55 protein-coding genes and 1 tRNA gene (2 of these 56 only partly in view) are annotated in these 56,115 nt (G+C 72.1%); 28 read left to right on the forward strand and 28 right to left on the reverse strand.

Annotation, left to right across the window (positions count from 1 at the left end; genetic code table 11):
- The 3 genes from BKD26_RS08820 to BKD26_RS40180 form a co-directional block, all read right to left on the reverse strand.
- A protein-coding gene (locus BKD26_RS08820) for an isochorismatase family protein (RefSeq protein WP_084897263.1) crosses the window boundary here: on the reverse strand, nt 1–450 show its 5' portion. It extends 150 nt beyond the left edge of the window; the window shows 450 of its 600 coding nt (coding positions 1–450); the start codon lies at nt 448–450; the stop codon falls past the left edge of the window.
- A 199-nt stretch (nt 451–649) separates the two neighbouring features.
- A complete protein-coding gene (locus BKD26_RS08825; RefSeq protein WP_084897264.1) occupies nt 650–883 on the reverse strand; it encodes a DUF2277 domain-containing protein in 234 nt (77 codons plus the stop codon).
- A gap of 40 nt (nt 884–923) precedes the next feature.
- Entirely contained in the window at nt 924–1,088 is a 165-nt protein-coding gene (locus tag BKD26_RS40180; protein ID WP_179166472.1) for a hypothetical protein, read from the reverse strand.
- A 357-nt stretch (nt 1,089–1,445) separates the two neighbouring features.
- On the opposite strand from BKD26_RS40180, the gene BKD26_RS08830 reads away from it, so the two are divergent.
- Entirely contained in the window at nt 1,446–1,856 is a 411-nt protein-coding gene (locus BKD26_RS08830; RefSeq protein WP_084897265.1) for a VOC family protein, read from the forward strand.
- 141 nt (nt 1,857–1,997) lie between these two features.
- Here the strand turns inward: BKD26_RS08830 and BKD26_RS08835 are convergent, their stop codons facing one another.
- Nucleotides 1,998–3,152 (reverse strand): SUKH-4 family immunity protein, encoded by a 1,155-nt coding sequence (locus tag BKD26_RS08835; protein WP_084897266.1) that lies wholly within the window; start codon nt 3,150–3,152, stop codon nt 1,998–2,000.
- A 156-nt stretch (nt 3,153–3,308) separates the two neighbouring features.
- Between BKD26_RS08835 and BKD26_RS08840 the strand changes: the two genes are divergently transcribed.
- A complete protein-coding gene (locus tag BKD26_RS08840; RefSeq protein ID WP_084897267.1) occupies nt 3,309–4,130 on the forward strand; it encodes an SAM-dependent methyltransferase in 822 nt (273 codons plus the stop codon).
- Here BKD26_RS08840 and BKD26_RS08845 read toward each other — a convergent pair.
- A complete protein-coding gene (locus BKD26_RS08845; protein WP_084897268.1) occupies nt 4,103–4,657 on the reverse strand; it encodes a flavoprotein in 555 nt (184 codons plus the stop codon). The genes BKD26_RS08840 and BKD26_RS08845 overlap by 28 nt on opposite strands.
- A gap of 267 nt (nt 4,658–4,924) precedes the next feature.
- On the opposite strand from BKD26_RS08845, the gene BKD26_RS08850 reads away from it, so the two are divergent.
- Nucleotides 4,925–5,728, forward strand: a complete 804-nt coding sequence (locus BKD26_RS08850; protein ID WP_084897269.1) for a hypothetical protein — start codon at nt 4,925–4,927, stop codon at nt 5,726–5,728.
- A gap of 66 nt (nt 5,729–5,794) precedes the next feature.
- Complete coding sequence (locus BKD26_RS08855) at nt 5,795–6,190, forward strand: DUF6188 family protein (protein ID WP_084897270.1); 396 nt, start codon at nt 5,795–5,797, stop codon at nt 6,188–6,190.
- A 78-nt stretch (nt 6,191–6,268) separates the two neighbouring features.
- On the opposite strand, the gene BKD26_RS08860 is transcribed toward BKD26_RS08855, so the two are convergent.
- Together BKD26_RS08860 and BKD26_RS08865 are read right to left on the reverse strand one after the other, a co-directional pair.
- The gene (locus BKD26_RS08860) at nt 6,269–6,742 is read right to left on the reverse strand and encodes a cupin domain-containing protein (RefSeq protein WP_084897271.1); all 474 of its coding nucleotides are present in this window, start codon (nt 6,740–6,742) and stop codon (nt 6,269–6,271) included.
- Between the two features lie 602 nt (nt 6,743–7,344).
- A tRNA-Val gene (locus tag BKD26_RS08865) sits at nt 7,345–7,419 on the reverse strand.
- Between the two features lie 267 nt (nt 7,420–7,686).
- Here BKD26_RS08865 and BKD26_RS08870 point away from each other — a divergent pair.
- From BKD26_RS08870 to BKD26_RS08885, 4 genes are all read left to right on the forward strand, one after another.
- Nucleotides 7,687–8,352: a DUF4097 family beta strand repeat-containing protein gene (locus BKD26_RS08870; protein WP_347104530.1), complete on the forward strand. Its 666-nt coding sequence runs from the start codon at nt 7,687–7,689 to the stop codon at nt 8,350–8,352.
- A 117-nt stretch (nt 8,353–8,469) separates the two neighbouring features.
- Complete coding sequence (locus tag BKD26_RS08875; protein WP_179166487.1) at nt 8,470–9,765, forward strand: hypothetical protein; 1,296 nt, start codon at nt 8,470–8,472, stop codon at nt 9,763–9,765.
- 21 nt (nt 9,766–9,786) lie between these two features.
- Entirely contained in the window at nt 9,787–10,005 is a 219-nt protein-coding gene (locus BKD26_RS08880) for a zinc ribbon domain-containing protein (protein WP_084897274.1), read from the forward strand.
- Between the two features lie 65 nt (nt 10,006–10,070).
- Nucleotides 10,071–10,682, forward strand: coding sequence for a DedA family protein (locus tag BKD26_RS08885; protein WP_084897275.1), 612 nt, complete (start codon nt 10,071–10,073; stop codon nt 10,680–10,682).
- Here the strand turns inward: BKD26_RS08885 and BKD26_RS08890 are convergent.
- Genes BKD26_RS08890 through BKD26_RS08900 form a run of 3 tightly spaced genes read right to left on the reverse strand, consistent with a single transcriptional unit; the run spans nt 10,651 to nt 15,418 of the window.
- Complete coding sequence (locus BKD26_RS08890; protein WP_084897276.1) at nt 10,651–11,472, reverse strand: HAD family hydrolase; 822 nt, start codon at nt 11,470–11,472, stop codon at nt 10,651–10,653. The two genes, BKD26_RS08885 and BKD26_RS08890, sit on opposite strands and share 32 nt — an antisense overlap.
- A complete protein-coding gene (locus BKD26_RS08895; RefSeq protein WP_084897397.1) occupies nt 11,469–14,240 on the reverse strand; it encodes a phosphoribosyltransferase in 2,772 nt (923 codons plus the stop codon). The genes BKD26_RS08890 and BKD26_RS08895 overlap by 4 nt, the downstream gene beginning before the upstream one ends.
- Nucleotides 14,241–14,254: 14 nt before the next feature.
- Nucleotides 14,255–15,418 (reverse strand): HpcH/HpaI aldolase/citrate lyase family protein, encoded by a 1,164-nt coding sequence (locus BKD26_RS08900; protein ID WP_084897277.1) that lies wholly within the window; start codon nt 15,416–15,418, stop codon nt 14,255–14,257.
- A gap of 176 nt (nt 15,419–15,594) precedes the next feature.
- Between BKD26_RS08900 and BKD26_RS08905 the strand changes: the two genes are divergently transcribed.
- Nucleotides 15,595–16,461, forward strand: coding sequence for a TerD family protein (locus BKD26_RS08905; RefSeq protein ID WP_179166473.1), 867 nt, complete (start codon nt 15,595–15,597; stop codon nt 16,459–16,461).
- A 19-nt stretch (nt 16,462–16,480) separates the two neighbouring features.
- Here the strand turns inward: BKD26_RS08905 and BKD26_RS08910 are convergent, their stop codons facing one another.
- The 6 genes from BKD26_RS08910 to BKD26_RS08935 form a co-directional block, all read right to left on the reverse strand.
- Nucleotides 16,481–17,221 (reverse strand): Tellurium resistance, encoded by a 741-nt coding sequence (locus tag BKD26_RS08910; protein WP_073752994.1) that lies wholly within the window; start codon nt 17,219–17,221, stop codon nt 16,481–16,483.
- A 135-nt stretch (nt 17,222–17,356) separates the two neighbouring features.
- Nucleotides 17,357–18,481, reverse strand: coding sequence for a DUF475 domain-containing protein (locus BKD26_RS08915; protein ID WP_084897279.1), 1,125 nt, complete (start codon nt 18,479–18,481; stop codon nt 17,357–17,359).
- Nucleotides 18,482–18,564: 83 nt separating this feature from the next.
- The gene (locus BKD26_RS08920) at nt 18,565–19,140 is read right to left on the reverse strand and encodes a TerD family protein (protein WP_073751765.1); all 576 of its coding nucleotides are present in this window, start codon (nt 19,138–19,140) and stop codon (nt 18,565–18,567) included.
- A 760-nt stretch (nt 19,141–19,900) separates the two neighbouring features.
- Entirely contained in the window at nt 19,901–20,476 is a 576-nt protein-coding gene (locus tag BKD26_RS08925) for a TerD family protein (protein ID WP_064071174.1), read from the reverse strand.
- A 112-nt stretch (nt 20,477–20,588) separates the two neighbouring features.
- Complete coding sequence (locus BKD26_RS08930; RefSeq protein ID WP_084897280.1) at nt 20,589–21,074, reverse strand: peroxiredoxin; 486 nt, start codon at nt 21,072–21,074, stop codon at nt 20,589–20,591.
- A 109-nt stretch (nt 21,075–21,183) separates the two neighbouring features.
- On the reverse strand, nt 21,184–21,624 hold the full coding sequence (locus BKD26_RS08935; protein WP_073751760.1) for a DUF3052 domain-containing protein: 441 nt from the start codon (nt 21,622–21,624) through the stop codon (nt 21,184–21,186).
- A 439-nt stretch (nt 21,625–22,063) separates the two neighbouring features.
- On the opposite strand from BKD26_RS08935, the gene aceE reads away from it, so the two are divergent.
- The gene (gene aceE / locus BKD26_RS08940; protein ID WP_084897281.1) at nt 22,064–24,796 is read left to right on the forward strand and encodes a pyruvate dehydrogenase (acetyl-transferring), homodimeric type; all 2,733 of its coding nucleotides are present in this window, start codon (nt 22,064–22,066) and stop codon (nt 24,794–24,796) included.
- Between the two features lie 66 nt (nt 24,797–24,862).
- Nucleotides 24,863–25,642 (forward strand): potassium channel family protein, encoded by a 780-nt coding sequence (locus tag BKD26_RS08945; RefSeq protein ID WP_084897282.1) that lies wholly within the window; start codon nt 24,863–24,865, stop codon nt 25,640–25,642.
- A 621-nt stretch (nt 25,643–26,263) separates the two neighbouring features.
- On the opposite strand, the gene BKD26_RS08950 is transcribed toward BKD26_RS08945, so the two are convergent.
- The 3 genes from BKD26_RS08950 to BKD26_RS08960 all read right to left on the reverse strand — a co-directional run bounded on the left by BKD26_RS08950 (nt 26,264) and on the right by BKD26_RS08960 (nt 28,765).
- Nucleotides 26,264–26,575, reverse strand: coding sequence for a small hydrophobic protein (locus tag BKD26_RS08950; RefSeq protein WP_084897283.1), 312 nt, complete (start codon nt 26,573–26,575; stop codon nt 26,264–26,266).
- A gap of 19 nt (nt 26,576–26,594) precedes the next feature.
- Nucleotides 26,595–26,984, reverse strand: a complete 390-nt coding sequence (locus tag BKD26_RS08955; protein ID WP_084897284.1) for a peptidase inhibitor family I36 protein — start codon at nt 26,982–26,984, stop codon at nt 26,595–26,597.
- A gap of 170 nt (nt 26,985–27,154) precedes the next feature.
- Nucleotides 27,155–28,765: an MFS transporter gene (locus tag BKD26_RS08960; protein WP_084897285.1), complete on the reverse strand. Its 1,611-nt coding sequence runs from the start codon at nt 28,763–28,765 to the stop codon at nt 27,155–27,157.
- A 115-nt stretch (nt 28,766–28,880) separates the two neighbouring features.
- Here BKD26_RS08960 and BKD26_RS08965 point away from each other — a divergent pair, with 115 nt between their 5' ends.
- The 7 genes from BKD26_RS08965 to BKD26_RS08995 all read left to right on the forward strand — a co-directional run bounded on the left by BKD26_RS08965 (nt 28,881) and on the right by BKD26_RS08995 (nt 36,358).
- Entirely contained in the window at nt 28,881–29,591 is a 711-nt protein-coding gene (locus tag BKD26_RS08965) for a TetR family transcriptional regulator (RefSeq protein WP_084897286.1), read from the forward strand.
- Nucleotides 29,592–29,726: 135 nt separating this feature from the next.
- Complete coding sequence (locus tag BKD26_RS08970; protein ID WP_179166474.1) at nt 29,727–30,938, forward strand: alpha/beta hydrolase; 1,212 nt, start codon at nt 29,727–29,729, stop codon at nt 30,936–30,938.
- Nucleotides 30,939–31,023: 85 nt separating this feature from the next.
- Nucleotides 31,024–31,890 (forward strand): DUF4429 domain-containing protein, encoded by an 867-nt coding sequence (locus BKD26_RS08975; RefSeq protein ID WP_179166475.1) that lies wholly within the window; start codon nt 31,024–31,026, stop codon nt 31,888–31,890.
- Nucleotides 31,891–32,056: 166 nt separating this feature from the next.
- Nucleotides 32,057–33,343 carry a sensor histidine kinase gene (locus BKD26_RS08980; protein ID WP_084897288.1) on the forward strand — a complete coding sequence of 429 codons (1,287 nt, stop codon included), beginning with the start codon at nt 32,057–32,059 and terminating at the stop codon, nt 33,341–33,343.
- Complete coding sequence (locus BKD26_RS08985; RefSeq protein WP_073751742.1) at nt 33,340–34,017, forward strand: response regulator transcription factor; 678 nt, start codon at nt 33,340–33,342, stop codon at nt 34,015–34,017. Before BKD26_RS08980 ends, BKD26_RS08985 begins: the two co-directional genes overlap by 4 nt.
- Nucleotides 34,018–34,142: 125 nt before the next feature.
- The gene (locus tag BKD26_RS08990) at nt 34,143–35,177 is read left to right on the forward strand and encodes an alpha/beta hydrolase (RefSeq protein ID WP_084897289.1); all 1,035 of its coding nucleotides are present in this window, start codon (nt 34,143–34,145) and stop codon (nt 35,175–35,177) included.
- Nucleotides 35,174–36,358: an acyltransferase gene (locus BKD26_RS08995; protein WP_084897290.1), complete on the forward strand. Its 1,185-nt coding sequence runs from the start codon at nt 35,174–35,176 to the stop codon at nt 36,356–36,358. Before BKD26_RS08990 ends, BKD26_RS08995 begins: the two co-directional genes overlap by 4 nt.
- Here the strand turns inward: BKD26_RS08995 and BKD26_RS09000 are convergent.
- On the reverse strand, nt 36,355–37,410 hold the full coding sequence (locus tag BKD26_RS09000) for an aldo/keto reductase (protein ID WP_084897291.1): 1,056 nt from the start codon (nt 37,408–37,410) through the stop codon (nt 36,355–36,357). The genes BKD26_RS08995 and BKD26_RS09000 overlap by 4 nt on opposite strands.
- Nucleotides 37,407–37,874: a MerR family transcriptional regulator gene (locus BKD26_RS09005; protein WP_084897399.1), complete on the reverse strand. Its 468-nt coding sequence runs from the start codon at nt 37,872–37,874 to the stop codon at nt 37,407–37,409. The genes BKD26_RS09000 and BKD26_RS09005 overlap by 4 nt, the downstream gene beginning before the upstream one ends.
- A 67-nt stretch (nt 37,875–37,941) precedes the next feature.
- Here BKD26_RS09005 and BKD26_RS09010 point away from each other — a divergent pair, with 67 nt between their 5' ends.
- Entirely contained in the window at nt 37,942–38,766 is an 825-nt protein-coding gene (locus BKD26_RS09010) for a serine hydrolase domain-containing protein (protein ID WP_084897292.1), read from the forward strand.
- A gap of 309 nt (nt 38,767–39,075) precedes the next feature.
- On the opposite strand, the gene murJ is transcribed toward BKD26_RS09010, so the two are convergent.
- On the reverse strand, nt 39,076–40,656 hold the full coding sequence (gene murJ, locus BKD26_RS09015; RefSeq protein WP_277622359.1) for a murein biosynthesis integral membrane protein MurJ: 1,581 nt from the start codon (nt 40,654–40,656) through the stop codon (nt 39,076–39,078).
- Between the two features lie 109 nt (nt 40,657–40,765).
- Nucleotides 40,766–41,368 (reverse strand): pirin family protein, encoded by a 603-nt coding sequence (locus BKD26_RS09020; protein WP_241518593.1) that lies wholly within the window; start codon nt 41,366–41,368, stop codon nt 40,766–40,768.
- 156 nt (nt 41,369–41,524) lie between these two features.
- Here BKD26_RS09020 and BKD26_RS09025 point away from each other — a divergent pair, with 156 nt between their 5' ends.
- From BKD26_RS09025 to fabF, 5 genes are all read left to right on the forward strand, one after another.
- Complete coding sequence (locus BKD26_RS09025) at nt 41,525–42,727, forward strand: helix-turn-helix domain-containing protein (protein WP_084897401.1); 1,203 nt, start codon at nt 41,525–41,527, stop codon at nt 42,725–42,727.
- Nucleotides 42,728–42,816: 89 nt separating this feature from the next.
- Nucleotides 42,817–43,743, forward strand: a complete 927-nt coding sequence (locus BKD26_RS09030; RefSeq protein WP_084897294.1) for an ACP S-malonyltransferase — start codon at nt 42,817–42,819, stop codon at nt 43,741–43,743.
- Nucleotides 43,744–43,759: 16 nt separating this feature from the next.
- Nucleotides 43,760–44,761 carry a ketoacyl-ACP synthase III gene (locus BKD26_RS09035; protein WP_073751718.1) on the forward strand — a complete coding sequence of 334 codons (1,002 nt, stop codon included), beginning with the start codon at nt 43,760–43,762 and terminating at the stop codon, nt 44,759–44,761.
- Nucleotides 44,762–44,843: 82 nt separating this feature from the next.
- On the forward strand, nt 44,844–45,092 hold the full coding sequence (locus tag BKD26_RS09040; protein ID WP_084897295.1) for an acyl carrier protein: 249 nt from the start codon (nt 44,844–44,846) through the stop codon (nt 45,090–45,092).
- 67 nt (nt 45,093–45,159) lie between these two features.
- Nucleotides 45,160–46,422: a beta-ketoacyl-ACP synthase II gene (gene fabF, locus BKD26_RS09045; RefSeq protein ID WP_084897296.1), complete on the forward strand. Its 1,263-nt coding sequence runs from the start codon at nt 45,160–45,162 to the stop codon at nt 46,420–46,422.
- A gap of 456 nt (nt 46,423–46,878) precedes the next feature.
- Here fabF and BKD26_RS09050 read toward each other — a convergent pair whose 3' ends face one another.
- Nucleotides 46,879–47,373 carry a DUF3145 domain-containing protein gene (locus tag BKD26_RS09050; protein WP_073751713.1) on the reverse strand — a complete coding sequence of 165 codons (495 nt, stop codon included), beginning with the start codon at nt 47,371–47,373 and terminating at the stop codon, nt 46,879–46,881.
- Between the two features lie 249 nt (nt 47,374–47,622).
- Between BKD26_RS09050 and BKD26_RS09055 the strand changes: the two genes are divergently transcribed.
- Both BKD26_RS09055 and BKD26_RS09060 read left to right on the forward strand, forming a co-directional pair.
- The gene (locus BKD26_RS09055) at nt 47,623–48,522 is read left to right on the forward strand and encodes a GDSL-type esterase/lipase family protein (RefSeq protein WP_084897297.1); all 900 of its coding nucleotides are present in this window, start codon (nt 47,623–47,625) and stop codon (nt 48,520–48,522) included.
- On the forward strand, nt 48,519–49,454 hold the full coding sequence (locus tag BKD26_RS09060; protein WP_084897298.1) for an aldose epimerase family protein: 936 nt from the start codon (nt 48,519–48,521) through the stop codon (nt 49,452–49,454). The genes BKD26_RS09055 and BKD26_RS09060 overlap by 4 nt, the downstream gene beginning before the upstream one ends.
- Here the strand turns inward: BKD26_RS09060 and BKD26_RS09065 are convergent.
- Nucleotides 49,451–51,895 (reverse strand): glycoside hydrolase family 3 C-terminal domain-containing protein, encoded by a 2,445-nt coding sequence (locus BKD26_RS09065; protein WP_084897299.1) that lies wholly within the window; start codon nt 51,893–51,895, stop codon nt 49,451–49,453. The two genes, BKD26_RS09060 and BKD26_RS09065, sit on opposite strands and share 4 nt — an antisense overlap.
- A gap of 109 nt (nt 51,896–52,004) precedes the next feature.
- On the opposite strand from BKD26_RS09065, the gene BKD26_RS09070 reads away from it, so the two are divergent.
- On the forward strand, nt 52,005–52,574 hold the full coding sequence (locus BKD26_RS09070; protein WP_084897300.1) for a TetR/AcrR family transcriptional regulator: 570 nt from the start codon (nt 52,005–52,007) through the stop codon (nt 52,572–52,574).
- Between the two features lie 31 nt (nt 52,575–52,605).
- Nucleotides 52,606–53,835, forward strand: a complete 1,230-nt coding sequence (locus tag BKD26_RS09075; RefSeq protein ID WP_084897301.1) for a pyroglutamyl peptidase — start codon at nt 52,606–52,608, stop codon at nt 53,833–53,835.
- A 1-nt stretch (nt 53,836) separates the two neighbouring features.
- Here BKD26_RS09075 and BKD26_RS09080 read toward each other — a convergent pair whose 3' ends face one another.
- The 3 genes in view from BKD26_RS09080 to BKD26_RS09090 are tightly spaced (at most 49 nt apart) and all read right to left on the reverse strand, a layout consistent with a single transcriptional unit that may run on beyond the window.
- Nucleotides 53,837–54,595: a class I SAM-dependent methyltransferase gene (locus BKD26_RS09080; RefSeq protein WP_084897302.1), complete on the reverse strand. Its 759-nt coding sequence runs from the start codon at nt 54,593–54,595 to the stop codon at nt 53,837–53,839.
- Nucleotides 54,596–54,644: 49 nt separating this feature from the next.
- Entirely contained in the window at nt 54,645–55,847 is a 1,203-nt protein-coding gene (locus BKD26_RS09085) for an aminotransferase class V-fold PLP-dependent enzyme (RefSeq protein ID WP_241518581.1), read from the reverse strand.
- Nucleotides 55,840–56,115, reverse strand: the 3' portion of a protein-coding gene (locus BKD26_RS09090; RefSeq protein WP_084897303.1) for a pyridoxal-phosphate dependent enzyme. 1,044 nt of this gene lie beyond the right edge of the window; the window shows 276 of its 1,320 coding nt (coding positions 1,045–1,320); its start codon lies off the right edge, out of view — the gene reads right to left on this strand; its stop codon occupies nt 55,840–55,842. The genes BKD26_RS09085 and BKD26_RS09090 overlap by 8 nt, the downstream gene beginning before the upstream one ends.

Genomic DNA, 56,115 nt, shown 5'->3' on the forward strand with positions numbered 1-56,115 from the left:
GGGAGCGTCGGGGTGCGGGATGGGATTGGTCGCGGTCGCGTCCACGGCAAAGGTGACCCGGTAGCCGAGGTCGCTGGCGACGCGGGTGGTGGTCTCCACGCACTGCTCGCTGCGGATGCCGCAGACGGTGAGTTCGCGGATGCCGCGCTCGGTGAGGAGTTGCTGCAGGTTGGTGGTGGTGAAGGCGTTGTGTGAGGTCTTGTGGATCAGCGGCTCCCCATCCGCTCGTTCCAGCTCCTCCATCAGCCGGACATGGCCGAGGGCCGGGTCGAAGACATCGCCGGTGCCGGGCTCGGAGTGCAGTACCCACACCACCAGGTCCCCGGCTTGGCGGGAGAGCCGGACCAGTCGGTTCACCTGGTCGGCGATCTTCAGGTCGGAGGTGGTCGCCCAGAGCGGACGGGCACGAAAGGACTCCTGGACATCGATGACGATCAGTGCTCGGGTCATGTCCCAAGCCTGAGCCGCCGGGCGGGGCGGCAACAGGTCGCATCGGGTCCGGCAGCGGACCGATCCGGTCAGCAGTAGGTCAGGCAGTCGAGCCGCATGACGGGACGGCAGGCACGGATCCCCCGATGATCATGAAGCGTGGAGAATTCCATGCTCGGGCGAACCGTGTCTGCCCTGCTACCGCCACTCAGTCCAACACCTACTGGCGGACGCTCTTAGCGGCGGCGCCCCGCACTTCGATCCCGTCGAGCAGCCGCCGGGTCGCCTCGGCGACCTCGTCCACGGCCCGCTCGAACACCTCCCGGTTGTGCGCGGCGGGCGCCCGGAACCCGGACACCTTGCGTACGTACTGCAGGGCTGCGGCGCGGATGTCCTCCTCGGTGGCCTCGGTGGGGAGCACGGGCGGGCGGAGGGTCTTGATACTGCGGCACATGGCTCCAGTGTGCGCCCCGCCGCCCGCCCGAGCCCCGGTGTCAGCGCTTCCGCCGCTTGCGTTCCCGTTCCCGTTCCCGGTCGATCGTGTAGGTCGCCCAGTCCCCGCGGTGCAGGTTGCACCGCGAGGCGCCCACCATCGCGAGCCGCTGACAGCGCCCCCCGTGCTTGGTGCGCGCGCCGCACTTGGACTGCGTACGAGCCATGTCGCCTCCTGGTCCCTCCGCCGGCTTCCCCCAGGGCAGAGTCGCTCTCTCCCGACCTGGGAGGGCAGGGCGCACGGCGGTCCCACGAAGGTGCGCTCCGTCGCACGCGCGGTTCGGCGCCCGATGCGCGACGTACGGACCGAACCTAAACTGGCGATGGAGGTACGCACCATGTCCAAGCGAGGAAACAAGCGCCGCGCCCGTAAGAAGAAGGGCGCCAACCACGGCAAGCGTCCCAACGCCTGACCCCCGATCCGGCCCTCCGCCGCGCCCGCGACCGTGTCGGGTGAAACAGGTGGCCGGATCGGTCAGGAATCGAGAAGCGCCGGTCACGGAACCGCACCTAGCATCATCGTCATGGACATCACCATTCACACGAGCTTCCTCCCGCACGTCGACCCGGACGCCTCCCTGGCGTTCTACCGTGACGCCCTCGGCTTCGAGGTCCGCAGCGACGTCGGACAGGGCACGATGCGCTGGATCACCGTCGGCCCCGTCGGCCAGCCCGGCACGTCCATCCTGCTGGCGCCGCCGGCCGCCGACCCCGGGGTCACCGAGGACGAGCGCCGCACCATCGTCGAGATGATGGCCAAGGGCACCTACGGCTGGATCCTGCTGGCCACCCGGGACCTCGACGGCACCTTCGAGAAGCTGCGGGCCGGCGACGTGGAGGTCGTCCAGGAGCCGACCGAGCAGCCGTACGGCATCCGCGACTGCGCCTTCCGCGATCCGGCGGGCAACCTGGTCCGCATCCAGGAGCTTCGCTGAGTCCTCGGGCCGGCACCCCGGACCGCCGCCCCGCCCCCGCCCCGCCCCGCCCCGCCCCGACGCGCACCGAACCGACCGCACCGCACCACCCCACCCCACCCCGCGTCGACCTGTCCCCGACCTGGCGGGCCGGGCGACCGGTCACAGCACACCCCCCGCCTCGTCGTGAAACACCTCCGGCCAGTAGCGGTAGTCGTCCGGACCGGTCGCGGGGAGACAGGCGACGGGGTCGACCGAGGCGAGGACGGCGATCATGGTGTCGGCGAGCTGGTGGTAGAAGTCGTCGGTCAGGCCGTGCTCCTTGTCGAGTTTCTGCTCACGGCTGTGCATCCACACCGTGAAGGCGAGGGTGGAGATGTCGGCGTTCACCGGGGTCACTGCGTCGGCACCGCATTCGAGGTAGTGGACCGCGCCGGTGCGGCCGTCGAGCACGACGTCGAAGTCGTGCATCAGCCCACCCAGGACCAGCAGCCGGTCGGCGTCGTCCGGCAACTCGTCACCGACCCACAAGCGCCACAGCTCCGAGTCCTTGCCGCGCCGTTCACGCTCATCCCTCAACGTACTGAGCAAGGTGTCGTGATCGTCCAGCCAGAACATCAAGCCGTCCTTGGGCAGCCCGACCTCGGCGAGGAACCGCCGCGTCGGCCCGTGTTCCAAGCCCGCGGGCAGGTCCGCCGGGTCCACCCGCACGATCTCCCCGGCCCCGAACTCGTCCTCCAGGAGCCCCACCGGCAGATCGAGCCGCAGCCCCCTGCCCGGCCGGGCGATCAGGGCCATCGGCCGTATCAGCGCGGCGATGCGCCAGAACACCGGGACCTCCTCCACCCACCCGGCCCCCTCCTCCGCGAACACGGCGAGCAACCGCTCGGAGGCGGCCGCGACCACCTCGGCCCCACTCCTCCCCGCCAGGTCGGCGAACCGCCCGCGCAGCCCCCCGAGTTCGTCGACCGCCGCCAGAAAACGTCCGAGCACCTCCAGCGACGGAGCGAGCGGATGGATCTCGGCGTACCGGGGCGAGTACATCTCCAGGCTGAAGACCCGTCCCGTCTCCCCGTCGACGACGACGTCCTGCGCGTCGAGCCCCTCGACCCGCAGGTGCCCGACGGCGATCAGGCCCGCGATGTACGGGTCGAGTTCGGCAGCGTCGTACTCCTCGTCGACGAGATGCGACACCGTCACCGCACGCGACTCGGCCGGTCGTGTGAGCCGCACCAGCTCGTGCGTGACCGGCAGCGCGGCCTCGGCCAGCCACCGCCGCGTCGGCCCGTGCGTGATCGCAGCATTGATTGCGTCCATGGTCTTCCCCCGTAGCGCTCTGTGGTGATCTCCCACTGACACCACCATAGGAGCGACCACTGACAACGCGGCCGCACGCCCCAAACCCCCACCGACTCCCCGCTGTTCGATTAGTTTGGAGCCCCATCGACGACCCACGTGCCCCAGGAGGCCCTTGTGCCGGACCGCGACCCCGCGTCCCTCTCTGCCGCGGAGATTCACGCCCGGATCGACACCAGCAAGCCGCACTCGGCCCGCTTCTGGAACTACTTCGTGGGCGGCAAGGACTACTACGAGGTGGACCGCGAGCTCGGCGACCAGATCAAGGCGATCTTCCCCGGCCTCGTCGACGTGGCCCGCACGAGCCGCCACTTCCTCGGCCGCGCGGTCCGGCACCTGGCCGGAGAAGCGGGCGTCCGCCAGTTCCTCGACATCGGCACCGGCCTCCCGACCGGCGACAACACCCACCAGGTCGCCCAACACGTCGCCCCGGACAGCCGGATCGTGTACGTCGACAACGACCCCCTGGTCCTGGCCCACGCCCGTGCGCTCCTCACCAGCACCCCTGAGGGCCGCACCGCGTACGTCGACGCCGACCTCTACGCCCCCGACACCATCCTGGAAGCCGCGTCGGCCACCCTGGACCTCTCCCGGCCGGTCGCCCTGATGATCCTCAACACCCTGGGCCACGTCGCCGACCACGGCCGGGCCCGGTCCTTGATCACCCACCTCATGGCGGGTCTCCCCTCGGGCAGCTACCTCACCATCTGCGACGGTACGGCCACCAGCGAGGGCATGATCGCCGCCTCCGAGGCCTACAACAAGAGCGACGCCGTCCCGTACTACGTCCGCAGCGTCGAGGAAATCACCGGCTACTTCGACGGCCTCGACCTCGTCGCCCCCGGAATCGTCCCGGTCACCGACTGGCGCCCCGCCCCGGACACTCCGGAGCCCACCGCCCCGGTCGACGCCTACGGCGGCGTGGGCCGCAAGCCGTAGGCCCCCTCCAGGGCGTTCAACGCCACCGCCCACGGATACCCGCCGGGCAGCTCCTGGCCCGGCGGGTTCGCCATGTACGCACCCTCGCCGTACAGCACCGTCACCCCGGCCGCCCGAAGCGTCGCCACCGATGTGCCGAACGCCGGATGCCGCACGTGGGCCTCGTTCACGCACGGCATCATCATGGTGGGAATCCCTTTACCAACCCCCTGGACCGCCACGCTCACGACGAACTTCGCCGTCAGCCCCAACGCCCACTCGTTCAGCGAGCCGAACGTCGCCGGAGCGAACAGAACGACATCCGCCTCGGGCCACACATCCGGTCGCCCCGGCAAGTCGTACTCGAACCGCACAGGATGCCCCGTGAGCGCCGCCAGACCATCCAGACTGTGCCCGAGCCACCGGGCAGCGGTCGGCGTCAGACCGAGGCACACGTCCCAGCCCCGGCTCTGAGCGTTCTCGATCGCCCGTGCGACATCGAACACGGGCGGCGCGGCTGAGCAGAACAGATACAAGGTCCTCGTCATGACCCCATCCGATCACACCCAACCCCAGCCATTCGGCGAGGCCTTGGGCCGGCTCAAGGCATCCCACCCCACTCGCCGCGCCCGGCCGTACGCGACCGCCCCAGATGCGCGTGCCGTATCCGGACGGCAAAGGCCCCCCAGCCGCAATCGGCTGGGGGCAAAATCCAGGGGGTGTGATGAGGCGGCCGTTGCTGTACGGGGTTGTCGGTGGCACGTACTAACGTGCCCGCAGCGTTCCGTCGATCTTCGTACGCTTGAGGAGCCACGATGCCCGGAGACACCCCCGAGCTGCCGAAGGATCTGCGCACCCTGATACCGGAGTACGCGGGCCTTGCCCGGGAAACCACCCTCCTCAACCCGGAGCCCGGGGAACCTGGCGTGCGGGAGAGCTCGCTGGGAGGGGAGCTGCTGTGGCCCGCGGACGAGCCGTGGCCGTACTGCGCGCAGGAAGACCACTGGACGTACGGGTCCGACTGGCGCAGCCGTACCCAGATTGTCCCGGGCGCGGTGCCGATGGTGCCGATCCTCCAGCTGTTCGCCCAGGATGTGCCGGGGTTGCAGTTCCCGGAGGGGAAGGATCTGCTGCAGCTGGTGTGGTGCGCGCTGATACATGACCAGGATCCCGGGCCGGTGATGCCGCAGCTGTACTGGCGCAACGAGGCGGAGGTCGTGACTGGAGGGCTGCTGTCCGAGATCCCCGGGGTGAGCGAGGGCGAGTACGACGAGGACCACATGCCGGAACCGTCCACGTTGTCCCCGATTACCGCGGAGGACTGGCCGAGGTGGCTTGATCTGCCCAAGGACATGCGAGAGACCTGGGAACCTCGTCTCCGGTTGCCGACGGGCGGCTCCATGTGGCCACCCGACTCCAACGTCATCGGGACGAAGGTCGGCGGCTGGCCCGCCTGGACGCAGCCTGCCGACTGGCCCAACTGCGATAGCGGCCACCGCATGGAGCACCTTCTGACCATCACCGGCGACATACAGTTGGGCGACTGCGGCGGCGTCTACTTCTTCCTTTGCCGCCAGTGCCCCGGACTCCCGTGGGACTGGCGCTTCGACTGCCACTGACAGCTGAGGCCGGTGGGCGGGTTTGGCCATGCGAGCGAACACGGCAGAACTACGGCAGGGGGAGCGGTGAAAGTACCCGCGGAACTGGTCGGCACCCGTGTCACGCGCACGGCCTTCGACCACCAGGTCCGGATCAGCTTCACCGATCACGCCCCAGACGGTCACATCCGCGTCGATGGCGAGCTCGTCATCGAGACACCGTTCACCCTCACAGACGCCTCGGGCCACCAGGCCCTTCTGACGCCGGCCACCGGGCCGTCCTTGGCGCCCCTACTCGGCCTGTTCGCCAGAACCGTCACCGAGAGCGAGGTTACCGGGCTGGGCGCCCTGTCCCTCTGCTTCGATGACGGCACTCGGCTCAGCGTCGAGCCGCACTCCGACGACGAGTCGTGGAGCCTCACCGGCTCAGGAATCGATCCCGTCCTGATAGGCCCGGGCGGCGAAACCGACTGGCAACACTGACCACCGCCGCAGCCGACGCCGCTGCGGCACTCCGCCGAAGGACAGCCAGTGCACCTCTCGCGCTTCACCGTCGACAGGCTAGGAGTGAGGCATTGGCTGCATCTGAATTCCGTGCCGCTTACCGATCTCGATGATGCGATCAACGTCAGGCGGCGTGTCCGACTGGGGCGGCAGCTCCCGTCGCTGGGCGGGTTCACCCAGCTCGGCAAAGAATTTATCGATACCGCCCGGCGTGTAGGTGATCAGCATCCGCACCGTGCTGGTGGGCTCGAACCGCTCCAATGTGCCCTCAGGGATGTGGAAGAAGGACCCGGGTCCGCCTTCGACCGTCTCGCCTCCGATGTGATAGCGGAGCGTCCCCTCGATGACGTAGACGCTTTCGGTCCCAGGGTGAGTGTGGGGCGGTGGGCCACCACCCACCGGAATGGTCATCTCCATGACGGTCATCGCGCCATTGGTCTCGTCGCTCGACGCCTTGACCTCGTAGAGACCGTTCAGCATCCAGAATGCCTCCCCGTCACCGCTGTGGCGCACGTGGGCGTTATTCGCCATGGGGTCGCTCCTCTCCTCGGTGGACCTCCCGAGGTGTTCCCGGTGGCTCGCCGAGCGAAGGCCGCCATCCGAGTGCTTGGACGCGGGTGCGGCACGTCCGGCATGACCAGCCCGCTGGATTCCATCGACCGCGTCGCCGGGCGTCCCTGAACCCGCAGCTGCCCACGCGGTCGGCGGAGCAGCTTTGGGCTGGAGCTGTCACGGGTCGTATGTCCGCCGGCCTTACCCACCACTTTCCCCAACTGCCCTTTCGTCTGCCGTCGACCCCCACACCGTGGAGCGGGTGCGGTCTGCTCGGCTTGTCCTGGGTCGATGGCGGACGGGATGGGAGTTCCCCGCCTCAGCCCTCCACGGCCGGCACTCGCGGCCGGCACATGCGTGATCCGGCTGCACGACCCGGCATGGCTGCGCCACCCTGCTCACCGCCGCCGGGTCGCGACCCAGGTGGTGGTGGAGATCCCTGGGCACAGCCAGATCGCGGTGATAGTCACATGGACCGGCTGCTCAGGAGGCGCCCCGGCCACGTGTGACCGCGACCGTTGATGTCAGTCAGGTACGGATGTCGAAGACCCCCAGCCTTGATCGGCTGGGGGTCTTCGTACTGGTGGGCGCGGACGGTTTCGAACCGCCGACATCTGCTTTGTAAGAGCAGCGCTCTACCCCTGAGCTACGCACCCGTGGATTGAGTGAACAGGGTACATGCCGCATGGGTGGATCCTGCAAACCCGGGGCTCGCGGGCCGCGGGGCGGGGGGTTAGCCCTACCTGCGGGAGGGTGGGTGGCCGGATCGTGGTGGAGCCGGGTGGACACGTAGCGTGAGGGGACAGGCTGGAGCGAGCGGGGGAGTCGTCGTGGGTGCACGTCGGATCTGGGCGGTTGGCGTTGTCGGCGGGGTGGTGCTGGGGCTCGGAGGGTGTGGGGGTGCCGATGTGGAGGGGGCGCCGGTGGAGCGGAAGGCGTTCGCGTTCCGGTGCGAGACGCTGGTGGTGGATTCGGACGATTCGGAGCTGGTGCTGGTGCCGGCGGATGTGAAGGACGTGGAGGTGACCCGGCAGGTCGACGGGTGGGCGGTGCTCGGGGACGGGCCCGCGCCGGTGTGGAAGCTGGAGGGCGGCCGGCTGACGTTGCGGGTGGAGTGCGACGCGGTGGTGAGTGACTGCGAGGCGCGGCACGAGGTGCGGGTGCCGCGTGGGGTGGCGGTGACGGTGGAGGACGACAACGGGGATGTGACCGCCGAGGGGTTCCAGACGGCGCTCAAGGTCACGTCGGACAACGGCTCGGTGACCGTGCGGGACGCGGGCGGTCCGTTGGAGTTGCGGAGTGACAACGGGGACGTACGGGTGGAGGGGGCGACCTCGAAGAGCGTGGTGGCGCGGGCGGAGAACGGGGAGATACGGCTGGCCCTCGGGGCCGTGCCGGATCGGGTCGAGGCCGTGAACGACAACGGTGACATCGCCGTCGAACTGCCGGGCGGGGACACGCGGTACGCCGTGGAGGCGGCGAGCGCCAACGGGGAGGTGAAGGTGGAGGTGCCGGCCGACGACCGCAGCGGGCACGTGGTCAGGGCGCGCAGCGACAATGGGCAAGTTACGGTCCTGAGCGCGAACTAACCGGCTCGTGTGTTCGTTACCTGGTGGGAGAATGAACCGGTCAGGGGCGGACACGGCACGGGAGCGGATGTGACGGCGACACAGGCGCGGCGGTACGTGAAGGATGTGCTCGCGCTGATGTTGTTGCCGGTGCCGTTGGTGGTCGCCGCGCTGCCCGGGGCCTTCGCCGGGGGCGGTACACGGCGCTGGTTCGGCGGGCGCGGGGAGAGCCAGCGGGCGGACGCGCAGGCGGCGAAGGACGCGGCCGCGGCGGCGTTCTACGAGCTGGACACCGCCCAGCGGGACTTGCGGATCTCGATCGAGACGATCACGGCGGTGGACGCGTCGCCGGGGGCGCGCCGGGCGGTGGACGAGTTCGCCGCGCTGGGGCGGCGGATCGACGAGGTGAGCCATGCGTACATCACCGCCGTCGACGCCTATGACCTCGACCGGGACGATCTGGAGGCCTCCGTCGCCTCGCGGGCGCGCGGTGAGCTGAACCGCGCCAAGGACGACCTCGTACGGGTGAAGGGGGAGCTGGAGAGGTTCGAGCAGGGGCTCGGGCCGCTGCTGGACAAGGCGGAGACACAGTTGGCGCGGCTGGCCCCGGCCGTGGAGCGGGCGAGAGCGGCGCTCCTTTCCGCGAGCAATGCTCTCGACGCGGTACGCGGCTCCGGGCTTCGCGCCGATGATCTCGCGGCGCGGCTCGCCGCCCTCGGCCCCGAGCTGACCAAGCTCAACCAGGGCGCCGGGCAGCACGGTGTCGCCGAGACGCTGCAGCGGGCCGACCGGGTCCTCCGGGACGCCGAAGCGGTGCGCACGGAGGCGGAACGGCTGCCCGAGCGGGCCGCCGAGACCGACAAGCGGCTGGTGTCCCTCCGGACGCGCGCCCAGGCCCTCGCCAATCGCGCCGCCTCCGTCGAGCCCGTCCTCAGCGAGCTGCGGCGCCGCTTCAGCGCCGCCTGCTGGCAGGATCTCCAGCCCGTCCCCGAGCAGGCCGCCAGGGGCGTCCGCCAGGCCGAGGAGAAGCTCCACGAGGCGGCCAAGGCCCGCGAGGAGCAGCGCTGGGCCGACGCGACGGCCCTGCTCTCGACCGTGCGGGCCCTGCTGAACAGCGCCGACGAAGCCGTTTCGGCCGCCGGTGACCGGCTGAACCGGTTGAACGCCGTCTCCAAGGACCCTCAGGCCGAGATCCAGCGCACCCGTTTCGCCATCCGGGACGCCCAGCGGCTCGCCATGGCGGACCGGCACACCCCCGATCCCCGGCACGCCCGCCCCCTGGACGATTCGGTGGCCCGGCTGGAGCGGGCCATCGCGGGGCTGGAGGGCCGCCACCCCGACTACTGGCACTTCCTGACCGAAACCGGAGCGGTGCGGGCGGCGGTGGCGCGCGTGGTCGAGATGATTCGCGAAGAGCGGGGCAGCGGGCACTGACCCCACGGTTAATCTGGGGCCATGCCTCGCTACGAGTACCGCTGCCGCACCTGCGGAGACACCTTCGAACTGAACCGCCCCATGGCCGAGTCGTCCGCCCCCGCCGCCTGCCCCGCCGGGCACGACGACACCGTCAAGCTGCTGTCCGCCGTCGCGGTCGGCGGCACAGCCAGGGGCGGTGCCCCCGCGCCGTCCCAGGGCGGAGGCGGCGGATGCTGCGGCGGCGGGTGCTGCGGCTGACCTGCCTGAGGGGCGGCAGGGTCTCCTTCAGGAGGTCTTCAGCTGCGTTTCCCTAGCGTGGAGCCATGGAACGCTGGATCAACAGCCTCATGGACACCCTTGGCGCGCCCGGGGCCGGACTCGCGATCGCCCTGGAGAACCTCTTCCCGCCGTTGCCCAGCGAGGTGATCCTGCCGATGGCGGGGTTCGCCTCCGCGAGCGGGCGGATCGGCCTGATCGCCGCGCTGCTGTGGACGACGGCAGGCTCGGTCGTGGGCGCGCTCGCGCTGTACGGAGTGGGGGCGCTGCTCGGCCGGGAGCGGACGATCGCCGTGGCGAGCAGGCTGCCGCTGGTCAAGGCCGCCGACGTCGAGCGTACGGAGGCGTGGTTCGGGCGGCACGGCACCAAGGCGGTGTTCTTCGGGCGGATGATCCCGGTCTTCCGCAGCCTCATATCCGTCCCGGCCGGCATCGAGCGCATGCCGCTGCCGGTGTTCCTCGGGCTGACGACGCTCGGCAGCGCGATCTGGAACACCGCGTTCGTCCTCGCCGGTTACGCGCTCGGCGACAACTGGGAGCAGGTCACCCACTACGTGTCGCTGTACTCGAAGGTGGTCCTGGTGGTGGCGGTGGCCGCGGTGGTGGCGTTCGTGGGCGTCCGGGTCCTCAGGCCGGGGACGGGCGTACGGCGGAGCTGAACCGGCGCAGGATCTCCTCACCCGCCAGCACGCCCCGCTCCTCAAGTACGTCGACGTGGCCGGCGCTCCAGCCGCTCTCGGCGAGCTCCCCGTGGCCGGGCCGCCACCCCCGGTCGGCGGCGAGCAGCAGATCGGCGTCGAGCAGCGAGTCGCCGGCGGCCAGCACACGGTCCGCCCCGGCTCGGCGGGCGACCTCGCGGACGGCGGCGCTCTTGGTGAGCGGCTGGGGAACGGCGTACACCTTGCGTCCCTGGAGGGAGACGGCCCAGCCGCGCGGGCCGGCCCAGGCGGCCAGTTCCTTCATCCAGCCGTCGGGCAGCAGGGCGCGCTCGACGACCAGGTACGCGAAGAGGTCCTCCGCGACCCGTTCCTTCAGCAGCCAGGCCGGGTCGGCGACGGCCAGCAGGTGGGCGCGGACCTCGTCGAGCGTGGCGCACTCGTCGGCGAGGCGGGCGTCGACCGTGCGCCGCCAGTCGGGGTCGGACACGCCGTCGACCAGCAGGTGCCCGCCGTTGGCGCAGATCGCGAACCGCGGCGGCGGTCCGGGGAGCCGGATGCGGTGGTACTGCTCGCGGGTACGGGTGGTGGTCGGTACGAAGACGGCGTGGCGCGGCAGTTCGGTCAACAGCGCGGCGGCGGTCTCGGTCACGTACGACAGCGGTTTGTGCTGGTACGTCTCGACGCACAGCAGGCGCGGCGCCTCGGCGTCCGGCATGGTCAGGCCGAGGGCGGCGGCGGAGTAGATGAGGGTGCGGTCGAGGTCGCTGGCGATGAGGGTGGTCACGGTCATCGGTGCGCCACCGCCTTGCCGTCGGCGCCTGTCGCGCCCCGGGTGTACTTCGGGTGGATCAGCCCGACGCAGGTGTAGTGCAGGTCGTCGGCCTCCTCGACCGGTACGCCGCGCTGTTCGGCCAGCAGCCGTACGTGGTCGAGGTCGGCGCCCGCGCCGCGCTGGGCGAGGATCTTCCAGGGGACGCGGCGCAGCAGGACCCGGGTGGTCTCGCCGACACCGGGCTTGACCAGGTTGACGTCGTGGATGCCGTACTCCTCGCTGATCCGCTCGACGGCGGCCCAGCCCTCCCAGGTGGGGGTGCGGTCGGTGGCGAGGAGCTCCTTCACGTCGGCGTCGACGGCGGTCGCGACCTCGTCGAAGTGGGAGGTGACGGTGGTGAGGAAGCTGTTGGACACGTCGGCGCCGGCGAGTTCGCGGTAGAACTTCGCACCGTGGAAGTCGTCCGGCCCGACGAGGTCGGCGCGCAGCACGGTGCGCGATATCAGCCCGGAGACGGTGGAGTTGAGGCAGGCGGAGGGGATGAGGAAGTCCTCGCGGGTGCCGTAGGTGCGCACGCACGAGCCGGGGTCGGCGAGGACGGCGATCTCGGGGTCGAAGCCGGGGAAGTCCTCCAGGGCGGCGGCCAGTTCGCGGGTGATGGCGCCCTTGCCGGTCCAGCCGTCGACGAACACGACGTCGGCGGCGTCGTGGTGCTGCTGGAGCCAGCGCAGCGCGTTGGCGTCGATGCCCCGGCCGCGCACGATGGACACGGCGTAGTGCGGGAGGTCGAGGCCGTGGCGGTGAAGGGCCCAGCGGCGCATGAGTACGCCGACGGGGGTGCCGGCACGGGCCAGCGACACGAGCACGGGGCGCGGGGACCGCTCGGCGAGGACCGTCTCGGTGACGGTGCCGACGGCGCGGGCGATGCGGGCGGCGGAGGTGTCGAGGGCGGCGTGGAAGAGGGCCTGGTAGCGGTCGCTGGGCTGGTACTCGACGGGCAGCGACTCGGCGTAGTGGGCGCCGCCGCTCTGGATCGCCTCCTCGCGCTCTTCGGTCGGCGCCTCCAGCTCGACGTCTGAGAGGTCCTGGAGGAGCCAGCCGACCTCCTCGGGGGCGTAGGACGAGAAGGCGGGGCCTCGGAGAGGCTCGGGCAGCATGGGGGCCCTTTCGGCGGGGGCGTAGGCGGGGGCGTAGGACGGGACGACGGCGAGCAGTACGTGCGGTATGTGCGCGGCGAGCTGGGCCAGGAGGCCGTCCGGGGCGTGGAGCGCGGGGGTGTCGGCGGCCGAGTCGACGACGGCGACGACCGCGTCGAAGCCGGCGCCCGCGACGTTGTAGGCGTACCGGTCACCAGGGCCGTCGGCGGGCGCGTCGTGGGCGGGGAAGACGAGCCGGGTGCGTATCGCGTAGCCGGGGTCGTCGACGGCGAGGACGGGCGAGCGGGTGGTGGTCGAGAACCTCACCTCGGCGCGGCCGAGCTTTTCGAGTGCGACGCCCAGGGCGAGCGGCGTGTACATCAGCTCCTCGCACCCGAGCACCAGCACGCGCGGCAGGTCGCCCCCGCCGTGGGGAGCGGGGTCCGCTGTCTCCGGGGCGGCGTCCTGGGCGCCCGGCGCGAGGCCCAGTGCGTCGGCGACGCGGGCGGCCATGGCGGGGAGCGCGTCGTTCAGGCGGGCGCGGTGGGCGGGCGTGAAACCGTGCCGTCCCCCGTCCGGTACGCCGTCGGGCCACCCGAGCTCGACGCGCGGCACGGAGGTGGCACGGCCCCCGCCTGCGGCGGCCCCATCGCCGGGACGCTCACCGTCCGGAGAACCGGCCGCGCCGCCCGCCACATCGGCACCGCCCGCGCCGGTCGCCGCACCCGCCGGCCGGCCACCGCCCGCCACACCGGCCACACCCGCCGCTCGGGCCACACCGCCCGCCACATCAGCACCGCCCGCGCCAGACGCCGCACCCGCCGGCCGGCCACCGCCCGCCACACCGGCCACACCGGCCACACCGGCCACACCGGCCACACCGGCCACACCGGCCGCCCGCGCCAGACCGGCCGCGCCCGCCGCACCCGCCGCACCCGCCGCGTCCGCCGCCTCGTGCTGCGCCACCAGCGCCTGGCCGCGCTCCAGGACGCCGTCCGGGAGCCGGACCGTGCCTGCCGCCAGGGTCACCAGATCCACGCGGGCGCCGATCTCGGAGGCGAAGCCGGCGAGGCGGCCCCGGTCGGCGGCCGAGCGCATGTCGACGAGGGCCACGATCACGTACCGCTCGCGCGGGTAGCGCGCGTGGAGGGCCCGTACCGTGTTGAGCACCGTGTTGCCGGTGGAGAACTCGTCGTCGACCAGCACCAGCGGCCCGGGGCCCGCCAGGAGCGCCGGGTCCTCGGGGAGCAGGAGGTGCGAGGTGGCGTGCGAGTGGGCCTCCTCGAAGCCGCCCGCCCGCTCGACCCCGGGCACCGGGCGGCGCGTGGAGTGCAGGTACGGGGCGGTGCCCAGGCCGTCGGCGACCGAGTGGCCGAGGCCGGTCGCCGTCTCCGCGTACCCGAGCACCACCGCCCGCGCGGCGTCGTCGGGCCCGAGCAGCTCCCGTACCCGTACGCCCAGCTCGTAACCCGACCGCCACACCACGCCCGGGCTCTGCGGCACGTGCTTGCCCAGCACGTTGGAGACGAGCAGGTGCGCCCGCTTCGGGTTGCGCCGCAGCGCCAGGCCCAGCAGCTCACGCAACCGCTGGTCGCCGGTCAGCTCGATCCCGAGCCGTTCCGACACCCACGTACCCGACCAGACCGCCACGTTCCCGTTCTCCTTCACTTGACCAGCCCCGCGGTGAGCAGCTCCACGAAGCCGACGTCCTCCTTCGCGACGCCGAAGACCTCCGCCCGCTGAAGGGTCCGCTCGGCCCACGCACGGTGGGGCTTCACTTCGTTCATCTTGTTCGTGTACGCGCTGCGCAGCACCCCGCCGCCGCCCCGTTCCGGCCGCAGGATGTCCTGGGCGTCGCTGAACTCCTCGTGGCTGACGACGGACAGCGCGTGCACGGGCAGCACGTGCGAGGGGTGGATGCAGGTCTTGCCGAGCAGGCCGTTGGCCCGGTCCAGCTCGATCTCGCGCAGCAGCCCGTCCAGGTCGTGCTCGATCAGCGCGGTGCGCAGCTCGTCGGCGCGCTGCTCCATGAAGGGGCTGCGCCGCAGCTGTGGCTTGAAGATGCGCTCCTGGACGCGGAAGTACTCCCACACCGGGCCGGTGATGGTGAACCCGGTGCCGTCGGAGCGGCCCAGCACGTTGACGACGTCCGCGATGACGCCCGCGACGATCTGCACGTCGTACGCCGTCATGTCGGGCGTACGGCGCAGCCCGTACGCGGAGCAGAAGTCGGTGACACCGAGGCGCAGCGCGAGGACCCGGTCCCGGTACTTGTCGACGATCCTGCCGATGCCGGCGAGCGTCTCGTGCCGGGTCTCCAGGTGGAGCAGCTCGGGCGACTCCAGTACGGGCATGGCGAAGAGCCGCCGCCCGCAGATGTTCTCGGCCACGGTCAGGGCCTCCATGAAGGGCCCGCCGCGCTCCTCGGTGAACTTGGGCAGCACGAATCCGGACAGCAGCCGGGCGGCCGGCCCGAGCCGCCGCACCAGGTCGGCCATCTGTTCGGCCTGCCGGACGCGGATGAAGAGCAGGGGCGGTTCACCGTCCCGTTCGTGCAGGTCGGTGAACTGGCGTACGAGGTTCTCCTCCGCCCCGGCGACCTCGCCGTCGTCGATGGAGTCCTCCAGGCACAGCACCATCGACACGACGCCACGACCCACCTGCTTCATCACGTCGTCAGCGAGCCGCGGCCGGGTGGCGGGGCTGTAGAGCGTGGCGCCGAGGGCGGCGGCGAGGACGCGTGCCGGTGAGTCCGCGCTGAACTCGCACGGCTCCCGGTGGAAGAGCCCGGCCCGGGCAGTGGCCGGGATGTGCCCGAAATGACGCATGAGTATCCCCCGTACTGCCTTGACGGCCCTGACGACATGTGGCCGGTAATAGTACGTAGGGACCGGTGTCGCGAGTTCCCCCCGGGCATGAACTTCAGGTAACTCGTCCGCTTCTCGCCCCTGCCACGCGGCCCCCGCGTTGTCCGCGGCGTGGGCGGCCAGGCAGGATGTCGGACATGACGCACGCCATGCTGAAGGGCTCGAACGTCCCGCTCGATGCCGCGGCCGTACGGGCCGTACTGTGCTGGACCCCCGGCCCCGGGGTGCCGGACGTGGACGCTTCCGCCCTGCTGCTCGGCACCGACGGGCAGGTGCGTTCGGACGAGGACTTCGTCTTCTACAACCAGCCACGCCACCCGTCCGGGCTGGTGCGGCGGCTGCCGAAGAAGCGGGTCCCGGAGGGGCTCACCGACACGGTCGAGGCCGATGTGGCGGCGCTGGATCCGTCGGTGGACCAGGTGGTGCTGGCGGCGTCGTCGGACGGGGACACCTTCGACCGCGTACGGGATCTGCGGATCCTGCTGTACGACGCGGGCTCGGGCGCCACGGAGCCGCTGGCCGTCTTCGAGGTGAAGCCGGAGACCGGCGAGGAGACGGCCATCATCTGCGGCGAGCTGTACCGGCGCGGGGAGGGCTGGAAGTTCCGTGCGGTGGGGCAGGGTTACCCGACGGGGCTGATCGGCCTGGCCACGGCGTTCGGGATCTCGGTGGACGAAGCCGAGGAGGCCCAGGAGGCCGACGGGGCGGGAGAGGCCCGGGAGGCGGACGGGCAGGCGGCGCAGGACGGCTCGGCGGCAGCGACGGACGCGTCGGCGGCCGCGCCCACCACCGCGGTGCCCGCCGCTCCCGCGACGCCTCCCGCGACACCTCCGGCGCCACCCGCGTCGCCCCCGGCTCCGGCTCCCGCTCCGGCGTACGGCTATCCCCAGGCCGGTTCGCCGCAGCCCGCGTACGGCTATCCGCAGCCCGCCGCGGCCGCCGCGCCCGCGCCGGATCCGAACTTCCAGCTGCCGCCGATGGGACCGCAGTTCGTACGGAGCTGACGACGGTACGACGGGGCGGTCAGACCTTGCCGGCCTTGAAGCCGCGTCCCCACTGCAGGCCCCACCCGTAGAGCCGGTCCAGTTCGGCCTGGAAGCCGTACACGAACCGCACCTCCCGCCTTACCACCAGCTCCCCCTTGACATTCTCCAGCATGAACACCGCGCACGAACGGGCTTGCGGCGCACGCTCGTCGAGCTCTATCTCGATGCGCGGGCCGTTGCTCGGGTAGAGCGTCATCGTGGCGTGCGTACGGTCGAACGCCGGTGTCTGGTCGTAGATGTAGACGAAGAACAGCAGGCGCTTGATCGCGTCGCGATGGTCGAGGTTGACGAAGATCGTCTCACCGGACGGTGCGCCGAACCGGTCGTCGCCGCTGAGCTTCACGTACGGCGGTGAGTTGAGGTCCCCGAAGAAGCTGCCGAGCGGCTGGACCACGCCCTTGGTGCCGTCCTTCAGCTCGTACAGGCAGCCGATGTCCAGGTCCACATTGACCACACCCTGGGTGTGTGCCTGGACCACATCGGGCTTGAAGAGCTTGAGAGGGTGCCGCAGCAGTCGGCCGCTGTGCTTGGACCGGCCCTCGATGTCGGAGGTGCGCATCCGCCAGGAGAGGTTGACGCGCAGGTTGCCGGTCGCCGCGCCCTGTTTGGTGAGCGAGACGGACGGGCGGCGCTTGGTCAGGTCGATGGCGTTCGTCGAGGCACTGCCCGAGTCGAACTGCGCGGCGTTGTTCCGCCACAGGTTGTCCCAGAAGGCCATGCCCCCACCCCCAGTCGTCCGGTTCCTCGGATACGCGCGGATACGCGGCGGGGCGGCCGGGAGCACCCGGCCGCCCCGCAACGGAAGCGTTCCTCAATGCCGGGGCCGTCACACTTTGACGGGCCCCGGCGAATGTCACACCACGACGTGTGTCTTGTCGTCCTTGCCCGCCGCCTCCAGCGCCTTGTTGCGGCGCACGGAGGACAGGAAGGACGCGGCGATCAGGAACACACCGATGGTGCCGGTGATGAGCTCGCTGATCTCGTGCTGGATGGTGATGAGCAGGATGACCGCGAGCGCGCCGATCGCGTAGTGCGCGCCGTGCTCCAGGTAGACGTAGTCGTCCAGGGTGCCCTGGCGGACCAGGTAGACGGTGAGCGACCGGACGTACATCGCGCCGATGCCGAGGCCCAGTGCCATCCAGAAGATGTGGTTGGTGATGGCGAAGGCACCGATGACGCCGTCGAAGGAGAAGGACGCGTCGAGGACCTCGAGGTACAGGAAGAGGAAGAAGGCCGCCTTGCCGGCGAGGCCGACCGCGGAGACCGGCTTGCCCTCCTTCTTGGCCTTCTCCTCCTCCTCGTGCTCGCGTTCCTCTTCTTCCTCCAGCTTGTCCTCGAAGTACCCGGACAGGCCGCCGACCACGAGGTACGTGATCAGGCCCGCCACGCCGGACAGCAGCACGGTGGCCGCCTTGTCGGCGTGCCCGGTGCTGGTGTGTGCCTGGGTGGCGAAGGTCATGGCGGTGATCATCAGGACGATCAGGGCGATGCAGACCGACAGCATGTCGACCTTGCCGAGCTTGGCCGCCGGGCGCTCCAGCCACCTGAGCCACTTGTGCTCGCGCTCCTCGAACATGAAGTCCAGGAAGATCATCAGCAGGAACATGCCACCGAAGGCGGCGATGGCCGCGTGCGCGTCGGTGACGAGGTCCTCGTACCGCCCGGGGTTGTCCATGGCGAGCTGGACGGCCTCGATGGGTCCGACCTTGGCGCTGATGGCGACGATCACGACGGGGAAGACCAGCCGCATGCCGAAGACCGCGATCAGAATGCCGATCGTCAGGAAGATCTTCTGCCAGAAGGCGTTCATCTTCTTGAGGATTCCGGCGTTGACCACCGCGTTGTCGAACGACAGCGAGATCTCGAGGATCGACAGGATCAGTACGATCCCGAACGCCTCCCAGCCCCACTGCCAGGCGGCGAAAGCGAGGCCGAGCGCCGTGACGGCGAACGACCAGCCGAAGGTTTTCAGAACCACTGGCTACCCAATCGTGTTAAGTACGGTTACGGGTCTCCCCCGCGCCGTGCGCGCCGGGCTGTGAACGAACCCGGAGACGTGCTTCAAGAAACATTGACGCCGAAGTCTAGAGCGATGCCCCTCAGCCCCGATGCGTACCCCTGTCCTACCGCGCGGAACTTCCACTCTCCGCCGTACCGGTAGAGCTCGCCGAAGATCATCGCGGTCTCGGTGGAGGCGTCCTCGCTGAGGTCGTACCGCGCGAGCTCCTGGCCGTCGGCCTGGTTGACGACGCGGATGAAGGCGTTGCTGACCTGGCCGAAGGTCTGGCCCCGGTTGTCGGCCTCGTGGATCGAGACCGGAAAGATGATCTTGTCGCAGTGGGCCGGCACCCGGGGGAGGTCGACGATCAGCGACTCGTCGTCGCCATCGCCCTCGCCCGTGAGGTTGTCACCGGTGTGCTCGACGGAGCCGTCGGGGCTGGTGAGGTTGTTGTAGAAGACGAACCATTCGTCGCCGAGCACCCTGCCGTTCTCGCAGAGCAGTGCGCTGGCGTCGAGGTCGAACGGTGCGCCGGTGGTGGAGCGCGCGTCCCAGCCGAGTCCGACGAGCACCTGGGTGAGGTTGGGTGCGGCCTTGGAGAGGGAGACGTTGCCTCCCTTGGCGAGCGTGACGCCCATGATGTGGATCCTCCCCTGAGATCTGCTGCTGCGTTGTCCCGGGGACGTCCCCCCGGACCCCCGGCCCGGGCACGGGCCGGCCGGTGTTGCCCGCCTCGGGCGCGGCGCGGTGGCCGCGTCACGATACGGGCGGTAAGGCACGTCCGGCGCCGCACGAAGATGTGCGGCGCCGGACGAAACTGCACGGCGATCAAGCCCCGGCACGCGCGGGCCCACGGACGGCACCTACGGGCCCGTCGCCCCCTGCGGACCGTTCACGCCCGCGTCGCCTTGGGCGCCGCCCCGCCGAGTGCTCGACGGGCACCGCCCCGCGAACGGCACCGCCGCCGGACACCCGAACCACGCGCCGGCCCAGCCCCGCGACGGACGCCGCCCCGCGCCGCGGACCACGCCGCCCCGCCGGGTGCCGGGTAGCCACCCCGCCGGGAGCCGGGTGGCCGCCCGCCACGTACCGGACGAGCCGCAGACGCCGCCCCGCCGGGTGCCGGGTGGCCGCCCCACCGGAAGCCGCGCCGCCGACCCACCGGGAGCTGCACGGCCGCCCCACCGGGCGCCGCGCCGCCGCCGCGTACCGGACGAGCCGCAGACGGCCCCCGCCGGGTCCGCGCCGCCACCCGCCGGGGAACCCCCGCCGGGTGCCGCAGACGCCGCCCCACCAGGTGCCGTCTGCGGCCGCCCGCCGGGCAGCGGCCGGGGGCCGAGGAGCCGTCGCAGGCGGCGCCCCGGCGGTCGTCGGCGCCGGGGCGCCGCCTGCGGCGGGTCAGACGTTGACGCCGAAGTCCTGCGCGATGCCGCGCAGGCCCGAGGCGTAGCCCTGGCCCACCGCGCGGAACTTCCACTCCGCGCCGTTGCGGTACAGCTCGCCGAAGACCATGGCGGTCTCCGTCGAGGCGTCCTCGCTCAGGTCGTAGCGGGCGATCTCGGCGCCGCCGGCCTGGTTCACGACGCGGATGAACGCGTTGCGGACCTGGCCGAAGGACTGCTGGCGGGTCTCGGCGTCGTAGATCGACACCGGGAAGACGATCTTGGCGACGTCGGCCGGGACGTTGGCCAGGTCGACCTTGACCTGCTCGTCGTCGCCCTCGCCCTCACCGGTGAGGTTGTCGCCGGTGTGCTCGACCGAGCCGTCCGCGCTCTTCAGGTTGTTGAAGAACACGAAGTCCTGGTCGTTGCGGACCTTGCCCTCGGCGTTGACCAGAATGGCGCTGGCGTCGAGGTCGAAGTCCGTTCCGGTGGTGGTACGGACGTCCCAGCCCAGACCGACGGTGACTGCCGTCAGGCCCGGGGCCTCCTTGGTCAGCGAGACGTTGCCGCCCTTGCTGAGGCTGACTCCCACGAGTCCCTCCATTGGTTTACAGGGGCAGCGCCCCCGTCGTGCGTTGGCATCGGATCAACGACTGGATCCTAGTGACCGGTTCCCGTCGTGAGCAGGCACTTGCGCCGAAGATTCAGAGGGTGTCGAGCGCCGCGACGTACTCGTTGAGGTCACGGGCGTCCGGCAGGCCGTTGACGACCGTCCAGCGGACGACGCCCTCCTTGTCGATGATGAAGGTGCCGCGCACCGCGCAGCCCTTCTCCTCGTCGAAGACGCCGTACGCGCGCGAGACCTCGCCGTGCGGCCAGAAGTCCGACAGCAGCGGGTAGTCCAGGCCCTCCTGCTCGGCGAAGACGCGCAGCGTGTGGATCGAGTCGTTGGAGACGGCGAGCAGCTGGGTGTCGTCGTTGACGAACGTCGGCAGCTCGTCGCGGAGCGCGCACAGCTCGCCCGTGCACACGCCGGTGAAGGCGAAGGGGTAGAAGAGGAGCACGACGTTCTTCTCGCCGCGGAAGTCCGCGAGCGAGACGGTGCGTCCGTGGTTGTCCTTCAGCTCGAAGTCCGGGGCCTTGGTGCCGACCTGGAGCGGCTCGGTCGCCTCGATCGCCTCGATCGCCATGTCAGAAAGCATCCCTTCAGTGGTCGGGTGGGTCCCAGTCGGGTCCCACCCTACGCACAGGGCCCCCGCCGACAGGTGTCGGCGGGGGCCCTGGGGGCTGTGGAAGGGCTCAGCGCTTGGCGGACTTGGCCGCCTTCGGGGTGACCAGGCGGTGGCCGCTCCAGTCCTTGCCGATGCTGATGCTCCGGGTCTGCGAGAGGCCCGCGGTCTGGGCGGCCTCGTTGATGTCGCTGGGCTCGATGTAGCCGTCCCGGCCGGTCTTGGGCGTCAGGAGCCAGATCTCCCCGCCCTCCTCGATCAGGCCGATGGCATCGACCAGCGCATCCGTGAGGTCTCCGTCCTCGTCGCGGAACCACAGCAGTACGGCGTCGGCGACGTCGTCGTAGTCCTCGTCTACGAGATCCTGGCCGATGACGGCCTCGATTGCCTCACGGAGCTCCTGCTCGACGTCGTCGTCGTAGCCGATCTCCTGGACCACCTGTCCGGGCTCGAACCCCAGCTTCGCCGCCGGGTTGGTCCGCTCCTCCGCGTGGTCCGCGGTCGCGCTCACGGCTTGCCTCCTGATCGTTTTTTGGAAAGTGCTTCGGCCGCGCGCGTACGCGTGGCATTGGGCGTAGTCCACACGTGCTGGGCGGATCGCGCAAGTACCCGGCGATCGAGACCGCCGAAACGGTGACTTTTGGGGCCGTCTCGCCGCAACTCCAGGCAGCTTCCCGCCCACGCCCGTGCTACACACCACGGCCCTTGACCCACTTTATTCGCTTCTACTCCTTCCGTGCGCCCGTGGTGGGCGAACGACCGAACGAAACACATGGCCGAGTTGGGCGTAAGGTTGCGATTTGGGCCGGGCCCGGGCCGGATACGGCGACCCGTGGGGGTTACCCCTCGGTAAAGATGACGTTTACGCCCACGGGGTACACGATGGTGGCGGCGCGACCGCACTGCCGACACTCCATTCCCCGTAGGCTCCACCGAACAGAAGGAACAGCGTGGCTTCCGGATCCGATCGCAACCCGATCATCATTGGCGGCCTTCCCAGCCAGGTCCCGGATTTCGATCCCGAAGAGACCCAGGAATGGCTCGACTCCCTCGACGCCGCCGTGGACGAGCGCGGCCGCGAGCGGGCCCGCTACCTGATGCTCCGCCTGATCGAGCGGGCCCGCGAGAAGCGCGTGGCCGTGCCCGAGATGCGCAGCACGGACTACGTCAACACCATCGCCACCAAGGACGAGCCGTTCTTCCCCGGCAACGAGGAGATCGAACGCAAGGTCCTCAACGCCACGCGCTGGAACGCCGCCGTGATGGTGTCGCGCGCACAGCGCCCCGGTATCGGTGTGGGCGGGCACATCGCGACGTTCGCCTCCTCGGCCTCCCTCTACGACGTGGGCTTCAACCACTTCTTCCGCGGCAAGGACGAGGGCGACGGCGGCGACCAGATCTTCTTCCAGGGCCACGCGTCGCCCGGTGTCTACGCGCGCGCGTTCCTCCTGGACCGGCTGACCGAGGAGCAGCTCGACGGCTTCCGGCAGGAGAAGTCGAAGTTGCCCAACGGCCTGTCGTCCTACCCGCACCCGCGGCTGATGCCGGACTTCTGGGAGTTCCCGACCGTCTCCATGGGCCTCGGCCCGATCGGCGCGATCTACCAGGCGCGCATGAACCGCTACATGGAGGCACGCGGTATCGCCGACACCTCCGCGTCGCACGTGTGGGCGTTCCTCGGCGACGGCGAGATGGACGAGCCGGAGTCGCTCGGCCAGCTGTCGATCGCGGCGCGTGAAGGCCTGGACAACCTGACGTTCGTCGTCAACTGCAACCTGCAGCGGCTGGATGGCCCGGTACGGGGCAACGGCAAGATCATCCAGGAGCTGGAGTCGCAGTTCCGCGGTGCCGGCTGGAACGTGATCAAGCTGGTGTGGGACCGCTCCTGGGACCCGCTGCTGGCGCAGGACCGTGACGGCATCCTGGTCAACAAGCTGAACACCACGCCCGACGGCCAGTTCCAGACGTACGCGACGGAGACCGGCGCGTACATCCGCAAGCACTTCTTCGGCGACGACCACCGGCTGCGGGCCATGGTCGAGCACATGACCGACGACCAGATCCTGCACCTGGGCCGTGGTGGTCACGACCACAAGAAGATCTTCGCGGCGTACGCGGCGGCGCGCGCCCACAAGGGCCAGCCGACGGTGATCCTCGCGCAGACCGTCAAGGGCTGGACGCTCGGCCCGAACTTCGAGGGCCGCAACGCCACGCACCAGATGAAGAAGCTGACGGTCGACGACCTGAAGCGCTTCCGCGACCGGCTGCACCTGCCGATCTCCGACAGGGAGCTGGAGTCCGGCCTGCCGCCGTACTACCACCCGGGGCCGGACTCGGAGGAGATCCAGTACATGCACGACCGCCGCAAGGCGCTGGGCGGGTACGTCCCGACCCGCGTCGTGCGCGCGAAGCCCCTGGCACTGCCGGACGACAAGACGTACGCGGCGGTGAAGAAGGGGTCGGGTCAGCAGTCGATCGCCACGACGATGGCGTTCGTACGGCTGCTGAAGGACCTGATGCGGGACAAGGAGATCGGCAAGCGGTTCGTGCTGATCGCGCCGGACGAGTACCGCACCTTCGGTATGGACTCGTTCTTCCCGAGCGCCAAGATCTACAACCCGCTGGGCCAGCAGTACGAGGCGGTGGACCGCGAGCTGCTGCTCGCGTACAAGGAGTCGCCGACCGGGCAGATGCTGCACGACGGCATCTCGGAGGCGGGCTGCACGGCGTCGCTGATCGCGGCCGGTTCGGCGTACGCGACGCACGGCGAGCCGCTGATCCCGGTGTACGTCTTCTACTCGATGTTCGGTTTCCAGCGGACCGGCGACCAGTTCTGGCAGATGGCCGACCAGCTGGCGCGCGGTTTCGTGCTGGGTGCGACCGCGGGACGTACGACGCTGACCGGTGAGGGTCTGCAGCACGCGGACGGCCACTCGCAGCTACTCGCCTCGACGAACCCGGCGTGCATCGCGTACGACCCGACCTTCGGCTTCGAGATCGCGCACATCGTCAAGGACGGTCTGCGCCGGATGTACGGCGAGAACGCCGAGGACGTCTTCTACTACCTCACCGTCTACAACGAGCCCATCCAGCACCCGGCCGAGCCGGCGGACGTCGACGTGGACGGCATCCTCAAGGGCATCCACCTCTTCCGGCGCGGCGAGGAGGGGGCGATTCCGGCGCAGATCATGGCGTCCGGTGTGGCCGTGCCGTGGGCGGTGGAGGCGCAGCGGATCCTCGCCGAGGAGTGGAACGTGCGCGCCGACGTGTGGTCGGCGACGTCCTGGAACGAACTGCGCCGCGAGGCCGTGGAGGTCGACCGGCACAACCTGCTCCACCCGGAGGAGGAGCAGCAGGTTCCGTATGTGACGCGGAAGCTGTCCGGCGCGGAGGGTCCCTTCGTCGCCGTCTCCGACTGGATGCGGTCGGTTCCGGACCAGATCGCGCGCTGGGTGCCGGGGACGTACACCTCGCTGGGCGCGGACGGCTTCGGCTTCGCGGACACGCGCGGTGCGGCGCGGCGGTACTTCCACATCGACGCGCAGTCGATCGTGCTGGCGGTGCTGACCGAGCTGGCCCGGGAGGGCAAGGTGGACCGTTCGGTGCTGAAGCAGGCCGTGGACCGCTACCAGCTGCTGGACGTCGCGGCGGCCGACCCGGGCGCCGCGGGCGGCGACGCGTAGCCGGTCGGGCGGGGGGACTCCCGTCCCCCCGCATCCCCCTGACATTCCGGGCCTAGCATTCCGGGCATGAACGAACGCTGGGAGGCGCGCACCCAGGCGCCGCTGCTGGGGCTCGCCGTCGCGTTCGGCGTGGCCTACGCGATACCGATAGTGGCGCCCGATGCCGCCCCATGGGTCCACCGCGCCTGCCTGACCGTGGAGTGGGTGGTGTGGGGCGCCTTCGCCGTGGACTACGTCGTACGCCTGGTGCTGGCGCCGGAGCGGTGGGTCTTCGTGCGCCGCCACCCACTGGACCTGCTGGCGGTTCTGCTGCCGCTGATCCAGCCGCTGCGGCTGCTGCGGCTCGTCTCCACGCTGCTGCTGGTGGGGCGGCGGGCCCGGATGGCACCGCAGATAACGCTCACCACGTATGTGGCCGGATCCGTGGTGGGTCTGATGATGTTCGGCTCGCTGGCCGTGCTGCACGTGGAACGTGGCGCGCCGGACGGGAACATCAAGACGCTGGGCGACGCGGTGTGGTGGTCGTTCACGACGATGACGACCGTCGGGTACGGCGACCACGCGCCGACGACCGGGCTCGGGCGGGTGCTGGCCGTCGGGCTGATGCTGTCCGGCATCGCCCTGCTGGGTGTCGTCACCGCGAACATCGCGGCGTGGTTCATCTCGCGCTTCGAGCGGGACGACGCGGAGGAGCGCCGCCAGACGGCTCTGCTGGAGGCCCTCACGCAGGAGGTCAAGGACCTCCGGGCCGAGGTCGCCCGACTGTCGGCCAACGCCACGGCGGCCTCCCCCGCGGCCCCCACCTCTTCGGTGCCGGCACAGCCCACCACGGAGGGCGCCACGTAGGCGGCCGGCTCGCCCGGTGACGTTCACGCCCGCGGGCGCGAGCCCGGGAGACGGTTACGCCCCAGGCGGGGGTACGCCCCAGGCGCCGGTACGCCTTCACCGCGGGTACACCCTGGGCACGGTCGCGCCCGAAGCGCGGGCAGGCTCGGGGACGGGTGCGGCTTGCTCGCGCGTACGCGTCGGTGCGGGCACGCGGGCTGCTCCCGGCACGCCTTTCACCGCGGAACGCCCCAGGCGTCGGTACGCCCCGGGGCGCGGGCCAGGGAGGGAACGGCGCGGGCTGCTCGCGGCCGCCCTCACGGCGGGTACGCGCCTTGCACCGGGTGCGCCTTGACCGCAGGTACGCCCAGGCTCGGGTACGCCCCAGGTGCGGGGCCAGGGCGGGTTCAAATGCGGCTTGATCGCGCTTACGCCGTGGGCGCAGCACACGTGTTGCTCGCGGCACGCCTTCGCCAGGGGGCCGCGGGTACGCCCGCCGACGCGGGGCCAGGGGCGGGAAGGCCCCAGGCGCGGGGTGCTCGTGGGTGGGACGTCGGCGGGCGCCTTGTCGTGCTCGGCGCGTGAGCGGTGCAGCACGCGAGCCAAGGCCCGGGCGTGGTGTGGGCGTGCGCGTGGGTACGTCTAGAGCGTGCCGTTGCCCGGGGTGCCGGCAGCACCGGCCAGCGAGACGAGGGCCAGGACGGTGTCGATCGCCCCGAGAACGAACGCGACCAGCGCCGGGATGTGGTTGCTCGCCCAGCGCCGGCCCATGCCGAGCCAGCCGCAGACGATCGCCACCGGGCCGAGGATGATGCCCAGTACGAAGAAACCGGCGACCGCGCAGACCAGCCCGACGATCCCGAGCGTCGCGCGGTCCGGCCCGGTCCGCGACCACATCCGGCCGCGTGAGCGGGGGCTCCTGCGCGAACGCGAGGTGTACCCGAAACTGTTCATGGCCCCCGGGTGCCCTGGTTCAGGTCTCCCACACCTTGAAGGCCCGTACCCGGTAAGGCGATTGGGGCACCCACGTACCACCGCCCGGATACGTCTCGAACTCGCCGGTCTCGGCGCACTCGGCGGACTGGTAGGTGGTGACGGGCCGTCCGGTGCGGTTGGCGAGGGCGGCGGCGGTGGTTCCGGGCGGCAGCGGGACGCATGCCTCGATGTCGATGCCGGTCAGCTCATGGGTGTACCGGGCACCCCTGAATCCCTCCTTGGCCCATAGGCACAACTGCCCCGTGTCACAGGGCCCGAGCCGGGGCGGCGGCGCCGCGGCCACGGGAACGGCGCCCCCGAGCACGGTGGCGCTGAGTGCGCCGGCGAGGAGAACGGTGGTGGCGGTGCGGACGGTCGTGGAACGCATGGAAACCCCCGTGTGTGCGGCGTGACGATCACGTACATCGATTGTGACGCTCCGTGACCATCTGGGGAAGGCTTCCTGGGGTGATCCACCCGGTCGGGTGACGCGGTGCACCACCGGGGTACACCGAGGGCCCCGCAGCCGACGGCTGCGGGGCCCTCGGACACCAGCGGTCAGATGTGCGCGCCGCCCGCGCCCGCCTCCGCGTTCTCGCCGCGCTTGGTGAGCGTGGCCACCAGCGCCGCGATCACCGCCACGACGCCCGCGACCGTGAAGGCCAGGCCCATGCCGGACATGAACGTGTCGTGGATGACGCCGGAGATCCTGTCGAGGAGGTCCGGTGTCATGCCGGGCACCTTGGCCAGTTCGGCCGGCACGATGCCGAACTCCGCCGCCTGCTCCAGCTTCGGGTCGGCCGGCACCGGGATCCCGGCGTCCTTCCAGTTGGCCGCGAACTCGGAGCTCACCTTGGAGGACATGACCGCGCCCAGCACCGCCGTACCGAGCGCGCCGCCGACCTGCATCGCGGCCTGCTGGAGGCCACCGGCCACACCGGAGAGCTCCAGCGGGGCGTTGCCCACGATGACCTCCGTGGCGCCCACCATGACGGGGGCGAGGCCGAGGCCCAGCAGGGCGAACCAGAGGGACATCGCCAGCGTGCCGGTGCCCTCGGTCAGGGTGATCATGCCGAACATGGCGATCGCCGTGCAGACCATGCCGCCCACCAGCGGGACGCGCGGACCGTACTTGGTGATGAGGGCGCCCGCCAGCGGCGAGGAGACGATCATCATGGCCGTCAGCGGCAGCAGGTGCAGGCCGCTGTCGACCGGGCTGAGGCCCTTGACGCCCTGCAGGTAGAAGGTGACGAAGAACAGGCCGCCCATGAAGGCGAAGGCCATCAGCACCATCAGGACGGTGCCGGCCGACAGCGGTACGGAGCGGAACATGCCGAGCGGGATCAGCGGTTCGGCGACCTTCGTCTCCCAGACGGCGAACACGGCGAACAGCACGAGCGCGCCGCCCAGGAAGCCCCACGTGTTGAGGCTGCCCCAGCCCCAGCTCTCGCCGGCCTTGATGATGCCCCAGATCAGGGACGCCATCGCGGCCGACAGCAGCACGATGCCGAGGACGTCGAACGAGCGCGGCGCGTTCTCCGCGCGGTGGTCCTTCAGGATCACCAGGCCCATGACGAGCGCGAGGACACCGACCGGCACGTTGATGAAGAACACCGACTGCCAGCTGACGTGCTCCACGAGTACGCCGCCGAGGATGGGCCCGCCCGCCGTGGACGCGCCGATGACCATGCCCCAGATGCCGATCGCCATGTTCAGCTTCTCGGCCGGGAAGGTGGCACGCAGCAGGCCCAGCGCGGCCGGCATGAGCAGCGCGCCGAACAGGCCCTGGAGCACCCGGAAGACGATCACCAGGGTGATCGAGTCGGACATGCCGATCGCGGCGGACGCGGCGGCGAAGCCCGCGATGCCGATGAGGAACGTCTGGCGGTGGCCGAAGCGGTCACCGAGCTTGCCGGCCGTGATCAGGGCGACCGCCAGGGCGAGCAGATAGCCGTTGGTGATCCACTGGACGTCGGCGAGCGTCGCGCCGAGGTCCTTCTGGATCGCGGGGTTGGCGATCGCGACGATCGTGCCGTCCAGCGCGACCATCATCACGCCGACCGCCACGGCGAACAACGTCAGCCAGGGGTGGCCGCGCAGCCCCTTGGCCGGGGCAGGCACGGGATCCTGGCCTTGCGGCAGCTTCTCGATGGTGGTCTGACTAGTCATACCGCGAGGCTAATGTCAGTCACTGACAATTGACAAAGCATTTCATACGCCGGTAACTGTCGCGTCGCTCACAGGTAGCCTGAGCAGCCAGAAATGGCAGAAAGAGGACCATGAAGTGACGGCCGAGCAGCCGACCAGCACAGGGACGCCGGCCCCCGCCGGGCTGCGCGAGCGCAAGAAGCAGCGCACCCGCGACGCCCTGCTGCGCGCCGCACTGGAGCTGTTCACCAGCCAGGGGTACGAGCGGACCACGGTCGACGAGATCGTCGACGCCGTCGACGTCTCGCAGCGCACGTTCTTCCGCTACTTCGCGAGCAAGGAAGAGGTCGCCTTCGCCGTCCAGCAGATGGTCGAGCGGCATTTCGTGACCGCCCTGCGCGAACGCCCCGCCCACGAGGCCCCGTTGGAGGCCATGCGCAACGCCGTCCTGTCCGCCTGGAACACCATCGGCGAGGCGATCATGGAGGTCGTCCCGGTGGAGGTGTACCTCCGCACCTTCCAGATGATCGAGTCGACACCCGCGCTCCTGGCCGTGCACCTGCGCCGCTCCATCGAGATGGAGGAGAACATCGCCCGGCTGATCGCCGACCGCGAGGGCCTCGACGTGGACGCCGATCCGCGCCCGCGCGTGGCCGTCGCCGCGTTCAGCGGTGTCATGCGGATCACCGGACAGTTGTGGGGCCGGGGGGAGGACCCGTCCCTGGAGGCGATGCGCACCCTGACGGAGACCTACCTGGACCACCTGGGACCGGCCCTGGCCGCCGACTGGCGCGGCGACGCCGACGCCACGTCCTGGGACCCGCCGTACCCGCCGTACGCGCCGTAGGCGTACGCCCCGCGCGCACGCCGTACGCCCCGCGCGTACGCTGAGTGATCACGCTTCCCCGATCGGCCACCCTCACGCGTGATGTACCTCACCCTCTTCGCGGCGCCCCTCACGTGTCTCCTAGGGTGTCCCGCAGTGACTTCCTTCGACTCCTCCCCCACGCTCCAGGCGTGGCGCGCGCTGCTCGCCCTCGCCGTGGTCTTCGTCCTCCTCATGACCACCGGCTGGACGGCGATCCGCCACCACCGTGGGCCGGGAGAGCCGCGTGAGGCCGCGCTCGCCGCCTGGCGGGACGGCCGGACAGGTACGGCGGACCTGCCCGATCCCGCGTCGCCGCCGGCCGTACTCGCCGCGTTCTTCAGCTCCCTGACGGAACGCCAGCGCCACCGGCTCGCCGCCGAGTACCCGCTCGTCGTCGGCAACCTCGACGGCGCCCCCATCACCCTCCGCTACCGCGCCAACCGGCTCGCGCTGCGCGCCGCGCTCGACGCCGAGCGCAAGCGCGTGGCGGACGAGCGGCTGTCGCCCGACGGCCGCCAGGAGGCCCTCCGCCGCTCGCACCGGTTCGCCTCCCTGATGCGCGAGGACCGGCAGATCCTCGCCTTCGACCCGTCCGGCAAGGGCCGCGTCGCCGAGGTCTTCGGCGACCTCGACCGGGCGCGGCACGTCTCCGTCATCGTCCCGGGCGTCGACACCAACCTGCTGACGTTCGAGAAGACCGCCCGCAAGTACACGGCGCCCGCCGGAATGGCCGAATCCCTGTACGCCGCCGAACGCGCCGCCGCGCCCACCACCCGTACCGCCGTCATCGCCTGGGCCGACTACACCGCACCCGTCGGCGTCGGCATGGACGCGGCCATCGGGCGGCTCGCCGAAAGCGGGGCGGCCCGGCTGGTGTCCCTCAGCGGCGCGCTGCCCGGCGACTCGCGGGTGGCTCTGTTCTGCCACAGCTACGGCTCCGTGGTGTGCGGCGTCGCCGCCCGCCGGCTGCCCGCCCGGGTCGCCGACGTCGCGGTGGCCGGAAGCCCCGGGATGCGCGCCGAGACCGCCGCCGGGCTCGGCACCCGCGCCCGTGTGTGGGCCATGCGCGACGCCGACGACTGGATCGCCGACGTGCCGTACCTGGACGTCGGCGGGCTGGGCCACGGCGCCGATCCGGTGGCCCCGGAGTTCGGGGCGCGGGTACTGTCGGCGGCGGGCGCGGTCGGGCACGCCGGGTACTTCGAACCGGGCACGGAGAGCCTCCGCAACTTCGCCGAGATAGGCGTCGGCTCGTACCGCACCGTGCGCTGCGCCGGCGACCCGGAGGCCTGCCGCGGCGGAATCTCCGGTACGCGGACGCTCTGACGCGCGTAGAGGTGCGTGGGGCCCCGCCGAAGCTCGCAACTCTTCGGGGGCGACGCGCGGGCGCACGCCGCATACGATGAGGCGCATGGGTGATGTGCTGGCCGGAATTCATGCCACCTGGGAGTTCGAACCAGACGCCGTGCTCATCCGCTTCGAACGGGGGATCCGCGCACCGAAGCTCTACCAGGCGCTGCGCGAGCGACGTATCCCGCACGAAGCGTTGGCGTCGGTGACCCTCTCCCCGGGCAGACGCGGCACGGTGGTGCTGCACGCGGTGCCGAGACCGGGCGCCGATCCGCTGATGGAGGCGGCCGCGGGTCAGCTCAAGGACGCCTGCGACCCCTACCGGCTGGTGCTGCCGGCCGAGCGGGAGACGCTCGCCGAGTACTACGCGGACGAGCTCCGGGCGCGGCTGGCGCCCGCGGCGGCGGAACGGGCCGACCGCTTCCTGGTCACCGCCCCGGAGGCGCCGCTGCAGTTCAAGGCGTACGACGGCAAGGCGTCCTTCGACGGCGGCCAGGTGGCGTTCCGCTGGTTCTGGACCGGCGCGTCGTCCGCCAAGTGGAAGGCCGGTGACCAGAGCTTCTCCGTACGGGAGCTGAGCGGCGTCGAGTGGCGCTCGCCCGACGTCTTCGACGGCTATCTGCGGCTGCTGCGGCGCGGCCACGCGGGCGACGCCCAGCCGGCGCAGGCGGACCAGGACCCGGCGGCGGTCGTCTTCGGGCTCGGCTACGGGCCGGTGCACGAGTCGCTGCCGTTCGCGGCCGCGGTCCTCGCGGCGGTACGGGACGCGGGCGCGGCCGCCGTGCCGGTCCCCGCCGCGGTGACGGCCGGCCGTGACCCGGCGGTCATCGCGGAGCGGATACGGCACCTGGGCGAGCTGTACCAGGCGGGTCTGGTGACGGACGAGGAGTTCGCCGTGAAGAAGGCCCAGCTGCTGGCGGAGCTGTAACCCCGTGCCGGCCACCCCGGCAGCCCCGGCGGCCCCCGAGCCGCGCCACCTGACCGGCCCCCGCACGTCACCGGGGCGGCAGGGGTGTCGTACCGGGGTACGAGGGCAGAACCGGGACCCGGGTATGACGTCGGGGTGGGCGCCCGGTGCCTAGGCTGGCGGGATCATGAGTAGCCCTTCCCCGTCCGCCACCCGACGTGTGCGCGACGCGCTGCGCGTACTGGGGCTCGCCCTCGCCACGCCCGCCGAGCCCGGCGCGCCGCTGCTCGCGCAGGCGTCGTCGCGGTGGCTCCGCCTGCTTCCGTACGCCGTCGCCTTCGCGTTCGTCGCGTCGCTGCTGCCGGTCACCGTGACCGTGCTCGTCAACGGCTACGCGGTGAACGGCGCGATCGCCGGGGCACTGGCGACCGCCCAGACCGCGCCGCTGCTGCTCGCCGTGGCGCGGCCGCTCCAGGCGTGGTCGATCGTCATGGCCGCCGATGTGCTGGGCGCGCTGGTCCTGCTCGGCGCGGACGGCGTGGCCGGCCGGTCCTGGCCGTGGACGCCGATGATCGTGGTCGGCTACCTGGCGCTGATGGTGGCCGTGGGGCTGCGCGAGCCGCGCCGGACGCTGCTGGCCGTGTGGCTGGTGACGGGCGCGGCGGGGTTCGCCTTCGAGTTGGTCTCGCAGACCCGCAGCGACGGCGTCCACCTGCTGCTGTTCATCCTGAGCGGGGTCGTGCTGCTGCTCACCGCGGCCCTGCGGGAACGCGGGGACGCGCAGCGCCGGCTGGTCGAGCAGGAGACGATCAGCGAGGCCGAGCGCGCCCGACGCACGCTGCTGGAGGAACGGGCGCGGATCGCCCGCGAGTTGCACGACATCGTGGCCCACCACATGTCGGTGATCACGGTGCAGGCGGATTCGGCGCCGTACCGGATCGAGGGGCTGCCGGAGGCGGCCCTAGAGGAGTTCTCGACGATCGCCGCGTCCGCCCGCGAGTCCCTGACCGAGATGCGGCGGCTGCTGGCGGTGCTGCGCAGTGAGGGTACGGAGGGCGAACGGGCGCCCCAGCCGGGTCTGGAGCGGATCCAGCAGCTGGTGGAGGCGACGGTACGGGCGGGTGTGCCGGCCGAGCTGTCGATGCCGGCCGGCCTGGGCCCGGTGCCGCAGGCGGTGGACCTGTCCGCGTACCGGATCGTGCAGGAGGCCCTCGCGAACGTGGTGCGGCACGCGCCCGGCGCGGCGACGCGCGTGTCGGTGTCGTCGGACGGCGGCCGGCTGACGGTACTGGTCGTCAACGGCCCGCCCGCCGAAGCGCGTTCGCCCCTGGAGAGCAGCGGCACCGGGCACGGGCTCGTCGGCATGCGGGAGCGCGTACGGTTGACCGGCGGCACCCTCGACACCGGGCCGCTGCCGGACGGGGGCTTCCGGGTCGCGGCCCGGATCCCATTCGCTACGGAGGAACCCGCGTGACCATCCGCGTGATCATCGTCGACGACCAGGCCATGGTGCGCGCGGGGTTCGCCGCCCTGCTGTCGGCGCAGCCCGACATCGACGTGGTGGGGGAGGCGCCGGACGGGCGGGAGGGCGTGTCGGTGGCCCGTTCCGCCCATCCCGACGTCGTGCTGATGGACGTCCGGATGCCGGAGATGGACGGGCTGGCTGCGGCGCGCGAGATCCTGTCGCCGCCACCGGGGGTCGTCCACCGGCCGAAGGTGCTGATGCTCACCACCTTCGACGTGGACGACTACGTGTACGAGGCGCTGCGCGCCGGCGCGTCCGGGTTCCTGCTCAAGGACGCCCCGCCGGCCGACCTGATCGCCGCGGTACGGGTGGTGGCGGCCGGCGAGGCGCTGCTGGCCCCGTCCGTGACGCGCCGCCTGATCGCCGACTTCGCCGCTTCCCGCCCGGCCCCGCGCCGGGACCGCTCGCTGCGCCTGAACGGCCTGACGCCCCGTGAGACGGAGGTCCTGGAGCTGATCGCCCGGGGCCTGTCGAACCAGGAGATCGCCGGCCACCTGATCCTGGCCGAGCAGACGGTGAAGACCCACATCGGCCGGGTCCTGTCGAAACTGGACCTCCGCGACCGGGCGCAGGCGGTCGTCTTCGCGTACGAGTCGGGCCTGGTGACCCCGGGCGACGCCTGAGGGCTGACCCACCCCCTACTCCGGTATCACCCCGCGGTTGGCTCCGCGGGGTGACGCCCCCTCACAAGCCGCCCTCCTACCTTCCTCTCGCCGCAGCACAGGACGAAGGAAGAAGAGGGGGCGTCATGCGCCGCTGGAAGAGGAGTCTCACGGCCGTCGCGCTCGCGGCGGCCGTCGTGACCGGGACCGCCGGATGGGCCGCCGGGAGCGGGCAGCGGCCCGTCACCGGGCCACCGCCGGGGAGCGAGGCGTGGCGGGCCGACACCTCGCTGGGGCGGGCCCTGCCCGATCCGGCGCACGCCACGCCGCGTGAAGTCGCCGCGTTCTTCCGCACACTGACGGGCGCCCAGCAGCGGGGCCTCGCGCACCGCCACCCCACCGTCGTCGGCAACCTCGACGGCGCCCCGGTCGCCCTCCGCTACGAGGCCAACGCGACCGCCCTGCGCCGCGACGCCCGGTTCGCGCACCTCGCCGGGCACGGGCGGCAGATCCTCGCGTTCGACCCGCGCGGCCGGGGCCAGGTCGCCGAGGTGTACGGGGACCTGGCGCGCAGCCGTCACGTCGCCGTCCTCGTCCCCGGGTCGGACATCGACGCCGGGACGTACGACCACCCCACCGACCCGTACGGCACCCCCGCCGGGATGGCGCGGCAGCTGCGGGCGGCGGCGAAGGGCACCGCCGTCATCGCCTGGGCCGGCTACACCACGCCCGTCGGCGTGGGTCTCGACGCCGCCTCCGGCGACCTCGCCGAGGCCGGTGCCGCGCGGCTGACCCGGCTCACCGACGGGCTCGCGGCCGTCGAGGCCCCCGCGCCCGCCGTCTTCTGCCACAGCTACGGCTCCGTCGTCTGCGGCCTGGCCGCCCCGCACCTCAAGGCCGGGGACCTCGTCGTCCTCGGCTCCCCCGGCATGCGCGCCGACACCGTCGCCGACCTGGGCACCGCCGCCCGTGTGTGGGCCGCCAAGGACCCGTCCGACTGGATCTCCAAGGTGCCGAACGTCCAGCTCCTCGGCCTCGGCCACGGCAGCGACCCGGCCGATCCCGCCTTCGGCGCCCGTCCCGTGCCCGCCGCCGACGCCCACGGCCATACCGGCTACTTCGCGCCCGGCACCCAGTCCCTCCGTACCTTCGCCGCCATCGCCCGGGGGGAGGCCCGATGAAGCTCGCCGAACGGATCGAGGCCCGCACGCCCGCCCACCGCGACCGCGCCGTCGACGGGCTGCGCGCCCTCGCGCTGCTCGCCGTCCCCACCGGCCACTGGCTCCTCGGCGGTTTCACACTCGACGCCGGCGGGGCGATCCACAACGCCAGCCCGCTCAGCACCTTCGGGTTCTTCGCCCCCGTCAGCTGGGTGCTCCAGATGCTGGGGATCTTCTTCCTGGTCGGCGGGTACGCGTCCGTCCTGTCGTACCACAGGCGCCAAGGCTCCACGGGCGCGTGGCTCAGGGGGCGGATCGCCCGGCTCGGCCGTCCCGTCCTCGGGGTCACCGCCGTCTGGGCCGTCCTGATCCCGGTGCTGTACGCCCTGGGCGTCCCGAACGACACGCTGCGCACCGGATCGACGCTGGTCGTCCAGCCGCTGTGGTTCGTCGGCGTCTACACGGCCGTCACCGCCCTCACCCCGTACTGCGTACGCGCCGCCCGCCGGCTCGGCGCCTGGGCGGCCGCGCCGCTCCTCGCCTCGGTCGCCGTGGTCGACGTCCTGCGCTACGGCCCGTACGCCGAGGCCGTGCCGTCCTGGCTGGGCGTGCTGAACATCCTGCCCGGCTGGCTCTTCGCGTACCAACTGGGCGTCTCCTGGGGCGAGAAGAGGATCCGCACCACGCATGCGCGGGCGCTGCTCGTCGGCGGCGCGGCCCTGTTCGCGGCGCTCCTGCTCGCCTTCCACTACCCCACCTCGATGGTCGGCGTCCCCGGCGAGGCCCGTACCAACTCCCACCCGCCGTCGCTGCTCGTCCTCGCGCTCGCCGCCGCGCAGAGCGGCGCCGCGATCCTGCTGCGCGACCGGCTGGGCCGGCTGCTGCGGCGTCCCGCCCTGTGGGCGCCGGTCGTCGTCGTCAACCTCTCGGCGATGACGATCCTGTGCTGGCACCAGACGGCGATGCTGGCCGCCGCCGTTCCCGCGTCGTTCGCGGGCCCGCTGCCGGGCCTGACGACCGCGCCCGACACGCTCGGCTGGATCCTGGCGCGGCTGGCGTGGCTGCCGCTGTTCGCGGGGCTGCTGCTCCTGATCGGGCGGTACGCGCGCGGGTTCGATACCCCGTGGACGCACACGAGCGCCGCCCGCCGCTCGGCAGCGGGGCTGCTGGCGGCGGGCTTCGCGGTGTACGCGCTGGGCTAGGCCTGGATCTCGCGGGAGGCGGAGGCGAACGACATGTCCGCGTACCGGTCGCCGGCCACCTGGGCGGCGATCGGCTCCAGCTCCGCCAGCTCCTGCTCGCTGAGCGTGATCCGGGTGGCCGCGGCGTTCTCCAGCAGGCGGGTCCGCTTGCGGGTGCCCGGGATGGGCACGACGGTCAGACCGTGCACGGCCGCCCGCTGCTGGACCCACGCGAGCGCGATCTGCGCGGGCGTCGCCCCGTGCGCCTCCGCGACCTCGCGGACGGGCTTCAGCAGGTCGGCGTTCCGCTGGGCGTTCTCGCCCGAGAAGCGCGGATGGGCCTGGCGGAAGTCGTTGCTCGACAGGTCCTTGGCCGCGTCGGCGAACGCCCCGGTGAGGAACCCGCGCCCGAGCGGCGAGTACGGCACGAACGCCACGCCCAGCTCGGCCGCCGCGCCCACGGCGCTGCGCTCCACGTCCCGGGAGAACAGCGACCACTCCGACTGCAGGGCGGCGATCGGGTGCACGGCGTGCGCCTCGCGCAGCTCGGGGCCGGTCACCTCGCTGAGGCCGAGGTGCTTGACCTTGCCCTCCTTCACCAGCTCGGCCATCACGCCGACGGTTTCGGCGAGCGGCACGGCCGGGTCACGGCGGTGCATGTAGTACAGGTCGATGACGTCGACGCCGAGGCGGCGCAGGCTGCCCTCGACGCACGACCTGATGTACGCGGGGTCGTTGCTGATGCCCCGGTACGTGGGGTCGTCGGTGCGTACGATGCCGAACTTCGTGGCCAGGGTGATCTCGTCGCGGTGCTCGGCGACGAACGGCGCGAGGAACTCCTCGTTGGCGCCCCGCCCGTAGATGTCGGCGGTGTCGATCAGCGTGACGCCCGCCTCCAGCGCGGCGTCCAGGGTGTCACGGGCAGCAGCCTCGTCGGTGTCGCCGTAGAACTCGCTGATGCCCATGGCGCCGAAGCCCTGGACGCCCACCAGCGGGCCTCCCCCAGAGCCTTCGGCCTGGGAGGTACCCCCAGTGCCGAGGCGTACCGTCGCGATCTTCTCGATGCCGCTCATGTGGTCCTCTCCGGGGCCCGCCGGGCACCCGCGTAATAGTCGATCTTGTAGTCGAGCACGGCGAGGGTGTCCTGGAGCTCCGCGATCCGGGACCGCACGTCCCGCCGCGTGGCCTCCAGCAGCTCCTGCCGCTCCTCGAAGGTGTGCTCGCCCCGCCGCACCAGCTCGGCGTAGCGCACCATGTCCGCCACCGGCATGCCGGTCAGCCGCAGCTTGCCGACGAAGGTGAGCCAGTCGAGGTCCTTGTTGGTGAAGCGGCGCTGACCGGTGTGGGAGCGGTCGACGTGCGGCATCAGCCCGATCCGCTCGTACCAGCGCAGGGTGTGCGCGGTGAGCCCGGTCCAGGCCGACACCTCGCTGATCGTGTAGCGATCCTGCCCGTCGGGTCGCGGGTGCGGGGGCGGCGCGGACAGGCAGATGCCGGGGCGCTCGGTCCGTACGGGAGTGCTCTCGATCACCGTCATGGCCTCCACGCTAGGACCTTGGAGTGCACTCCAAGCAAGTCCCAACCGGGGAGATACGCTCGTACGCATGCGAAGCGTGGCGTTGATCGAGAACTGGCCGGTGGAGACCGCGGCGGCGGCCGTGGTGCGGGCGGACGGCACCGTCGTGGGGGCGCACGGCCCGACCGGCCGGCCGTTCCCGCTGGCGTCGGTGACCAAACCGCTCGCCGCGTACGCCGTGCTCGTGGCGTACGAGGAGGGCGCGATCGAGCTCGACGAGCCGGCCGGGCCGGAGGGCGCCACCGTGCGGCACCTGCTCGCGCACACGTCCGGGCTGGCGTTCGACGAGCACCGGGTCATGGCCGGGCCGGGCACGCGGCGGATCTACTCCAACGCCGGGTTCGAGGTGCTGGGCGACCATGTCGCGAAGGCCACCGACATCCCGTTCGCGGAGTACCTGCGCCAGGCGGTGCTGGAGCCGCTGGGCATGACGGCCACCACGCTGGACGGCTCGCCCGCCAAGGACGGTGTCTCGACGGTCGACGACCTGGTGCGGTTCGCCGCCGAGGTGCAGGCGCCGCGGCTGCTGGACCCGCGCACCGTGCTGGAGGCCATGACGGTCGTCCACCCGGGGCTGACGGGCATCCTGCCCGGGTACGGGCACCAGCGGCCCAACGACTGGGGCCTCGGCTTCGAGATCCGGGACGGCAAGTCGCCGCACTGGACGGGGGCTTCGTCGTCCCCGCGGACGTTCGGGCACTTCGGCCAGTCGGGCACGTTCCTGTGGATCGACCCCGACGCGGGCGCGGCGTGCGTGGCCCTGACCGACCGGGCCTTCGGCCCGTGGGCGATCGAGGCGTGGCCGCCCTTCACGGACGCGGTGCTGGCGGAGCTGGCCGGCACGGCGCGCTAGCGGCGCCCGCCGGACCGGCGCGCGGGACCGGCTCGAGCCGGGGCGCGCGGCGCGGGCCCGCCACCGGAGCGCGCTGACAGCGGCACGCGCACGACGGCGCGCCGTGGCGGCGCCCGAACGACGGCCCGCTGACGCCGACGCGCTGACGGCGGGGCGCTGACGCCGACGCGCTGACGGGCCCTGGCAATGGCGCGCCGGGCGACGGCCGCTGATGCCGCGAGCCCTGCCGTCGGCGCCCCCGACGGCGTGCCGCGCGTCGTACCAACGCCCGCCCACCAGCGGGCCCACGTCGGCGGCGCGCCGGCACCGCTAGCGCCGGCGCGCGCCGCGTCGTACCAGCGCCTCCACCTCCGTCAGCCGCAGCGGCCGGGCCAGCAGGGTGAACACCGCCGCGATCACCACCGCGCCGGCGCCCGCCGCCACGAACGGGCCGCCCGCGGTCGCCCACCGCGCCGCCCCGTACCCGAGCGTCGCCGCCGGGACGGCCGCCACCAGGAGCCGGACCAGGGCCGAGAGGGCCCCGCCGCCGTCGCGTCCGCCCGGCGAGGTCAGCCGCCGCCGCAGTACGTACGCGGTGACCGCCCAGCCGGCCCACAGCGCCACCGAGTACGCCCCGGCCATGCCGGTCACGGCCCAGCGCGCCGGCAGCACCAGGTAGGCCGCCACCGACAGGCCCGCGTTGAGCCCGGCGATCAGCAGGTTCAGCAGGAACGGCGTCCTCGTGTCGCGCAGCGCGTAGAAGCCCCGCGTCAGCACGTACTGCCCGGAGAAGGCCACCAGGCCGGGCGCGAACGCCATCAGGACGGCCGCCATGCGCGCGATGTCGTCCGCGTCGGTCCTGCCGTACTCGAAGACGGCGGCCATCAGCGGCCCGGCCAGCGCCAGCAGCGCGCACGCGGCGGGGACGACGGCGGCCGCGCTGGTGCGCAGCGCGTACGAGACGTCCCGCCGCACCCCGGCCGTGTCGCCCTCCGCCGCCGCGCCGCTCATGCGCGGCATCAGGGCGGTGACCAGCGAGACGGTCACGATGCCGTGCGGGACCATCCACAGCAGGTAGGCGTTGGTGTACGCGCTGAACCCGGCGCCCCCGTCCATCCCTTCGGGCGCCAACCGCGCGCCCGCCGCCGTGGCGAGCCGGGTGGTGACCCAGTACGCGCCCTGGTTGGTGAGCACCAGCAGCACCAGCCAGCCCGCCGAGCGCAGCGGTGACGTCAGTCCGCTGCCGCGCCAGTCGAAGCGGGGCCGGAAGCGGAAGCGGGCGCCGCGCAGGGAGGGCAGCAGGGCGAGCGCCTGGACGACGATCCCGGCCGTGGTGCCCCAGCCGAGCAGCGTGGTCTCGCCGGGGCTGAGCGCGCCGCCGTCACTCACGGCCAGGTACAGCGCGAACACGGCGATCACGACGACGTTGTTGAGGACGGGCGTCCACATCATCGCGCCGAACCGGCCACGCGCGTTGAGGACTTGGCCGAGCAGCGTGAACAGGCCGAGGAAGAAGATCTGCGGCAGGCAGTAGCGGGCGAAGGCGACCGTCATCGTGGCCTGCGGGCCGGTGTAGTCGGTGTACGCGCCGACGAGGGCGGGCGCCGCCAGCACGGCGCCGGCCGTGAGCGCCAGCAGCCCGAGCAGACAGGCCGTCAGCAGCCGGTCGGTGTACGCCCTGCCGCCGTCGTCGTGCTCCTTGGCGGCCTTGACCAGCTCGGGTACGAAGACGGCGTTGAGGGCGCCGCCGAGGAGCAGCATGTAGACGATGTTGGGGACGGTGTTGCCGACGGCGTACCCGTCGGCGATCAGTCCGGTGCCGAGGGCGGCGGCGACGATGGCGGACCGGCCGAATCCGGTGGCCCGGGAGAGCAGCGAGCCGGCGGCCATGACGGCGCCGCTGCGCGCCAGGGACGGCGAGGAGGACGAGGAGGGTGAGGGCGGCGCCGGTTTCGTCGGCGTATCGACGGTGGTGTCGCTCAACGGTTCTCCCCCAAGGTGCCGGCGCCCCGCGACGCCATCAGCCGCTCATCTCCCACAGCAGCACCTCGGCCCGCCCGAGTGCCACCAGTTCCAGCCCCTCCGCGCCGGTGATCCGGGCCGCGTCGCCCGGACCCAGCCCGTCGTCGCCGAGCCGCACCGAGCCCCGTACCACGTGGACGTACACGAAGGCGGCGTCCGGGACGGCGACGCGTTCGCCGGGGGCCGCCGGGCGGCGTACGTGGAGCATGGCGCCGGCGGCGGGCAGGGCGTACGGCGTGGCGTCCGCGATGCCCCGCACGACGTCGTACGACGGGTCGCCGCCGGGTTCCTTCGGCGCCAGCCACATCTGGACGAAGACCAGCGGGTCCTCGCCGTCGTTGCGCTCCTCGTGCCGGACGCCGGCCGCGGCGCTGAGGTGTTGTACGTCACCTGGCCCGATGCGCGAGGTGTGCCCGGCCGAGTCGCGGTGGGTGAGCTCGCCCTGGACGACCCAGGTGACGATCTCGGTGTGGCTGTGGGGGTGCTCGTCGAACCCGGAGCCGGGTGCGAGCCGCTCCTCGTTGCAGGCGAGGACGGCGCCGAAGCGGAGGTTGCCGGGGTCGTAGAAGCGCCCGAAGGAGAAGGCGTGCAGGGTCTCGATGCCGGCCGCGGCCTCGCCGCCGCGGTAGCGCTCGGCGGCCCGCTGGACGGTCCACGCCTGCGGGCCCGATTCGGGACGCGCGGCGGCCGCCGCTCCGTCCGGATGCCAGGAACTCACGGGACCACCGTAGCCCCGGCGCCGCACTCCCCCGTCCTGATGAGGCAGTCTTGTCCCGTGCCTGAACCCGCAGCGAACGACGCCCACCCCCATGCCGCCACCCTGAAGCGCCTCGAGCAGTCCTCCGGACGGCTTGCGGCGAACGCCATTGCCCGCATGGACGAGACGCTGCCCTGGTACCGGGCCATGCCCCCGGAGAACCGGTCGTGGATCGGCCTGGTCGCCCAGGCCGGTATCGCCGCGTTCACCGAGTGGTTCCGGCACCCGGAGACCCCGCAGGCGATCTCGACCGACGTGTTCGGGACGGCTCCGCGCGAGCTGACCCGGGCGATCACGCTGCGCCAGACCGTGGAGATGGTGCGGACGACGATCGAGGTCATGGAGTCGGCGATCGAGGAGGTCGCCGCCCCGGGCGACGAGTCGGTGCTGCGCGAGGCACTGCTGGTGTACGCCCGGGAGATCGCGTTCGCGACCGCCCAGGTGTACGCGCAGGCCGCCGAGGCGCGCGGCGCGTGGGACGCCCGGCTGGAGTCCCTGGTGGTGAACGCGGTGCTGTCCGGGGAGGCCGACGAGGGCGCCGTCTCGCGGGCGGCCGCTCTCGGCTGGAACTCGCCGGAGCATGTGTGCGTGATCCTGGGCACGGCGCCGGACGGCGACAGCGAGCTGACCGTCGAGGCGATCCGGCGGGCGGCCCGGCACGCCAAGCTCCAGGTCCTCACCGGGGTGCTCGGCGACCGGCTGGTCGTCATCGCGGGCGGCAGCGACAACCCGCTCCAGGTGGCCAAGTCGCTGATCGGCCCGTACGCCGCCGGGCCGGTGGTCGCCGGGCCGATCGTGCCGGACCTGCTCGCGGCGACCCGGTCCGCGCAGGCCGCGGCGGCGGGCCTGAAGGCGTGTTCGGCCTGGCAGGACGCGCCTCGGCCGGTGCTGGCGGACGATCTCCTGCCGGAGCGCGCGATGGCCGGTGACCCGTCGGCGCGCGAGCAGCTGGTGGAGGAGATCTACAGACCGCTGGAGGAGGCGGGCTCGGCGCTGCTGGAGACGCTGAGCGTCTATCTGGAGCAGGCGAGCAGCCTGGAGGGCGCGGCCCGGATGCTCTTCGTGCACCCCAATACCGTGCGCTACCGGCTTCGACGTGTGACCGACGTCACCGGATGGTCACCGTCCGATGTGCGTTCCGCGTTCACGCTGCGGATCGCGCTGATCCTGGGGCGTCTGGCCGACGGAGATCCCCAGTCCTAGACTTTTGTCGAACGTCCACAATTCCCCTGACGGTTCTTCGTCCCTGTCCCCACGGGCGGTGGGAGCCGTCCACAAGAGAGAGTGTGAGGGTGCTCGTACTCGTCGCTCCCGGCCAAGGCGCTCAGACGCCCGGCTTCCTGACTCCCTGGCTCGACCTCCCCGGTGCCGCCGACCGCGTCGCCGCGTGGTCCGACGCCATCGGGCTCGACCTCGTCCACTACGGCACCAAGGCCGACGAAGACGCGATCCGTGACACCGCGGTGGCGCAGCCACTGCTGGTCGCGGCCGGTCTGCTGTCCGCCGCCGCGCTCGGTGACGTCAACGGGGCCGGTGCCGTCGCCGGCCACAGCGTCGGCGAGATCACGGCGGCCGCGTTCGCCGGCGTCCTCGACGACACGGCCGCGCTCGGCTTCGTACGGACCCGGGGTCTGGCGATGGCCGAGGCCGCCGCGGTCACCGAGACCGGTATGTCGGCGCTGCTCGGCGGTGAGCCGGAGGTCACCGTCCCGCACCTGGAGAAGCTGGGCCTGACCCCGGCGAACGTCAACGGCGCCGGCCAGATCGTCGCCGCCGGCACCATGGAGCAGCTCGCGGCGCTGGAGGCGGACAAGCCCGAGGGCGTACGCCGCGTGGTGCCGCTCAAGGTCGCCGGCGCGTTCCACACGCACCACATGGCGCCCGCGGTCGCGACGCTCCAGAAGGCCGCCGACGGCCTCACGGTCGCCGACCCCACGGTGACGTACGTCTCGAACAAGGACGGGCAGCCCGTCGCCACGGGCGCCGATGTCGTCGCCCGCCTGGTGGGCCAGGTCGCCAACCCCGTCCGCTGGGACCTGTGCATGGAAACGTTCCAGCGGCTGGGCGCGACCGCCCTGATCGAGGTGTGCCCCGGCGGCACGCTCACCGGTATCGCCAAGCGCGCCCTGAAGGGTGTCAAGACGGTCGCCCTGAAGACGCCGGACGACCTCGAGGCGGCCCGTGCGCTCATCGCCGAGCACACGACGCCCGCCGTCTGACAAGGAGCCGTAGAGCATGGCGAAGATCAAGCCCAGCCAGGGCGCCCCGTACGCGCGCATCATGGGTGTGGGCGGCTACCGGCCCACCCGTGTGGTGCCGAACGAGGTGATCCTGGAGACGATCGACTCGTCCGACGAGTGGATCCGCTCGCGCTCCGGCATCGCCACCCGCCACTGGGCCTCCCCCGAGGAGACCGTGACCGCGATGTCGGTCGAGGCGGCCGGCAAGGCCATCGCGGACGCCGGGGTCACGCCCGAGCAGATCGGTGGCGTGATCGTCTCCACCGTGTCGCACTTCAAGCAGACCCCCGCCGTCGCCACCGAGATCGCGGACAAGATCGGCGCGAACAAGCCGGCCGCGTTCGACATCTCGGCGGGCTGCGCCGGCTTCGGCTACGGCCTGACCCTCGCCAAGGGCATGGTGGTGGAGGGTTCCGCGGAGTACGTGCTCGTCATCGGCGTCGAGCGGCTCAGCGACCTGACCGACCTGGAGGACCGGGCGACGGCCTTCCTGTTCGGTGACGGCGCGGGCGCCGTCGTCGTCGGCCCCGCCAAGGAGCCGGCGATCGGCCCCACCGTGTGGGGTTCCGAGGGCGACAAGTCCGAGACCATCAAGCAGACCGTCGCCTGGACCGACTACCGGGACGGCACGGTCGAGAAGTTCCCCGCCATCACGCAGGAGGGCCAGGCGGTGTTCCGCTGGGCCGTCTTCGAGATGGCGAAGGTCGCCCAGCAGGCCCTGGACGCGGCCGGTATCTCGGCGGCCGACCTGGACGTCTTCATTCCGCACCAGGCGAACATGCGGATCATCGACTCGATGGTGAAGACCCTCAAGCTGCCGGAGCACGTCACGGTCGCCCGCGACGTGGAGACGACCGGCAACACCTCGGCCGCCTCGATTCCGCTCGCGATGGAGCGGCTCCTGGCGACCGGTCAGGCGAAGAGCGGTGACACCGCGCTCGTCATCGGCTTCGGGGCGGGTCTCGTGTACGCCGCGACGGTCGTTACCCTCCCCTAGGCACCGTTCGGGTCCCTCCGGACGGTCAGCCTCAAAAACCCTCTGAGAAACACCTCTGAGATACACACCGAAGGAGCGCCACATGGCCGCCACTCAGGAAGAGATCGTCGCCGGTCTCGCCGACATCGTGAACGAGATCGCCGGCATCCCGGTCGAGGACGTCCAGCTGGACAAGTCCTTCACCGACGACCTGGACGTCGACTCGCTCTCCATGGTCGAGGTCGTCGTCGCCGCCGAAGAGCGCTTCGACGTCAAGATCCCCGACGAGGACGTCAAGAACCTCAAGACGGTCGGCGACGCTGCCGACTACATCCTGAAGCACCAGGGCTGATCGGATCGCCACCCGGCGGTGGCGCCGCATTCCCCGCATACCTCATACACGTGGAGAAAGAATTCCTGTGAACTCGACCAATCGCACCGTGGTCGTCACCGGTATCGGCGCAACCACACCGCTGGGTGGCGACTCCGCCGCGACCTGGGAAGGTCTGCTGGCGGGACGCTCCGGCGTCAAGCCCCTGGACGACGCCCGCTACGCCGACATGCCCGTCCGCATCGCGGCCCCCGTGGCCGTCGACCCGGCCGAGGTCCTGCCGCGCCCGCTGGCGCGCAAGCTGGACCGCTCGGCGCAGTTCGCCGTGATCGCGGCCCGCGAGGCGTGGGCGGACGCGGGCTTCACCGCCCCGGCGGGCGAGGACGCGTCCATCGAGCCCGAGCGGCTCGGCACCGTCATCGCCTCCGGCATCGGCGGCGTGACGACCCTGCTGGACCAGTACGACGTGCTGAAGGAGAAGGGCGTACGCCGCGTCTCCCCGCACACCGTGCCGATGCTGATGCCCAACAGCCCCTCCGCCAACGTCGGGCTGGAGGTGAACGCCCGCGCGGGCGTCCACACCCCGGTCTCGGCGTGCGCGTCGGGCGCCGAGGCGATCGGCTACGCCATCGAGATGATCCGCACCGGCCGTGCCGACGTGGTCGTCGCGGGCGGCACCGAGGCGGCGATCCACCCGCTGCCGGTCGCCGCGTTCGCCAACATGATGGCGATGTCCAAGAACAACGACGAGCCGGAGAAGGCCTCGCGCCCCTACGACAAGGCCCGGGACGGCTTCGTCCTCGGCGAGGGCGCCGGTGTCGTCATCCTGGAGTCCGCCGAGCACGCCGCCGCGCGAGGCGCGAAGGTCTACTGCGAGGCGCTCGGCCAGGGCCTGTCGGCCGACAGCCACCACATCGCCCAGCCGGAGCCGACGGGACGCGGTATCGCCGCCGCCCTGCAGAACCTGCTGGACACCACCGACCTGAAGCCGGCCGAGGTCGTGCACCTCAACGCCCACGCCACGTCCACCCCGCAGGGTGACGTCGCGGAGGTCAAGGCGCTGCGCAAGGTGCTCGGCGAGGAGCTGGACCACGTGGCGGTCTCGGCGACCAAGTCGATGACGGGCCACCTGCTGGGCGGCGCGGGCGGTATCGAGACCGTCGCCACGGTGCTGGCCCTCCACCACCGCACGGCCCCGCCGACGATCAACGTCGACGACCTGGACGAGGAGGTCGACGCGGACATCGTGCGCGGCGAGCCGCGTGCGCTGCCCGAGGGCACGATCGCCGCGATCAACAACTCGTTCGGCTTCGGTGGCCACAACGTGGTGCTGGCGTTCCGCACGGTGTGACCTCGCGGTGCGACCTCGCGGTCGGCGACCGTGGACATGATGCTGGGCCCGCCCCTTGGAGGGGTGGGCCCAGCATCATGTTCGGGGAACGGGTAAGGGGGCCGGTGCCGCACCTTCGACGCGGCAGCATCGCGCCGCGGTGGCCACGAGGCCGGTGGGTGGTGGGCGGGGCCCTCCGGGCTCGACTCTCCCTCAGAGGGGGGATTCCCGCAGGGCGGGCGGCCCTCTCATCCGAGATCGGAACCGTGACCAGAGCCCCAACCCCTCCGGGGACGACCCTGCAAGGCCCCGCCCGCGCCGTGGGGCGGTGCGGCGCGTGGGTGGGTCGGGGAAAGCTCCAGGCGCGGACGCGGGGCCGGTGCGGGCCTCAGCCGGGTCCGCCGGACGGAGTCCGGCGCAGCGCTCCGAAGCTGTGAGGCCCCCTGGGGCCGGGCAGTGCGAGGGGCGCGTGAAGAATCAGACGACCTGGTGGAGCCAGCGGACCGGGGCGCCTTCGCCGGCGTAGCGGAAGGGTTCGAGTTCGTCGTCCCAGGGCTTGCCCAGCAGCTTGGCGATCTCGGCCTCCAGCTGGGTCTCGCCCCGGGCGGCGCGGGCGAGGGCGGCGCGGAGGCGGTCCTCGGGGATCAGGATGTCGCCGTGGATGCCGGTGACCGCGTGGAAGATGCCCAGCTCGGGCGTGGCGCTGTAGCGCTCGCCCTCGGCGGTGGAGCAGGGCTCGGCGGTAACCTCGAAGCGGAGCATCTGCCAGCCGCGCAGCGCGGAGGCCAGCTTGGAGGCGGTGCCCGGTTCGCCCTGCCAGGAGAACTCCGCTCTCCAGGTGCCCGGGGAGGCCGGCTGCCTGATCCAGTCGAGCTGGACCCGCGCACCGAGCACGCCCGCCACCGCCCATTCGACGTGCGGGCACAGCGCGCGCGGTGCGGAGTGTACGTACAGGACTCCACGTGTCGTCACCGGGACCTCCAGTGTGGGACGAGGTTCGCCTTTCCCAGCGGCCTCAGTAAACAGCATCGGGAGTGAAACTCCGCAAAAGGGACAGCATGTGACGTGATGTAATTTACCGGAGCCGGCTGGCGAAGGCGCCTGACGGTTCGACGGGGAAAAGCTACCGTGCGCCGGGGCGCTTGGGATGACGTACGGTCTGCCCGGGGGACGTTGACACCAAGCTTTCACTCGCCAGGACGCCGACGAAAGGGCTACGGGATGCCCGACAGCCGACGGGGCCGTATACGAACTCTCGCCGTGTGGACGGCGGCTGCCGCCCTGCTCTCGGGCGCGGCGCTCACCGGGTGCGAGGCGGAGCCGGCGCGCGGGCCGGGCGCGGCGCCGCGCGCCTCCGTGAGCCCCGCGCCAAGGCCCACCCCCGCGTGGGACCGCAGCCCCGCGTCGGTCGCGGCGGTCGGCGATTCGATCACGCGCGGTTTCGACGCGTGCGGGCTGCTGGCCGACTGCCCGGAGGTGTCCTGGGCGACCGGCGCCGACGCACGGGTGAACAGCCTCGCGCGGCGCCTCCTGGGCCCGTCGGCGCTGCCCGCCCGCAGCTGGAACCTGGCCCGGTCCGGGGCGCGGGTGGCGGAACTGCCGAGCCAGATGGCGAAGGCCGCCGCGAAGAAGCCGGGTCTGGTGACCGTGATGGTCGGCGCGAACGACGCCTGCCGGGACAGCGCCGAGCTGATGACGCCGGTGGCCGACTTCCGTGGCGCGTTCGAGGAGGCGTTGCGGGAGCTGCGCGAGGTGTCGCCGAAGAGCCAGGTGTACGTGGCGAGCGTGCCGGACCTGAAACGGCTCTGGTCGACCGGGCGGGGCAGCGCGCTCGGCAAGGAGGTGTGGAAGCTGGGCGTCTGCGCGTCGATGCTCGGTGACGCCGACGACCTGGGCGTGGCGGCCGGAGAGCGGCGCGAGGAGGTGTACGAGCGGGTGGTGGCGTACAACGAGGTGCTCCGTGACGTGTGTGCGGAGGACCGGCTGTGCCGGTACGACGGCGGGGCGGTGTTCGGCCACCGGTTCACGGGCGCGCAGCTCAGCCGCTGGGACTGGTTCCATCCGAGCAGGAACGGCCAGGAGCGGCTGGCGGAGATCGCGTACCGCATCATCACCGCATGAGAACGCGATGTGAACCGGGCGGCCGGCTGGCCGACGGTACGACGGTCCACCGCTGGGTCCTGGAACGGGGCGGCACGCGGGTGGGGGTGCTGACGTACGGCGGCATCGTGCAGTCGGTGGAGGTGCCCGGCCGGGACGGTGCCGTCGCGAACGTGGTGCTGGGGTACGGCTCCCCCGCCGGGTACGAGGCCGATCCGGGGCCGTACTTCGGGGCGCTGGTGGGGCGGTACGCCAACCGGATAGCGGGCGGGTCGTTCACGCTGGACGGGCGGACCCACCGGCTGGCCCGCAACGGCGGCCCGAACAGCCTGCACGGCGGCGAGCGCGGGTTCGACAAGCGGGTGTGGGACGCCGAGCCGGTCGACGGCGGGGTGCGGCTGTCGCGGGTCAGCCCGGACGGCGAGGAGGGCTTCCCCGGGCGGCTGGAGGTCTCCGCCACGTACACCCTGGACGCGGAGGGGGCGCTGCGGATCGCGTACGAGGCGGTCACGGACGCGCCGACGGTCGTGGCGCTGACGAACCACACGTACTGGAACCTGGGCGGCGCGCACGAGATGCGGCTCGCAGCCGGGCACTTCACGCCCCTGGACGACGCCGCGATCCCGACCGGCGAGATCGCGAAGGTGGACGGCACCCGGCTGGACTTCCGGACGCCGCGCCCGGTGGGCACGGGCCTGGACCACAACTTCGTCCTGGACCGTGGCGTGGACGGCCCGGCGGCCGAGCTGTACTCGCCGGTCAGTGGACGTCTCCTGACGGTCCGTACGACCGAGCCGGGGCTCCAGGTGTACGCGCCGGACCACCTCGACGGCGTCGCCCTGGAGACCCAGGCGTTCCCCGACTCCCCGAACCGGCCGCGGTTCCCGAGTACGGTCCTGCGGCCGGGCGAGGTGTACGCGTCGGAGACCGTGTACGCGTTCGGGGTTCGCTAGTCCGTTCCGTCGACCGTGAGCGTGGCGCGCAGGCGGGTGTCGGTGAGCGAGCGGCCCGCCTGGATCTCGTACGCACCGGGGATCGCCGTCCACGCGCCGGTCTCCTCGTCCCAGATCTCGAACGCCCGCCTGGGGAGCCGGATCTCGGCCTCGGCGGTCTCGCCTGGGCCGGCCTCGACGCCCGCGAACCCCGCCAGCCAGCGGGACGGGCGCTCCACCCGGTCGTCCACGGGTGCGACGTACAGCTGGACGGTCTCGCGGCCGGGGCGGGAGCCGGTGTTGCGGACGCGGACGGTGGCGCCCTCCGGGGACAGCTCCAGGGCCTCGTACTCCCAGGTGGTGTAGCCGAGGCCGTGCCCGAAGGGGTACGCGGGGGTGGTGCCGTCCCGGTCCCAGGCGCGGTAGCCGGTGAAGAGGCCCTCGGCGTAGTGGAGTTCACCGTCCGTGGGGGTGACCTCGGTGACCGGTGCGTCGGCGAGGGTGGCCGGCCAGGTGGTGGGCAGGCGGCCGCCGGGTTCTTCGGCGCCCGTGAGGACGTCGGCGAGCGCGGCGCCGCCCTCCTGGCCGGGGAACCAGCTCAGCAGCACGGCGGCGACGTCGTCACGCCAGGGCATCTCGACCGGGGAGCCGGCGTTGACGACCACGACGGTGTTGGGGTTGGCGGCGGCGACGGCCCGTACGAGGTCGTCCTGGCGGCCGGGCAGCCTCAGGTCGGCGCGGTCGAAGCCCTCGGACTCGACGCGCTCGGTGGTGGCGACCACGACGATCGCGGTGTCGGCGGCGCGGGCGGCCTCGGCTGCCTCGGCGATCAGCTCGTCGGGGTCGCGGCGCGGCCCGAGGTGGACGAAGGAGAACATCACACCCGGCAGCGGCGCCGCGTGCTCCTGGTCGAGCGGGTGGAACAGGGACACCTCCACCGGGACGTCCTTGGTCAGGGCGACCTTGCCGCGTTCCAGCGGGGCGCCGAAGAACGCCTCGAACGGGTCGGCCTCGTCGCCCATCTCCTGGACGCCGTCGTAGAGGGTCTCGCCCGCGACGGTGAGGGTGAAGGCGCCCAGTCCGCGCGTGCCGAAGGCGTGCTCGCCGCTCTCGCGGGGCGTGAAGGTGCCGGTGATCTCGATGCTGTGCAGCGTGTCGTAGGTGACGCCCTCGGGCAGGTCGTCGCCGATCCACTGGACCTGGCCGTTGGGCAGCGAGCCCGCGCCGAGGACGGTGCCGTCGGCGTCGCGGCAGACGGCGCGCAGCTCGAAGCCCTGGCCGGCGGGGGCGAGCTCGTCGCTGGGGTCGGCGCCGATCGCGTAGGTCAGCGCGCCGGAGGGGAGGGCGGCGGTGAGGCCGTCGAGCGGGGAGACCGTGTGGTCGGGGAAGACCTGGGCGGAGCCGCCGCCGAGGACGCGGGCGTCGCGGGCGGCGGCGCCGAGGAGGGCGACGGTGCCGCCCGGCACCAGGGGGAGGGCGCCTTCGTTCCGTACGAGGACGAAGGAGCGGCGGGCGACCTCGCGGGCGAGGGCGTCGCCGTCCAGGGGCGCCGGGAGCGCGGTGACGACGGGCTCGGCACCCTCCAGGGCGCCGACGCGGGCGGCGAGGCACAGGACGTTGCGTACGGCCGCGTCGACGGCCGTCTCGTCGACCTCGCCCGCCCGGACGGCGGCGGCGAGGGCCTCGCCGTACACGGTGCGGGGGCCGGGCATGGCGACGTCCAGGCCGCCCTCGATGGCGCGCTTGGTGTCGCGGGCGGCCATCCAGTCGGAGACGTTGAAGCCGTCGAAGCCCCACTCGCCGCGCAGCACCTCGTTCACCAGGTGGTGGTGCTCGGTCATGGTGGCGCCGTTGACCTGGTTGTACGCGGTCATGATGCCCCAGGGGCGGGCGTTCTTGACGATGGCCTCGAAGGGGGCGAGGTAGAGCTCCCGCAGGGGGCGCGGGGCGACGACGTTGTTCACGGTGAAGCGGTCGGTCTCGGCGTCGTTGGCGACGAAGTGCTTGACGGTGGTGCCGACGCCGCCGTCCTGGACGCCGAGGACGTAGCCGGTGCCGATCTCGCCGGTGAGGTACGGGTCCTCGCTGTACGCCTCGAAGTGGCGGCCGCCGAGGGGTGAGCGGTGCAGGTTGACGGTGGGGGCGAGGAGGACGTGGACGCCCTTGCGACGGGCCTCCTGGGCGAGGAGCCGGCCGGCGCGGCGGGCGAGGGCGGGGTCCCAGGTGGCGGCGAGCGCGGTGGGGGACGGCAGGGCGATGGACGGGTCGTCGGCGGTCCAGCGCACCCCGCGTACGCCGATCGGGCCGTCGGACATGACCAGCGACGTCAGGCCGATCTCGGGGAGGGCCGGCAGCGACCACATGTCCTGGCCGGCCAGGAGGCGGGTCTTGGCGTCGAGGTCGAGCTTGCCGAGTGCCGCCTCGACGACCTGCTCGGACCAGCTACCGGTCGCGTCTGTCACTGTCGTACCTCCATGTCGGCGTGCGTGCGGTACACCCCATGGTGCGCCCACTACCTGTAGTGCGGTAGGTTTCGTTATCTTTCCGTTACCTGAGGAACGGAGTACGAGGATGGCAGCGGCCAGGGCCAGGAGTGAGGAACGGCGTGCGGAGATCGTGCGCGCGGCCCTCGAAGTGATCGCCGAGCGCGGCTACCGGGGCGCGTCGCTCGGCGCGGTCGCCGAGCGGGTCGGCCTGACCCAGCAGGGACTCCTGCACCACTTCCCCACCAAGGAGGCGCTGCTCGTCGCGGTCCTGGAGGAGCGCGACCAGTGGGACACGGGCGGGAGCGGTGCGCGCGAAGGCTGGCGGCCCGACCTGCTGGTCTCGCTCGTCGAGTACAACGCGATGCGGCCGGGCATCGTGCAGACCTTCTCGGCGCTGCTCGGCGAGAGCGTGACGGAGGATCACCCGGCGCGGGACTTCTTCACCCGCCGGTACGCCCAGGTGCGGGCCGAGATGGCGAGCGCCCTGCGGGCGGAGTACGGCGACCGGCTGCCCGGCGGGCTGACGCCGGAACAGGCGGCGCCGCTGGTGACGGCCGTGATGGACGGGCTCCAGTACCAGTGGCTGCTGGATCAGGACGCGGTGGACATGCCGGCCGCTTTCCGGGACTTCCTGCGGCTGTTGGGGGCGCGGTAGCGTTCCGGCACCCCTACGGAAGGCTGCGCCTGTGTCACGAATACGGTCGCGTACGACGCTCGTTGCCGCGCTCGCCGCGCTGACGGTCTCCACGGCTCCGGCCACCCACGCGGCGCCGCCCGCGGAGCCCACCGTCGAGGAGGCCCGCCTCGACCGGGCCGTACCGCGGGAGATCCTCACACGCAGCGGATTCGGCACGGTGGCACCCGAGTTCGCCGACGCGCTGACCGGGGCCGGGTCGTACGCGGCGGCCGAGCGGGCCGTCGTACGGCACGCCTCGCGGCTGTGGCAGCGGGCGGTGGACCGGGCGCAGGGGCGGGGGCCGGCGCGGGGTGACCTGAGCCGGGACGACGACCGGCCCTTGTACTGGGCGCGGCTGGCCATGACCCGCGAACTGCGCGCCTGGGAGCCGGACTTCGCACTGTCGCCGGAGGCGCGAGCGCGGCTGCTGGACCGGCTGGAGACCTCCTCGCGCGGCCAGGACGCCATCCGTTACCCCTCGGGCAAGGGCGTCAAGCGGGTGCTGATGACCGGGTTCGACCCGTTCACACTGGACCGGGACGTCCGGATCAGCAACCCGTCGGGCGCGGCGGCGCTGGCGCTGGACGGGACGCTGATCCGGACGGCCGACGGGGAGCTCGCCCGGGTGGAGACGGCGGTGTTCCCGGTGCGATGGGCCGACTTCGCGGACGGCGAGGTGGAGCGGACCCTGGCGCCGCACCTGCCGCGCGTGGACGCCTTCACGACGGTGAGCCAGGGACGGGTGGGCCGCTTCGACATCGAGCGCTTCAACGGGGCCTGGCGCGGCGGGTTCGGCGACAACCAGAACGTGTCCGAGCGTGGCCTCGTACCGGTCGCCGACCCGGCGTCGCAGCCGCAGTGGACGGCGACGACACTCCCGTACGCGAAGATCGTCGCGGCGGACACGGGCCCGTTCCCGGTGTACGACAACACGTCGGTGACCGAGATCCCGGCGGGCGGCACGGCCCCGGTGGTCCGCCCCGACGGCCCGACGCCGGGCTCGGCGGCCCGCGCGGGCGGCGGCGGGGACTACCTGTCCAACGAGATCGCGTACCGCGCCACACTGCTGCGCGGCCGGCTGGGCCTGGTGGACCTGCCGGGCGGGCATGTGCACACGCCGGTGCTGCGGTTCGGCGCGGGGAACACGGACGCGGTGACGGACCCGGAGTTCCTGCGCAACCGGGCGGACATCACCGCCCAGGTCAGGGCCGTCATCGCGGTGGCGGCGTCCGGCACGTAGGTCAGCGGACGGCGGCCAGGATGTGGCTGTGGCCGTACTGCCAGACCACGCCCACCTGCGCGAACCCGGCCTCGCGCAGCAGGTCCAGGTGGCTGGAGATGGTCAGGTCGTTGCCCTCGCAGCGCGGGTGCCGGTGGCCCCCGCGCCGGCCGAGGAAGCGGGCCAGCTCCGGGTCGGAGGCGGCGCCCGACCACCAGGACTGCCAGTCGTCGTGGCTGAACGTCAGGTGCCGCTCGGCGTGGCGGCGGCCGATGTCGACGGCCAGCTCGGACACCTTCGGGGAGTCCGGGCTGATGTGGTCGCCGTTGACGAGGACGCCGCCCGGGCGCAGCCGCCCGGCCAGGTCGCGGTAGACCTCGTACAGGGTGCGGCGGTCCAGGTAGTGCAGGGCCGTCGTGGACACGGCCGCGTCCACCGGGCGGTCCAGGGCGAGGGCGTCGAGCCAGCCCGGCTCGCCGATCATCGCCTCGACGTAACGGAGGGCGGAACCGTAGTACGTGCTGCCCAGCTCCAGCAGGAGCGGGTCGCCGTCGACGGCCAGCACCTCGGCGCCCGGGAGGCGGCCGGCCAGCCGCGCCGCCAGGGAGCCCGGCCCGCTCCCCAGGTCGAGGACGAGCGGTGGCCCGGACTGGCCGCGCGTCACATGCTCGACCACGTCCGCGATGACGGTGAAGCTCTCCTCGCGGTCGACCGCGTACCGCTGTTGCTGGTCCTCCCAGCGCTCCACCCATCGCGCGGCCGTCACCGCGTTCACACCCATAGCCACCCGTGTCCCTCCGCACCACGTGCCCCGCTTCTGCTATTGAAAATCATTGCAGATTAGCGAGCGCGGTGAGGAGCCTTTCGATCTCTTCGGGTGTGTTGTGCACATGGAGACTGACGCGTACGGAGCCGTCCCTCTCGCCTCTCCCGGCCTGGCAGTGTCCGTCGGAGCGCACCATGAACCCGTGGCTGAAGAGGATGAAGCCCAGGTCGTGGGCGTCGATCGCCCGGTGCCGGAAGGTGACCAGGCTCCGGCGCCGCTGCACGTCGGAGTCGGCCGCCAGGCTGGTGCGGCAGCCCAGGACCTCGTAGGTGTCCGCCATGCGGCTGAGCCCGTCCGTCAGGAGGGAGGTGAGCGCCACGGTCCAGCGCTCCATCCGGTCGGTCCCGGCGGCGTCCAGCCAGTCCAGGGCCGCCACGAGCGAGGCGATGCCGACCGTGTTGGGGGTGCCCTGCCACCCGCCGGGCCGGAAGTCGGGACCGCGCCGCCGGCGGGCCCACACCGCGCCCGTGCCCGGCAGGGCGAGCGCCTTGTGGCCGGAGAACACCACGAAGTCCACGTCCAGGCCGGCCACCGACACCGGCAGGTGCCCCACGCTCTGCGCGGCGTCCAGGCAGATCGGTACGTCCGGCCCGACGGCCCGGCGGATCCGGTGCACGTTCATGTCGCCGCCGTACACGTGGTGGACGTGCGTGGCGGCCACGAAACGGGTGCGCGGACCGACGATGGCGGCGAGCGCGGCCGGGTCGTAGTCGCCGGAGGACGCCTGGTACGGCAGCTCCCGGACCCGGATGCCGACACCCTGGCGGGCCAGCAGCTCCTGGGCCTCCAGCCACGGCGACAGGTTCGCCTGGTGGTCGTGGAACGGGACGACGATCTCGTCCCCGCCGGCCAGCAGCTGTGGCAGCCAGTCCCGCGCGACCGTGCGCAGCCCCTCCGTCGTCCCGCTGGTGAAGTGCACGGCCGACTGGTCCGGATCCGGATCGCCCAGGAACCGCTTGACCCGCTCGCGGGCGTCCTCCACCAGCGCGGTGGTGGCGTTGGCCCAGGGGTAGGAGCCCCGGCCCGCGTTGGCGTTGGAGGTGGTCAGGTAGTGCTGTACGGCGTCCAGCACGGCCCGCGGCTTCTGCGCGGTGGCCGCGCTGTCCAGGTACGCCAGGTCCGGGTGGCCGACGACGATGGGGAACTGGGCGCGCAGCGCCCGCTGCCAGGTCCCCAGCTCCTTGACGGCGTCCGCCACCTCAGTCACGCACCAGCGGCGCGCCCGCGTCCCGCCAGGCGACGATGCCCCCGGCCAGGCTGCGGACGTCGGGGTGGCCCATGCGCGTCAGCAGGGCGGCGTACCGGGCCGACTTCTCCCCCACCGGGCACGCCAGCAGCACCGGCTGCCGCTTGCCGAAGGGCAGGCCGCCCCGCAGGAGTTCGTCGAACAGCTCGTCGACGATGCTGACCGAGCCGTCGATGTGCAGCGCCGCGTACGCGAACGGGCCGCGCAGGTCGATCACCAGCGGGCGCTC

The organism is Streptomyces sp. CB03238, assembly GCF_002099185.1.
In the GTDB taxonomy this organism is placed as follows: Bacteria; Actinomycetota; Actinomycetes; order Streptomycetales; family Streptomycetaceae; genus Streptomyces.

Bases quoted from the DNA above. Each gene is read 5' to 3' on its own strand.
- BKD26_RS09060 (WP_084897298.1), top strand. From the start codon at position 48,519: ATGAGAACGCGATGTGAACCGGGCGGCCGGCTGGCCGACGGTACGACG.
- BKD26_RS08955 (WP_084897284.1), bottom strand. From the start codon at position 26,984: ATGCGTTCCACGACCGTCCGCACCGCCACCACCGTTCTCCTCGCCGGC.
- BKD26_RS08930 (WP_084897280.1), bottom strand. From the start codon at position 21,074: ATGGCGATCGAGGCGATCGAGGCGACCGAGCCGCTCCAGGTCGGCACC.
- BKD26_RS08905 (WP_179166473.1), top strand. From the start codon at position 15,595: ATGACGCACGCCATGCTGAAGGGCTCGAACGTCCCGCTCGATGCCGCG.
- BKD26_RS08945 (WP_084897282.1), top strand. From the start codon at position 24,863: ATGAACGAACGCTGGGAGGCGCGCACCCAGGCGCCGCTGCTGGGGCTC.
- BKD26_RS08975 (WP_179166475.1), top strand. From the start codon at position 31,024: ATGGGTGATGTGCTGGCCGGAATTCATGCCACCTGGGAGTTCGAACCA.
- BKD26_RS08825 (WP_084897264.1), bottom strand. From the start codon at position 883: ATGTGCCGCAGTATCAAGACCCTCCGCCCGCCCGTGCTCCCCACCGAG.
- BKD26_RS08830 (WP_084897265.1), top strand. From the start codon at position 1,446: ATGGACATCACCATTCACACGAGCTTCCTCCCGCACGTCGACCCGGAC.
- BKD26_RS08995 (WP_084897290.1), top strand. From the start codon at position 35,174: ATGAAGCTCGCCGAACGGATCGAGGCCCGCACGCCCGCCCACCGCGAC.
- BKD26_RS08835 (WP_084897266.1), bottom strand. From the start codon at position 3,152: ATGGACGCAATCAATGCTGCGATCACGCACGGGCCGACGCGGCGGTGG.
- BKD26_RS09055 (WP_084897297.1), top strand. From the start codon at position 47,623: ATGCCCGACAGCCGACGGGGCCGTATACGAACTCTCGCCGTGTGGACG.
- BKD26_RS08950 (WP_084897283.1), bottom strand. From the start codon at position 26,575: ATGAACAGTTTCGGGTACACCTCGCGTTCGCGCAGGAGCCCCCGCTCA.
- BKD26_RS08960 (WP_084897285.1), bottom strand. From the start codon at position 28,765: ATGACTAGTCAGACCACCATCGAGAAGCTGCCGCAAGGCCAGGATCCC.
- BKD26_RS08900 (WP_084897277.1), bottom strand. From the start codon at position 15,418: ATGCGTCATTTCGGGCACATCCCGGCCACTGCCCGGGCCGGGCTCTTC.
- BKD26_RS08980 (WP_084897288.1), top strand. From the start codon at position 32,057: ATGAGTAGCCCTTCCCCGTCCGCCACCCGACGTGTGCGCGACGCGCTG.
- BKD26_RS09080 (WP_084897302.1), bottom strand. From the start codon at position 54,595: ATGGGTGTGAACGCGGTGACGGCCGCGCGATGGGTGGAGCGCTGGGAG.
- BKD26_RS08910 (WP_073752994.1), bottom strand. From the start codon at position 17,221: ATGGCCTTCTGGGACAACCTGTGGCGGAACAACGCCGCGCAGTTCGAC.
- BKD26_RS09005 (WP_084897399.1), bottom strand. From the start codon at position 37,874: ATGACGGTGATCGAGAGCACTCCCGTACGGACCGAGCGCCCCGGCATC.
- BKD26_RS09035 (WP_073751718.1), top strand. From the start codon at position 43,760: ATGGCGAAGATCAAGCCCAGCCAGGGCGCCCCGTACGCGCGCATCATG.
- BKD26_RS09040 (WP_084897295.1), top strand. From the start codon at position 44,844: ATGGCCGCCACTCAGGAAGAGATCGTCGCCGGTCTCGCCGACATCGTG.
- BKD26_RS40180 (WP_179166472.1), bottom strand. From the start codon at position 1,088: ATGGCTCGTACGCAGTCCAAGTGCGGCGCGCGCACCAAGCACGGGGGG.
- BKD26_RS09070 (WP_084897300.1), top strand. From the start codon at position 52,005: ATGGCAGCGGCCAGGGCCAGGAGTGAGGAACGGCGTGCGGAGATCGTG.
- BKD26_RS09010 (WP_084897292.1), top strand. From the start codon at position 37,942: ATGCGAAGCGTGGCGTTGATCGAGAACTGGCCGGTGGAGACCGCGGCG.
- BKD26_RS08875 (WP_179166487.1), top strand. From the start codon at position 8,470: ATGTTGTTGCCGGTGCCGTTGGTGGTCGCCGCGCTGCCCGGGGCCTTC.
- BKD26_RS09000 (WP_084897291.1), bottom strand. From the start codon at position 37,410: ATGAGCGGCATCGAGAAGATCGCGACGGTACGCCTCGGCACTGGGGGT.
- BKD26_RS08880 (WP_084897274.1), top strand. From the start codon at position 9,787: ATGCCTCGCTACGAGTACCGCTGCCGCACCTGCGGAGACACCTTCGAA.
- BKD26_RS08860 (WP_084897271.1), bottom strand. From the start codon at position 6,742: ATGGCGAATAACGCCCACGTGCGCCACAGCGGTGACGGGGAGGCATTC.
- BKD26_RS09025 (WP_084897401.1), top strand. From the start codon at position 41,525: ATGAGGCAGTCTTGTCCCGTGCCTGAACCCGCAGCGAACGACGCCCAC.
- BKD26_RS08990 (WP_084897289.1), top strand. From the start codon at position 34,143: ATGCGCCGCTGGAAGAGGAGTCTCACGGCCGTCGCGCTCGCGGCGGCC.
- BKD26_RS08850 (WP_084897269.1), top strand. From the start codon at position 4,925: ATGCCCGGAGACACCCCCGAGCTGCCGAAGGATCTGCGCACCCTGATA.
- BKD26_RS08885 (WP_084897275.1), top strand. From the start codon at position 10,071: ATGGAACGCTGGATCAACAGCCTCATGGACACCCTTGGCGCGCCCGGG.
- BKD26_RS08890 (WP_084897276.1), bottom strand. From the start codon at position 11,472: ATGACCGTGACCACCCTCATCGCCAGCGACCTCGACCGCACCCTCATC.
- BKD26_RS08920 (WP_073751765.1), bottom strand. From the start codon at position 19,140: ATGGGCGTCACGCTCGCCAAGGGAGGCAACGTCTCCCTCTCCAAGGCC.
- BKD26_RS08845 (WP_084897268.1), bottom strand. From the start codon at position 4,657: ATGACGAGGACCTTGTATCTGTTCTGCTCAGCCGCGCCGCCCGTGTTC.